Genomic DNA, 56730 nt, shown 5'->3' with positions numbered 1-56730 from the left:
GCAGCGTGCGTACTACCGCCACCGGCATTCTCAACAATAACGGAAACAGCGATTTGAGGGTCGTCTAACGGTGCAAACGCCACAAACAACGCGTGGTCACGCAGCCGCTCTGCTAGCTCATCCGCGTTATAGCGCTGGTCTTGACCTAGCGAAAACACTTGCGCAGTGCCTGACTTACCGCCCATACGATACTCAAGTCCAGCGCCGGTGCGGCGAGCGGTTCCTTCGCTACCGCTTAACACCTTTTCCATACCGCTGAAAACGCGATCCCACCAGCCATCGTTGGCCAACGTTATATCGTCCAAGGTGTCTGGGAGGTCTCGGGGAACAGGTGTATCGCCAATTTGGCGCGCTAGCCGTGGCCTAACCCAGTGGCCGCGGTTGGCCAGCGTCGCAGTGGCGCTAGCAAGCTGCAAAGGCGTCACCTGCCAATAACCCTGCCCGATGCCTACTGACAGGGTTTCACCCGGGTACCAGGGCTGGTTAAAGCGCCCACGCTTCCAATCCCGAGAAGGCATTAGAGCGCCACTTTCGCCCTGAACGTCGTACGCCACGCGCCGACCGAAACCAAAGTCACTCATGCGATCATGCAGGCTATCAATACCCAAGTCATGGGCCAAGGTATAGAAGTAAGTGTTATTAGATACCGCTAACGCTCGCTCTAAATCTACCCGCCCGTGCCCCCAACGCAGCCAGTTGCGGTAGCGGCGCGTATCGTTAGGCAATTGATAGTAGCCAGGGTCATTAATCGTGCTGTCGGGTGTAATCACGCCCTCGGAAAGCCCCGCCAGCGCTAAAAAAGGTTTAATTGTAGAGCCAGGTGGATAGTGGCCACGAATGGCGCGGTTAAACAAAGGCAGATCAAGATTTTCCTGCAGAGCGCGATAAGAAGCCACATCGATACCGGTGACAAACTGGTTACTATCAAACCCTGGTGTGGACACCATCGCCAGAATTTCGCCCGTTGCAGGCGCGATAGCGACGATGGAGCCGCGACGGCCATCAAGCAGCTCATACGCGAGCATTTGAAGCGATTTATCCAACGTTAAAGTCAGGTTTTCGCCTGGCACAGGGTCGGTTCGCCCCAGCTCTCTTAGTACTCGACCGCGGGCATTGGTTTCTACCTTGCGCAAGCCCGCCTGGCCGTGAAGCTCTTCTTCATAAAAGCGCTCGATGCCCGTTTTGCCAATAAAATGCGTGCCCGCATAGCGGCCCGCATCCAGGGTCTCCATTTCTTGGGCGTTTATACGTCCCACATAGCCCAATGCGTGGGCCATGACTTCAGCGTCGGGATAAAAGCGCAGCGGCTGGGCCTCCACTTCTACACCCGGTAGTCGATGGCGATTAACCGCTAAACGCGCAATTTGCTCTTCACTAAGATCGCTGGTCAATAGCGCGGGCTGATAAGGTCGTTGACGCTGACGCGAGCGAACATTGAATGCCTCAATCTCTTCTTCAGGCAACTCGAGCAGGTCGACTAAAAGCGCCAGCGTTTCATCTAAATTATCGACCCGCTCACGCACCAACGTTAAGTTATAGGTCGGACGATTTTCTGCCAGCAGAACGCCATTACGGTCATAAATCAAACCTCGGTTGGGCGGCAGTGGCTCCACGCGTACACGGTTATTTTCAGAGCGTGTGCTGTACAAATCATGTTGAACGATTTGTAAGTAGACCAATCGGCTCGTTAATAGGCAGGCAAGTAACAACACGGCTAAGATAGCGATCAGCGCCCTGACTCGAAAAATACGCAGCTCTTGCTCGGAGTTTTTAAGCGTGTTGGGGCGCTTGAGCATGGCAAAAATGACTCTCAAATCGAATAATGAGCGCCGCAAGTCGAGAACAGTGGTTGCCCACCATTCAATCTTTAGCGGTGATAGGGATGGCCCACTAGCAGTGTCCAAGCACGATATAGCTGCTCAGCCAGCATAATACGAACCAGAGGATGAGGTAGCGTTAAAGGGGAAAGCGACCAGGCTTTTTCCGCCATCGCCGAAAGCGAAGGCTCAAGCCCATCGGGCCCACCGACCAGCAGAACAATATCGCGCCCGGTCATACGCCAATCATCGGCTTCCTGGGCTAATTGCTCGGTGGTCCACGGCTTACCTTTCACTTCCAATGCAACAACGTACTCATCACCACGCAGCTTATCGCGAATCCGCTGTGCTTCTTGAGCACGCGCTTTTGCAATGTCGGCATTTTTGCCACGTTGCCCAAGCGCAATTTCTTCAATCTCGAGATTAAAATCTCGCGGCAGCCGTTTGCGGTAGGTCTCCACGCCCTCTTCTACCCAGGCAGGCATTTTGTTACCCACGGCTAACAGCCGAATTTTCATGACATACTGGCCCGCTCGCGGAAGCGTTCAAGCGATTCGTCAATAGCGTTAGAGTCGCTCGGCAAATCAGCCCAAAGACGCTCTAAATCATACAAAAGCCGCGCTTCAGGCATCATGACGTGCACTACAATGTCGCCTAGGTCGACAAGCACCCAGTCAGCATTATCGCCACCTTCAACACCCAGAGGACGCAGCCCGGCCGCTTTGGCTTTTTCAACCACGTTTTGGGCAATCGCGGCTACGTGCCGAGTAGATGTACCACTGGCAATCAGCATGAGGTCAGTGACCTCGGTTAATTTGGAAACATCCAAGTGCGTAATGTCACGTGCTTTTAGCTCTTCTAGCGCGTCAACCGCTAGGCTTTTCAATGTATCGATGTGCATGACTCCTAAAGACAACCTCGTTCGATAACCGGTCAATAAAGCCGGCCATTGTAACGGCTTCTTTGCTGACTGCCAGCGCTATATCTCACTGCTGATAAAGTCCGTGGTGCTTAATGGCCTGCTCAACGGGCTCTGGCATCAAATAACGCACGCTTTTGCCTTGATATAAACACTCGCGAATGCCCGTGGCGGAAATTGCCAACAATGAAGGCAGTTCAAGGAATAAATATCCCCCGCGAGGGCTCTGCATCAATTGTTCTACGCTATCGACTCCACGTTGCCCCACCAGTTCCGTTAATGATTCAGGCAACGCGTCACTGTAGCCAGGCCGCGCAATGACCACCAAGTGGGCCAGTGCAAATATGCGCTCAGGCTGATGCCACTGCGCAAGCCGCAGGAAGGCATCATAGCCAATGGCCATTACTAAGCGGGCATGCTCGCCATAATGGGCTCGCAGCTCGGCCAGCGTATCGACACTGTAGGAAGGCCCGCCGCGCTGCAGCTCACGGTCATCCGCGACAAGTCCTGGGGTGTCACCGATACCCACCTGTAACAGTGACAAGCGCTGCTGGGCAGATACCTGCGGGCGTCCGCGCAGCGGTGGCTGCTGCGCTGGAATCATATGCAACTGATCAAGCGCCAGCGCCTCGTGTAGCTCCACGGCACTACGCAAATGGCCCAGATGAACGGGGTCAAATGTGCCGCCAAGCATACCAACACGAGGTTCATGGCTGCTCATTTCACCCCCTTATTATTCCACCTAATCACTCGCGCACCTGCCCGTCACCAAACACCACGTACTTACGTGTTGTAAGCCCTTCTAACCCTACCGGGCCACGGGCATGAAGCTTATCGGTTGAAATACCAATCTCAGCGCCTAAGCCGTACTCAAAACCGTCGGCGAAACGCGTTGATGCATTGACGATCACTGAGCTGGAATCAACTTCAGCCATAAAGCGTCGTGCCAGCGAGTAATCTTGAGTGACAATCGCATCGGTATGATGGGAGCCGTAAAACTCTATGTGCGCAATGGCTTCCTCGATGCCATCAACGATTTTGATGGCCAGAATCGGAGCTAAATACTCCGCTGTCCAGTCGGCATCCGTGGCAGCAATGGCTTGGGGCAATAGCGCCAGCGTACGCTGGCAGCCACGCAGCTCAACGTCATGCTCGCCATAAGCGCGCGCTAGCTCAGGCAACAGCAGGTCTGCAATCGGCGCATCCACCAGCAGTGTTTCCATCGTGTTGCAGGTGCCATAACGATGTGTTTTGGCATTGACAGCAATCGCTAGTGCTTTAGCGGGATCCGCCGTTGTATCAATGTACACATGGCATACGCCGTCCAAATGTTTGATCACCGGCACGCGCGCTTCACGGGAGATACGCTCAATCAGTGATTTCCCGCCCCGCGGAATAATCACATCAACATACTCGGGCATACTGATCATTTCACCGACGGCCGCGCGATCAGTCGTGGCAACCACCTGCACGCTTCCAGCGGGCAGCCCTACATCCGCAAGCCCTGCTTGAATACAAGCGCTGATGGCAGCGTTGGATGCACTAGCCTCCGACCCGCCGCGTAAAATACAGGCATTACCCGACTTCAAGCACAGGCTTGCGGCTTCCAGCGTCACGTTAGGACGTGACTCATAAATAATACCGATAACGCCTAGCGGCACGCGCATTTTACCCACCTGAATACCGCTGGGTCGGTACTGCATATCGTCAATCTCGCCCACCGGATCAGGCAGCGCTGCCACATGATGAAGGCCTTCAATCATGCTACTAACCCGCACATCGTCCAGCGCTAAACGATCTAGTAGCGCGCTCTCTAAACCGTTTTCACGACCGCGCTGTAAATCTGCTGCATTGGCGTCTAAAATGCGTGCGCGCGCAGCCTTTAAGCGATCGGCAATGGCGAATAAAGCACGATTTTTCAAGCCAGTATCCGCTCGCCGCAGCTCACTGGCAGCGTGCCGAGCCGCCTGCCCCAGTGCCTGCATGTAGGCGGGCACATCACCGCTAGAAAGGTGTTGAAGGGCCCCGCTTTGGAACGGTGTTGAAACGCTCATGCTGTCTCCGCGCGTCGTCGCGCATACTCGGTTATAGGTGCCCTAAGCACTGGCTAGGGTCGTCAACTAATACTGCTTCTTCAAGGCCGGCAAGCATGCTCGCGTTGCCGTTTTTCACGCTGATAAAGATGTTACGCCTTTTGGACGTTATGCTAAGGATGACTAAGGCGCTAATGTATACAGCGTACGTTTACCATCCTGCGCTCACCCATTTGCCTAAGCGCGCCAGATTATTCAGGACGATAGGTTACTCAGGACGAATAATAAGCCACCATGCAAAGCAAGTACAAAATCGGCCTATTACGAGCCAATCTATTCGCCGCTGCCGCCGCCTTAGCGTTTTGGGCACCCGCCCCGTCCAACGCTGCCAGCATAGTGCTTTGGCTTTCCGTCGGCTGGCTGTGTATCACTGCGCTAGTGCTCGACTTTAGCCACCGCCGCTCACGAGGGCTGTCATGGCAAATAGTACCCGGCGCACTATTGATGGGGTTAATAGCCACAGCACCAGAGCAGCGCAGCATTTTAATTTGGGCGTGGGCTGCCATGCTGATGTTACCGCAACGCAGATGGGGCACTGCCTTTACTCTAAGTGCTGCGCTGATTAGTACGGCAATGGTGGCACCTCAGTTGGACACCCCGACTCTCATACTCTTGTTAGCTAGCGTGATAATACTCAGTTTGATCGCCCTGTCGCGGGCACAGCAACTTATCGATATGAACGGGGCTATTCGCCAACGCTTACGCTTGATACCAGGTCTAAATCTATGGGCTGAGGAGCAGCTGCTTCGTGATATCCCTCGGGAGCAGCGGCGCTGTCAACGCGAGGGAACGCACGCCGAAATATTTATTCTGCATGTGAAACGCCACCAGCTTTGGCCCACTGCACATAAACTGTGCGACCTGACACACGCGTTCGAAAACGTCTATCGCATCAACAACACAACGTTGGTCACGATACTGCTTGCCCGCTCTGTGCAAGAGACAGCACACCGGCGCCGCATACTGCTAACTGCGCTGCCAGATGTTACAACGAGCGAACATTTTGGATTAACGGATATCGATGCCGCTACGCTAGCGCAAATGAGCAAGCAATCGATAGCGCGAGAGACAACATGACACAGCAGCGCATCCCAAGACGCTTAATGGCGCAAGCCTACGGGTCAAGCATTGTACTGATGGCAAGCTATGCGCTTTGGCTTTATGCGATGGGGGAATATCGTGATTTATTAATTCCTACCTTTACAACGCTGCTACTCATATCGGCACTTTTGATGCACATGGGGCAAAAGCTAGCGGCTTACCTACCCCGCATGATTTTACTCTGCAGTGTCTACGCCGTAGTACTTGGCGCATTTTACTATCAGCCGCAGGTGTCACCTATTTGGCTAGGCCTCCCTGTTATCGCTGCATTTTTGCTATTGCCACTGTCGGCTGCGATTACCATCAACATAATCGCAGGGCCGCTGTGGTGGCTATTACCTGCCGTGGCTAATTCATCACCTTCGAATGTCGTGGGCTACGTCACATTAACGCTTCTTCTCGCCTTACCGCGCTGGGAGCATGCCCGTCGCCAAGCACTGCTACGCGCCACCGACCCAAACGACAGCGACTGTAACGCTTACCATATTGATACGCTTAAAGAGCGGCTGCATAGTGAATACCAGCGCGCAGAGATGCTTAATAAGCAGCTAGCCCTGTTAGTATTGCACCTTCCCCAGCTAGATATGGCCGAGGAGCAGTTTGGCCAGCGCACCAAAACAGCACTGCTAGCCGTTCTGTGCAGTGAGGTTCACAGCCGCTGCCGCGACCATGATGTTCTGGGGCGTACGAGCAATGCTACTTTCTGGCTTGTGCTGCCAGATACCAGTGAAAGCGGTGCACTATTGGTCCGTGAACGCTTACAGCGGGCACTTTCTCGGTGTGTTTTGGTCGAAACAGGGCAACTTGAAGTACGTATTGCAGCCTGCATACCTGCTCGCGTAGAAAGTTTCGAACGTTATTTAAGCCGTTTAGAAGCACGCGGCGCGGCTATCGCGCACGCTTAGCCTCCGTTTACTTATTATTCAAACATTTAGCTGGAGAGGCTTGTGTCCTTCGCTGATACGCTACAGTCTTTAACGTTATCCCCACCGCTGTTACTTTGCCTAGTTCTCGTTATTGCACTTGTCGAGTCTCTAGCGCTAGTGGGCCTGCTAGTACCTGGCGTTATGTTAATAACCACGATGGCTTCATTAGCTGGCCATCAGGATATTGCCCTGGCATGGTTGATAGGCGCGGCCTTCATCGGCGCCGTTTTAGGCGATGGCATTAGCTTTTCACTGGGTTTTAAACATCGCGAGCAGGTGACTCAGCGCTGGCCACTGTCGCAGCACCCTGAATGGCTAGATCGGGGTACGCGCTTCTTTAAGCGCTATGGCGTTTCATCCGTTTTTATTGGCCGTTTTGTAGGCCCAGTGAGGCCCATCATTCCATTAGTGGCAGGCATGATGCGCATGCCGCCGCGCACTTTTGTGTTGGCCAACATAATCTCAGCAGCGCTTTGGGCGCCCGCCTATATACTGCCCGGCTATTTGCTTGGGCGCGCTTGGCAGCACCATCTAAATCTACCGCCCGGCTTAGAAGCGGGCTTAGTGATACTCGCGTTTATCATTATTGTATTGGCGGTTATTTTCTCTTGGGGCCGGCATCAGGCGTCGCGCCATGGTCGGCTTTATCGCATCATTGCCGGAAGTATTCGCCGCATCCCGCTATTACGACGTCCTTGGCTTGCAATGAGCCAAGCGGGCGATGTCCCGCTGGCGTCGTTACTGCTGCTAGTGATCGCGTTAGGCAGCTTGTCTGGCTGGACATTGCTGGTTATCAATCATCACGGCCCGCTGGAAATGGATTTACTCGTTCAGCGCATGTTCGTATGGCTGCACAGCGATATCACCTACATAATCGCGAATGTTTTTGCTCGAATCGGCGACACCTACGGTATTATCGCGTTAACGCTGCCCTGGGCAATCTGGATGCTGGTGCGCAATAGGTGGGATGCTCTATTGCATTGGAGCGGCGCATTAGGCGGCGTAGCGATGCTCAACACACTGATTAAGGAGCTGTTTGCTCGTCCTCGCCCAGGCACCCCGGACTACTTAATGGGCTCGTTTTCTTATCCCAGCGCCCATACATCAACGGCCGTGGTTCTGTTGGGTCTGGCGGCAGCTTTTATTGCTGCCGAACTACCGCGACAACAACGTTTTTGGGCCTACTGGGTAGCCCTCTCTTTTGCGCTACCGATGGCACTATCGCGGTTGGTGGTGGGGGTGCATTGGTTTAGCGATCTTGTTGGCGGGGCATTATTAGGGCTGGTGGTATGTGCACTGACACTGCTTCATTGGCAGCAGCAGCCTCGAGCGTGTTTACGCCCCTACCCATGGCTGCTGCTATGTGTGGCATCTTTAGTACTTATTAGCGCCCGCGTAGGACTGCTGCCACCGGTTTAGCGACCAGGTATTAGCTAACCCAGCGCCAGCCACAGGGCCACGCCAATCATCAGCGTACCGGCTATGCGATTTAGCAAACGCACGTTGCCGCTTTTACCCAGCACGTTGCGCAACGTTTTGCCGCCAGTGGCATAGACCAGCATACTCGCAAACTCGATAGTCAAAATCACTGCAATCAGAAGACTGAGCTGGCCAAACAGAGGGCGGCCACCGTCCAAGAATGGCGGCAGCAAAACCATAAAAAAGGCCCATCCTTTAGGATTGGCTACGGCCGTGACAAACCCTTGCGTTACCAATTGAAGGCGGCTGGCCGGTGGGCCGGCATCCAGCTCGCTAGGAATCGCCATACGCCCACGCGAGCGCCACATCATGATGCCTAAATAACCGAGATAGGCGCCCCCCACCCATTTAAACAGCACAAATAATTCAGGCTGACGCAGCATGAGCGCGGCAACGCCCGCACCGGCGGCGGCGGCGACTAAGCCCACGCCCGCCAGTTCCCCGATCATCATCCATAGCGTCCGCTTAACGCCCTGGGTCATCCCAAGCACCATGGCGAGCGTCATGCACATCCCTGGCGTTAGTGAAACAAAGAGAAACGTTGGCACAAAAACCGAAAGTGTCGCCCAAGACATCATCTATAAATCTTCCTGTGCAGAAGGAGGAGTCGCCGCACTACCAGCTTCGCCCCAGCGAGGGAGCAAAGTATGTTCAATGCCCAGCTGGTTAAGAATACGCGCTACGATAAAATCAATAAGATCATCAATGCTCTGAGGGCGATGATAAAATCCTGGTGCAGCAGGCAAAATGACCACCCCCAGGCGGCTCAACGCCAGCATGTGCTCAAGATGAATGGGCGACAGCGGGCTTTCGCGCGGCACCAGCACCAGCGTGCGCCGCTCTTTAATAGCGACATCCGCGGCCCGCTCAATCAAGTTATTACTGGCCCCTGTTGCGATAGCTGACAGCGATCCAGTGGAGCACGGGCAAACGACCATGGCTGAGGGCGCGCCTGAACCGGATGCCACGGGTGCCATCCAGTCCTCACGCCCAAAGCAGCGTATTTGCCCAGCCTGCGCCCCACTGCGCTCACTGAGCGCCTCCACTAAACGCTGGGGCTGCGCGGGGAGTGAGAAAGGCGTTTCTGTTGCGATCACCATGTGGGCTGCTTTTGACACCATAACCCATACTTCATGACCGGCGGCGACCAATACATCAATCAGGCGTAAGCCATATTGCGCCCCCGAGGCGCCCGTCAGCGCCACCGTAATCGGCTTTTTGAACGATGTACCGCTTGTGTTTGTCACGCTTGGCTCTCCTTGGCGATTGTTAGCGCGGCAAGCAGGCGCTCATGAACGCCCTCAAAACCACCGTTGGACATGACCACAATACGATCTAGCGGTGACGCCTGACTAACCACGGCCTCTACTAGCGCCGTGATCTCGCTAAATAGCTGCCCACGGCCATCTTGTTCGGCGACAAGCTCCTCCATCGACCAGTCCAACCCGCTGGGTTGAAACCAAAACACGGCATCAGCATCAGCAACGCTTTCAAGCAAACGCTCGCGTAGCGCGCCTAAACGCATGGTATTTGAGCGTGGCTCAATAACGGCCAGCAAGCGGCCTTTGGCAGTGGCGGCACGTAGCCCTTTGAGCGTGGCGGCAATGGCCGTGGGGTGATGGGCAAAATCATCAATTACCTGAATACCATTGATTTCACCACGCACTTCCTGGCGCCGCTTGGGCGTTTCAAACCGCGCCAATGCAGCGCAACCACGGGCTAAATCAACCCCGCACAGGTGCGCGGCTGCTAGCGCGGCAAGCGCATTACGCGCGTTATGCTCTCCCGTTAACGGCCACTCAACGACAGCATCTTCATCCTGGCCGTGCTCATCCGCGCAGTGGATGACCTGAAAGCGGCTGGCATCAGCACGTTCTAAGCGCAGCTGCCACTGGCTATTGTTTTGATTGCCAAAGCGCGCGACCGGCGTCCAGGCTCCCTGCTCCAGAACGCGGTCCAGGGCGGGCTGCTCATCAGCGACCAGCAAATGACCTTGGCTGGGCACGGTGCGAATCAAGTGATGGAACTGGCGCTCAATGGCGGCCAGGTCGGGAAAGATATCAGCATGGTCAAATTCAAGATTATTGAGAATCGCGATACGAGGGCGATAGTGAACAAACTTGGAGCGCTTATCGAAGAAGGCCGTGTCATATTCATCGGCCTCGACTATAAACGGCGCCTGTGGATCGCCTAGCCGTGCCGATACGCCAAAGTTGCGCGGCACGCCGCCAATCAAGAAGCCCGGTGCTAAACCGGCGCTTTCTAATAGCCACGCGACAACGCTAGCCGTCGTGGTTTTGCCATGGGTGCCGGCAACGGCAATAACGCGCCGCCCTGGCAGCACGTGCTCAGCCAACCATTGCGCACCCGAGGTATACGGTACGCCGCTATTAAGTAGCGCTTCGACCTCTGCATTACCGCGTGATAACGCATTACCTACGATGACAAGATCGGGAGCTGGCGATAAATGCTCTGCTGTATAACCCTCCATCAAGGTAATCCCAGCATCAGTCAACTGAGTACTCATGGGCGGATAAACATTCTTATCAGAGCCGCTAACTTCATGCCCCAGCTCGCGCGCCAGTAACGCTAGGCTGCCCATAAAGGTGCCGCAGATACCAATAATATGAAGGTGCATGCCTCTCGCCCCGTTAATCGCCAATAAATGATTTCAACTAGTTAACTGCCCATAAATGCATTACAAAATAGGCGCAAAAATAGCTAAATAGCCTAGCATGCTGGTGCAATTTGCTCATCACCTCATCGTTATAAACCGCGATTAACGCCCGTCAAAGCTCTTCAAGTGACAAATCCCTTCAGTTGTTGCAGGATGCGGCCACTCTTTATGCGTTTTATCGCCAATTCGTCGACCCACTTGTCATGCTGTTATCAGCCAAGGAGCCCTATATGCGCATTCTTATTCGCTACTTTTTCCGTGGTCTTCGCGCCGTACTCGCCCCCGTTATGATTGTCTCGGAAAAGCTCACTACACCGACGTCAATTGAGCGCACGCCTGAAGATCAGGCTCGCGTTGATCAAGCGTGCCAGGGCCTTACACTGTATCAATTTCGCACCTGCCCTTTTTGCATAAAGGTACGTAAAGAGATTGCACGCCTGGGATTGAATATTGAGTTACGCGATACTCAGCTTGACCCCGCCCACAAGCAGGCGCTCTTAGAAGGCGGCGGCAAAAGTAAAGTGCCGTGTTTAAAGATCGCTCATGACGATGGGCGTGAGGAATGGATGTACGAGTCAGATACTATTAATAGCTGGCTGCATCAGCAGTTCGGTTGAGCGACACAAGAAGGCCCGGCGCAGTTGGGCCTTAGATTTAAAACTCTATCTTCTGCGCCTCGATATCGAACGTCACGTCAATATCAATGCTTTCATTGGGATCCGGCGCATCACCTAGCTGAACTTGAAGCGCCAGCATCCCTTGGATGGTGCCCGCTACATGCACCGCTTGGCCATCACGCTCGTAGTGCGTCAGTGAAACCGTCACGTCACCGCCGTCAGAAGTATATAAAGGCGGGGACGTCGATGTGCCAATAAGCTGAAGAACGGCGGCACTCAACAACTGACCGTCACGCACAGTTAGGCTAATAGACAGCGCCTCTTGCGCATCCCAGCGCTCAGGGTCGATAAAACCGGTGATATCGATGTTAATGTCGTCACCAAATTCGACGAACGAGGCATTGGAGTCATCACCTTGGCTTAATACAAACCACTCTTGTGAATCGCCCTCAAGCATTCCTGTAATGTCCGGCGATTGCTGCAGCGATTGATCAGAGGCCACGCTACCGACGGGCAGCCACCCTGCTATTACGGCGATGCCAATTTGTTTCCACATGGTGAGTCCCTCTCTGATGTTTGCGCTATTTTACCTGCAATGCTTTTGCCGAGTCAGTAGGCGATTGTACGCCGTCCTTAGCGCTGTCATTTAGTAGACGAATGATGCCTGTCATTATTTCGATTGTATGAGGCTATGGGTATTCACTATGTTGTTAGCATAGCTTACGAGCTGACCGTGTCTGTTTTACTGGCGTTTTCTCAATTTAAAGTATCGCTCGATACAAGAAAACATCCGTAAAATTAATAATAAACAATGAATAAAGGGAACGAATATGACGTTCAAGAAGACTCTGCTAGCGACTGTTATTGGTGCAGTGGTTGCCGGTACGACGCTGCTGCCGATGACGGCTAGCGCTGAAACGTTGCGCATTGGTTACTCCGCTGATCCTGAAACGCTTGATCCACACGAGCAGCTATCCGGCGGCATGCTGCGCCTATCGCATTTAACGTTTGACCCGCTAGTACGCTGGACAAAAGACTTTCAATTCGAGCCTCGCCTAGCCAGTGAGTGGGAACAGGTCGACGAAACCACCATGCGCATGACACTGCGTGAAGGCGTCACTTTCCACTCGGGTAACCCCTTCACTGCCAAAGACGTGGTTTGGACCATTGAGCGTTTAAAAGAAAGCCCTGACTACCGCGCCATTTTTGAGCCGGTAGCGAGCGCCGAAGCCATTGACGACTATACCGTTGAAATCGTGACTACTGAGCCTTACCCGCTGCTGCTTAACCTCGCCACCTATATATTCCCAATGGATAGCGAGTACTACAGCGGTGAAACTGACGATGGCAAAGACAAAGCTGAAATAGTTAAAGCCGGTAACTCCTTCGCTTCACGCAACGTTTCAGGCACTGGCCCCTTCGTTGTCACCGACCGCCGCCAGGGCGTACGGGTTGATTTCGAGCGCTTTGACGACTATTGGGACACCGAAAGCGAAGGCAACGTTTCAAGCATCGTGTTAACCCCTATTGCTGAAAATGCCTCACGCGTTGCTGCCCTGCTTTCAGGCGGTGTCGACTTCATTGATGCCGTACCGCCCAATGACTTAGATCGCGTGCGGGAAGCCAACGGCGTTGATTTAGTTGAGATTGACGGTACACGCATTATTGGCCTCCAAATGAACGAAGAGCGTGTGGAAGCCTTCCAGGACGCTCGCGTTCGTCAAGCCGTTGATTTAGCGATCAATCAGGAAGGTATTGCCGATCGTTTGATGCGCGGCTTCGCGACACCGGCTGGCCAGTTCTCACCGATGGGCTACTCAGGTCACAACTCGGATTTAGTGCCGCGCTATGACATTGAGCGTGCCAAAGAGCTAATGGCCGAAGCAGGCTATGAAGATGGCTTCAGCGTTGAGATGATCGCGCCCAACAACCGCTATGTGAACGATGCTCAAATCGCTCAAGCGGTATCCAACATGCTGGCGCAAATTAACATTAATGTTAACCTGCGCACCATGCCGCTTGCCCAGTATTGGCCGGAGTACGATACGCGCGAATCTGATATGGCGCTGCTTGGCTGGCACTCGGACACCGAAGACACCGCTAACTTCTTCCAGTACCTCTCCTTCTGCATTGATGATGAATCTGGCGCTGGCCAATATAACTACGGCAACTATTGCAACGAAGAAATCGATGCATTGGTCACCGCAGCTGATAGCGAAGTCGACCTAGAAAAACGCAACGAAATGCTCCGCGAAGCTGAAGCTATGCTGTATGAAGATGCCGGCTTCATCATGCTGCATTGGCAGAATCTGGCCTACGCCGCCGCAGAGGGTATCGACATTGAGCCAGTGGTCAACGCCATTGACTTCCCTTACCTAGGTGACCTGGTCATTAATCGCAGCGATGATTAATCAATCCATCGCGAGTTAGTGACACAGCGTTAAGCAAGTCACTGCAGCGTTAATTGCAAAAGAGTTAGCCGCAAGCATGCTTCGTTCCTTAAGCGTTTAAGGGGCGAAGCCTTTTAATTGGCGGTCAATAATTCTGCATAACGTGTCCCAACTCCCTTTGTTGAACCCATTATATAGGTGGCGTACGCCATGATTGCCTTTCTAATCAAGCGGCTGATGCACGCGATTTTGGTGATGTTCGTCATCAGCGTGCTGGCCTTCGCCATCCAGGACAACCTGGGTGACCCCGTACAGCAAATGGTGGGCCAGTCGGTACCTGAAAGCGAGCGTGAGGCTCTTCGCGAGCGCTTAGGCCTCAACGATTCCTTCGTAGTGCAGTATGTGCGGTTCGCCAAAAACGCGGTACAAGGCGATTTTGGCGACTCGTACTTTTATCGTGAACCTGCGCTGCAGGTCATTGGCCGCCACTTACCGGCCACGTTAGAGCTGGTGTTTGCAGCCACGCTGATTATCATGCTGTTCTCAGTGCCCATTGGCGTGTACAGCGCGATTAAGCCCCGCTCACCGATTTCACGCCTATTCATGGGCGTCTCTATTATCGGCATTTCGATACCGGTGTTCCTAACCGCGATCGTCCTTATTCAGATTTTTGCCATTGGCGTGACCGTCACCGTGTTTCCAGAAAGTACGGGCTGGGGCGCATGGCTCAACAGCTTCTTTTCTACTAAAGGCAACATGCCCTCCTTTGGCCGCGGCTATGATCTTGTCAATGTCGTAGGCAACTGGGATACCAACTTAGCCACCTGGAATGGCCTGCAGCATTTGGTATTACCCGCCGTTTCACTGGCCTCCATCATGCTGCCGTTGTTCATTCGTTTGATCCGCGCTGAAATGATGGAAGTACTCCAGTCAGAGTACGTCAAGTATGCGCGAGCTAAAGGCATTTCTATGCGCCGCGTCTACTTCGTCCATGCGCTGAAGAACACCATGCTGCCCGTTATTACCGTCGGCGGCGTGCAAATCGGCACCATGGTGGCTTATACCATTCTGACAGAGACCGTTTTCCAATGGCCGGGCATGGGTCTGATGTTTTTAGACGCTATCAATCGTGCCGATATTCCGCTGATTGTGACCTACCTGATGATTGTCGGCGTCATATTCGTGATCACCAACACCATCGTGGACTTGATTTACGGCTTCGTGAATCCCACTGTTAAACTGACAGGGAAGCCCGCATGACAATGACCACTAAATCATCACCGGCTAAATCATCACCGACTAAGTCCTCCCCCCCCGGCCGTTGGGAACGTCTACGCGATTCTTATTTATGGTACAGCTTTAAACGCGACCGCACTGCCCAGCTATGCCTAGCAGTGTTTATCTGCATGGTGGTTGCCGCCTTTGCTGCGCCCCTATTGGCGCCGACTGATCCTTATAACCTGGCTCAGATCGACATCATGGCTTCAGAAATGCCGCCCTTCTGGATTGACGGCGCAGACGACCGTTTTGCACTGGGCTCCGATGCCCAAGGGCGTGATCTATGGTCGATTGTGCTTTACGGCACACGCGTCTCTCTACTGATCGGCTTTGGCGCTGTGATTCTGCAAGCCCTGATTGGTATCACCTTTGGCTTGATGGCGGGCTACCTTGGCGGGCGAGTTGATACTCTTCTGATGCGCCTTGCCGACATTCAGCTATCGTTTTCAACCCTAATGGTCGCCATCGTGGTAGGTGCCGTAGTCAAAGCGACGATGGGAAGCGCTTTCTATAGCCAATATGCAGTGATGATGCTGATTTTAATTATCGGCCTAGCTGAGTGGCCACAGTATGCCCGCACCGTGCGCGCCTCTGTACTGGCTGAGAAAAACAAAGAGTATGTTGACGCCGCCCGCGTCATGGGTCTGCGCAGCAAGCGGATTATGTTTCGCCATGTGCTGCCCAATACCATGTCGCCTATCTTTGTTATCTCAACAGTGCAGATTGCCAACGCGATTATCTCTGAAGCGGCACTGTCGTTTTTGGGGCTGGGAATGCCGGAAACGCATCCATCGCTAGGATCACTAATCAAATCTGGCTTTGACTATATTCAATCGGGCTCCTGGTGGATCACCCTGATTCCGGGCCTGGTACTCGTTGTACTGGTGCTGTCGATCAATCTACTCGGCGATTGGCTGCGCGATGTCATGAACCCACGACTCTACAAAGGCTGAGGACACCATGGCACTACTTGAAGTCAACAACCTCGATGTCCGCTTCGCACTTCGCCAAGGTGAAGTACACGCCTTACGAGACATTAATTTTAGCCTTGAGCGCGGCGAGCGCTTGGGCATTGTCGGTGAATCTGGCGCGGGCAAGTCGGTCGCTGCGTTTTCGCTGCTCAACTTGATTGCTAAGCCGGGCTTTATTGCGGGCGGTACTATTAACTTTGACGGCCAAGTGCTTAATCGCATGTCTGAACGCGGCCTGCGCAAGGTCCGCGGCAACCGCATTTCGATGATTTTTCAAGACCCAATGATGACGCTCAATCCCGTGCTGGCTATTGGCGAGCAGATGATCGAGTGCTTGAAAGCCCACCGCCGCATTTCGTCCAAAGATGCCCGCGCGATTGCCCTCGACAAACTGCGTCAGGTGCAAATCCCCTCGCCGGAAACGCGTTTAGATCAGTACCCCCATGAGCTTTCAGGTGGCATGCGCCAGCGTATTATTATTGCGATTGCGCTGCTGCTTGATCCAGATATTATCATCGCCGATGAGCCGACCACGGCCCTTGACGTGACGATACAAGCTGAGATCATGGCCCTGTTGCTGGAACTCTGCGAACAGCATAACGTGGGGCTTATCCTGATCACTCACGACCTTGGCGTGGTCAGCCAGGTCACCCAGCGCATGCTGGTTATGTACGCTGGTCGAGTGATCGAGCAAGGGCCAACGCGGGAAATTATCAATGATCCGCAACACCCGTATACGCAAGGCTTAATCAACGCCCTACCGCAGATGGCCACGCCCGGCGAAAGGCTCAATCAGATTCGTGGCAGCATGCCGTCGCTTTCTAACCTTCCCAGCGGCTGCGCGTTTCATCCGCGTTGCGATTTTATCAATCGCGCCGATGGCCAACCTCGCCCGGCCTGTACGCAGCAAGTGCCTGAATTTGTCGAATCAGGCAACTGTCGTGTTGCGTGTCATATGGTGGCTGAAATGCTTGAAGACCGCCGCTTGAAGGAGGAAACCTCATGAGTTCACAGCCTGAGGCTATAGCGGATAATCCGACCACGATGCCTACCCCGCGTCAGAACGAACAGAGCGCTGATTCGCTGCTCCAGATCCGCGATCTCAAAAAGCGTTTTTCGCTCTCCGGCGATTTTCTAGAACAGCTGCGCTTTAAAGGCGGCAAGCTGGTTCGCCACCAAGAATATGTGCATGCCATCAACGGCGTTAATCTGGATATCAAGCGCGGCGAAGCGCTCTGTGTCGTGGGCGAGTCAGGCTGCGGAAAATCCACCGTCGCTCGGACGGTCATGGGGCTATTAACACCATCAGAAGGTGAAATTTTCTACGACGGCCAGCGTATCGACAATCTAAGTTCGCGTCAGCTATTGCCATATCGCAAGCGCATGCAGATGATTTTCCAGAACCCCTACGCGTCGCTGAATCCGCGCATGACGATTCAGCAAACGCTGGAAGAGCCGCTGCGCCTGCATCATCCTGACTGGAAGCGTCAGCAGATTCTCGATAAGGTCGAGCAGGTGATGCGTTCAGTGGGCATTGATCCTGACTGGGGCAAACGCTTTGGGCACGAGTTCTCCGGAGGTCAGCGCCAGCGTATCGCGATTGCGCGTGCCTTGGCCGTTGACCCTGAGTTTATCGTTGCCGATGAGCCTATTTCCGCACTCGACGTTTCCATCCAGGCCCAGGTACTTAACCTGCTGATGGAAGCTCAGCAAGAGCGCAATCTCACCTATCTCTTCATTACCCACGACCTTGCGGTCGTCGAGCACTTTGGTACACGTGTGGCGGTGATGTACCTAGGCACGGTCTGCGAGATTGCCACCACGGCGACGCTGTTTGAAAAGCCACGTCACCCCTACACCCAGGCGCTACTTTCAGCGATTCCACGCCTGAAAGATGATCGCCCACAGCATATTCGCCTAACAGGTGAAGTGCCCACCCCGGTGAACCTACCCAGCGGATGCGTATTTCATGGCCGCTGCCCGTATGTTAACGCGCGCTGTAAGCAAGAAATCCCCCTATTGCAAACCCAGGATGACGGAACGCGCGTAGCGTGCCACGCTGTTGAAGAGGGCCGCCTATGAAATGGGCGGCATACATCCAGCGAAGAAAGGCATGGAGAGGTAAAACATGGAAATTCGCTGGCTAGAAGATTTTATTGCCCTGGCCAGAACTCGGCACTTCTCACGCGCAGCAGATGATCAGCACGTTACGCAGCCTACCTTTTCCCGTCGTATTAAATTACTTGAGGAGGAGATGGGCGTAACGCTGATTAACCGTCAAACGCTGCCGCTTTCGCTCACTCCCGCCGGGGACGAGTTTTTAACCCTGTGTGAGCAGGTAACCGAGCGCGTGCGGCTAACCCGTGCGCGTGTGCGCGAAATTAATGCCGGCCAGCAGCGGCGTATTATGGTCGCAGCACCGCAGAGCCTGCTGCCTCATTTTCTACCTGAATGGCTAACGTCTACGGGATGGCACGATCGCGTGCAGCCCTACCTACGGGCAACTGGCTGGGTGGCCAGCGACTACTTTCAAGCCCTAGCACGTGCCGAGTGTGACCTTGCTATTTGCTACTGGCCGGCTGGGCGCTGCGATCTTGATATTGATACTAGCGCCTGTAACTACCGAGTCATTGGCCACGAAAGACTCATTCCAGTGACGGGGTTAAATGCCGATGGTGCCCCCTGTGCGCTGCTGCCAGGCTCTCGCGACCAGCCGGTGTCCTGACTTGCTTACCCTAAGCGCGGGCTGCTTGGGTCTGCGGTTAAAGCACATTTGGCCAGGATGCCACAAAGCACCCATTTAACCGTGCAGAGTGAAAACCTTTACGCAGCCGGCATAAAAGAGTTGGTGCTGCTGGGCTACGGCATGAGCTGGCTACCGGAGCGCAACGTAGCGTCTGAGCTTGCTCAAGGGACCCTAGTACGAGCAGGCGACAGCCGCTGGGATGTCCCTATGGAACTACGCCTATATCGACATCAAAGCCATCACCACGCTGAACTTGACGGGTTCTGGAGCGAGCTCGCACCGCCCCGCGCCTGATGATGATGTCTGTGAGAAAACTTACTTGAGAAAAGGCACTGCTGTTATGTCAACGACTCTATTTAAACTGCAGCGCGAACACTTAGTACATCTACAAAGTGCTTACGCGACACTACTAGCCGACCATCAATTGGATAGCCTGGCCATTTACAGCGGTCACGCTAGCGACCATTTTGCAGATGACCACGCTGCCTCGTTTCAAACCTACGGCCATTTTATGCACTGGGTGGGCCTAGCTGACGTTCAGCATAGCTGGCTGATGATTCAACCCGAAAAACGACCCCAGCTTTATCTTTATGCCCCGGCTGACTTTTGGCATCTGCCCACGCGCCTGCCTGAAGAGCCCTGGGTTGCCGAATTCGACATTCATTTATGTAGCGATAAAGTTGCCCCGTCACTGGCTGGCAAAGCTGCCATTATTGGTGATATTGAACGCCTCCCCGCTAGCACCCTGCAATCGTTAAACGCCGAATGCCAGCCAGCAACTATCGTCCATGCACTGGATGAACTGCGACTACTCAAAACGCCGTATGAAATTGCCTGTCTGCGCGAAGCAAATCGCTTAGCGATAGCGGGCCATCAAGCTGCGCAGGCCGCCTTTATTGGCGCCTCAGGTGAGCTGGATATTCAGCTCGCCTACTTAGCGGCAAGTCGTCAGCGTGAATCAAGCGTCCCTTACCAGAACATTATTGGTCTAAATCAACATGCCGGTGTTCTGCACTACCAGCATTACGATCTCAAAGCACCTAAACAACGCTATAGCTTATTGGTCGATGCAGGCAGACGCTTTCGTGGTTACTGCGCGGATATTACCCGTACATACGCCGGCCCCGATGCACCAGCGGCCTTTGGCGAGCTAGTCACGGCAATGCATGGCTTAAAAGATGAGTTGGTTAAAGGCGTAGCGCCCGGCGTTAGCTTTGTGGCGCTTCACGAGCAAATGCATCATCACTTAGCTGAAATACTCATTGCTCACGAGCTATTCCAAGGCACGGTCGAGCAAGCCGTTGCTAAAGGCGCCACGCGAGCATTCTGCCCTCACGGGCTAGGTCATTCGCTGGGTCTACAGGTGCACGATGTAGCCGGGTTGCGCCACCCCGACGGCACCCCCGCGCCAGCGCCGGAAAATCACCCGGCTCTGCGCTTAACCCGCACGCTCCGCCCTGGCATGGTAGTTACCATTGAGCCAGGCCTGTATTTTATCGACATGCTGCTTGAACCGCTGCGTAACTCTTCACTGCCCATTAACTGGCCGCTGATAGACCAACTCTCGCCCTGTGGCGGTATTCGCATTGAGGATAATGTGGCGGTGACGGAAAGCGGTTTTGACAATCTAACGCCCTGAAAGCGTGTTGCCACCCTTTAGAACGTCTTATTACTGTTTAGCAGGTCTTATCAATGTGTAGAATGCACATCGCCCGGCACAAGGCCGGGCGATGATTCACTAACACTTTATATGACACGTGGTGCCACATAGAGCATAAGTCACATAAAGCTTATGTCTATATAAACTCAGGCTATATAGAACTTAGAAGCGGTAAGTCACACCGCCGCCAATAGTGACAGGCTCGATATCAATTTCGCCAACTTGACCAGCACCATTTGCGTTGATATCAGAACGTACGTCAGCATAGCTAACATAGCCGTTAAGCAGGATATTCTGAGTGATCGCAAGATCAACGCCTGCTTGGCCAATCACACCATAGCTTTCATCAACGTTGAAGCCGCTCGGCTCGCCAGAGAAGCGCGTGTAGTTAAGACCAGCACCTACATAAGGCTGAACGCGTGAATCTAAGCCACCCATCGGGTAGTAATTCACCAGCAGGTTAATAGGAAGACGGTCAATGCTACCAACGCCACCGGCAGATGCTGTATTAAGCTCGTGCTCAAATTTCTCAGAGCTGTTTAGCTCCAGGCCTACTTTATCGGTAAGGAGATAACCAGCACCGAAAGTAAAGCCGCTTTCGCTCTGCACATTAAGTGAATCACCCGCTACGTTACCATTACCTGAGCCTGTATTGGTCTTGGCAACGCCGCCACGAACGAATACGTCGCCAGCGTTATAAGCGAGAGCCGCTTGGCTTGCCAGTGCGAAGCTAGCAGTGATTACAGCGGCGGAAATCAGTTTCATATTGCTCATTAGATTTATCCTCTCTATGCAGCGCTAGTTCCCTTGCGCCTTGGTATTACGGTGCCGGTTATCCGGCTTTCCTGTATAGTATATAGTATACGAACAGTGTTTCCAAATTGCATGTAAAATTTTGTTATAAGAATTCCAAGTCTGATAGTTTTTTCCACGCATAAAAAAAGTCCCCCGAAGGGGACTAGGTGGAGCACGCCAGCTCACTCTGTGTATCGCTAGATTGTCTAGCGATGTAGATGATGAAGGGTGAGCAACACATTAATCGCCACATCACTCTGTTCAATCATCCTTTGCCATATATATAGCGATTCGCATGCCAAAAAAAATAAAAAACATATATTTCAAAATCTTAAATAATAAAAAGACATTGACTGATGTTTGAAGCAAAAAAAAACCGCACCAGACCAAAGCATTAGTCGGGTGCGGTGCATCATCGTAGCGCAGGCGCTAAGGGGTCACGATAATCTTCACCTGCGACTTATCGCTAAGCAGTGCCTCAAAACCCTCCTCGATGATATTCACCAGCGCAATGCGCTGAGTCACCATATCTTCTGCGCGGAAATAGCCGCGCTCCATCAGCGCAATAACGGCGGGGTAAACATGCCGATAGGCAATAATACCCTTCATGGTGCGCTCTTTGATGACCAAGTCGTTGGGATGAAAGCTAGCCTCCCCTTCCCAAATACTCACCACGACCGTCTCACCGCCTTCATGAGTGCTATGCAACGCCTGATTCAAAACGGCAGGAATTCCCGTCACCTCAAACGCGACGTCAACACCGCCGCCACTTAATGCCTGAAGTTTGGCCACGGCATCTCCCTGCTGGGGATCAATGACCGTTGCACCTAACGACTCAGCTTTTGCCTTGCGTGAGGGGGCCACCTCAACAGCATAAACACGAGCAGCACCGGCAGCCTTTAGCGCTTCTATGGTCATGAGCCCAATCGGACCTGCGCCAAATACCGCCGCACTGTCGCCCGCTTTTAGGCAGCTCTGGCGCACCGCATGCAGCGCAACCGCCGCGGGCTCTATCAGCGCGCCTTGCTCGAAACTTAGGCCATCCGGCAGCTTATGCACCATGTGCTCGCCGACTACGGTGAACTCAGAGAAACCGCCACCGCCGCCGGATAGGCCGTGAAAGCCCAGCTCCGGCGTCAAATTGTAGCGCTCCATCAAGTAAGCCCCGTCTTTATGGGGGGAAAGAATCGGCTCAATGGCCACGCGATCGCCGACACTCACCCGCGATACCTTTTCACCGATTTCGACGACTTCACCGGAAAACTCATGGCCCATAATAATCGGCGCCTGCTCACCGCTAATAGGATGCGGCTCGCCCACGGGAATAAAAATCGGCCCTGCCGCATACTCGTGCAAATCGCTGCCGCAGATACCGCACGCAGCAACTTTAACCTTTACCTCGTGAGAATCACTGATAGCGGGTATCGACACGTGCTCAACGCGTAGATCTTTTGCTGCGTACCAAACCGCTGCCTGCATGGTTGATTGCGTCATTTCTGGCTTCCCATTAAGACTTATGATGAATCGGCTGGAGCCCGTAAACAGGCGTTTCCAACCCCTCCATACGTGCTTTCAACTGCAGCGCCAAATAATGCGAGTAGTGTCGAGACTGGTGCAGGTTGCCGCCATGAAACCAAAGCGCTTCTTGCTGGGTGGGCTTCCACATATTGCGCAGCTCGCCTTCCCAAGGCCCGGGGTCTTTCGTGGTATCGGAGCCTAAGCCCCAACATTTGCCCACCTTGTCGGCCACTTCTTGAGAGATAAGCCGGGCCGCCCAGCCGTTCATCGAACCATACCCAGTGGCATAAACGATCAAATCAGCCGTAATCTCGCTACCATCGGTCAATGTGATAGAGCGTGGATTAATGCGTTCAATGCCCACGCCGCTACGTAGTTTGATATCACCATTGGCCACTAGGTCACAGGCGCCCACATCAATGTAGTAGCCAGAGCCGCGGCGCAAATATTTCAAAAAGAGCCCCGACTCATCGTCACCGAAATCGAGCATAAAGCCGGCATCTTCCAGTTTTTGGTAAAACGTGGCGTCACGCTTTTTAACGGCAGCAAAGGCCGGGCGATGAAAATCCGGCAGCACCTTATAAGGGATAGACGCGAAAATAAGATCCGCTTTATCGTGAGTAATGCCGTTAGCGATGGCCTCTTCTGAATAAAGCGGCCCTAGCACCTCTTCCATTAATGAGTCCGACTTTACGATATGGGTAGACGATCGCTGCAACATCGTCACATCAGCGTCGTGTTCCCATAGCGCGGCCGCAATATCGTGGGCCGAGTTATTAGCCCCAATAATGACGCACTTTTTACCCTTATAGGCATCCGGCCCCGAGTGCTGGCTAGAGTGCTGCTGCTCACCTTCAAAGCTTTCAGCACCGGGGAATGTCGGCACATTAGGCATGCCCGACATTCCGGTCGCCATCACGAGCTGCTTCGGCCGTAGCATCACTTTTTCACCGTTGCGAGTCACATTCACGACCCACTCACCTGCCACTTCGTCAAAGTGTGCATTCTGGCACTCGGTAGAACTCCAATAGTTGAGCTCCATCACGTTGGTATACATTTCCAGCCAATCACCTACTTTGTCTTTAGGGGCAAAGATCGGCCAGCTATCGGGAAAGGGAATATAAGGAAGATGGTCATACCAGACAGGGTCGTGCAGACATAGCGACTTATAACGTTTACGCCAGGAATCGCCCGCGCGCTCGTTACGCTCGATAATAATAGTTGGGACACCCATCTGTTTGAGCCGTGCGCCTAAGCCAATGCCCCCCTGGCCACCGCCAATAATCACGCAGTACGGCTGCTGGGTGTAGCCTAATTCAGCTTCCTCGCGCTCCCGAGCTTCTAACCACGTTTCGCGGTTTTTATTGGCGCCGTGCTCAGCCCCTTTGGGGCGATGGTGGTTACGACGCTCAGGATAGTCATTAAGCGCCTGCATCGTGGTCAGCAGCGTCCAACACTTCCCCTGCTTAAGACGCAGGTAGCCTTTGCCGCTAGACACTGCTGTTTTAAAGGTAAACCACGCATCAAAAGTGTCACCACTGTCGGTCGCCTCGCCTTCTAGCTGCCAATCAGAAGGACATACGCTAGCCAACGTTGCAGAAAGCATAGCCTGAATATCGCTTTTGCCCTCGCAGGTTTTTAAATTCCATGTGAAGGCTAGAAAGTCACGCCAATAGCAGTCTTCACCGAACAGTGAAAGCGCGTGCTGTATATCGTTAGCCTGTAGCGCGTTATCAAAATCTCTCAGCCACGCATCGACGGCTGTTGTGGCAATTTTATGTGACGGGATCTGTGACATAGCGGGTACTCCATATACGCTTGTTATTGTTGAAAGGCCTTTTACCTACACAACTCTAAGCACCCGTCGTGCCAAACCGAACAAATAAAATATAAACAATTGAATAGTAAAGATTAATAATCGGCTATTGAAAAATTAAAGAGCATTTACGGCGTCGTACACCTGTCACACTGTTTACAGCTCGGCGTAACATCCGTTACAGGTGTAACACACGACTAACGGCGTAAGATGGCTGCGTTGACACCTGCGCTAGAGCGCATAGGCTGGAAAGACAATAACGCGTCTTACGGTGCAAAACGCCATGCCAACTCAATCGCTATTGCCTGCACGATTACACTCTGTACAGCGCCAGCATATCGAGCATATATTCTTGCTCGGCGAAGGGGTGGACGTACCTCAGCTACCGGCTCAGCCAACAATTCGACGCTCCTGGCTGCGCTGTTTGAATGAATACCAGCTTGACCCTACCCAGCCGCGCCCCGCAAGAGTTGTGACTCAGCAAACGCTTATCGAGCACCGGGAACCCGTTGATGAACTCCTACACGTTGCCAGGGCTGGCGTGGATCAGCTTTATCAGCAAATCTCCCAGTTGGGCTACGTCCTGCTACTCACCGACCATCGTGGTATTACCGTCGAGTTTCGCGGCGACCCCCATAAAGATAGGCTACTGCGGCAAGCGGGTCTTTACTTGGGCGCCGATTGGGACGAGCGATTTGCTGGCACCTGCGCCGTGGGCACCTGCCTTCACGACCGCCAAGCGATTATCTGCCACCGCCAGGAACACTTTGATGCCTCGCATATTTCGCTGACCTGCACCGCTGCACCTATCACCGACCCACAAGGTAACGTCATGGCCGTGCTGGATATCTCTGCTCTGCAATCACCTAGCCAACATGAAAGCCAAAATTTCAGCCTTTCGTTAGTAACTCTCTACGCCCGCATGATTGAAGATGCCTACTTTCTCCGGCGCTACCGCGACTGCCTAATGGTACGCCTGGATACCTCCCGGGAGTTTGTGCATGTGAACGGGCGTGGCCTGATCGCCATTGAAGAAAATGGCCAGGTAATAGCGGCCAACGCCGTCGGCCGTGAACTCATCGCCTGCCATCAGCACCGGTGGCCACCTTGGTCAGCGCGCCACACGCCTATATTGGATGAACTATTTGAATGCGAAATCGCCGACGTGCTGAGCATCAATAGCGGCTCAGATGATCAGCTGCGTGCCTTTCGCGCCAGGGCCGACAACACGATTTACTTTATTAGCCTGCTGGAACCTCGCCGCACTCGATCGACGCATGCACAGCAACCGCCCGCATCATCGCTACCGGAGCCACTGGCTCGCCTGGGTGCCGATGACCCCGCCATGCGGAAAATACAAAAACTGGCTGAGAGGCTGCGCAATGAAGTCAGTGTTAATGTCCTTATTAGTGGCGACACTGGGACCGGTAAAGAGGTCGTTGCTCGCGCGCTGCACGACAGCGGCCACCGCTCCAGCAAGCCCTTTGTAGCGGTCAACTGCGCCGCTATTCCTGAAGCACTGATCGAAAGTGAGCTATTTGGCTATCAGCCAGGAGCATTTACCGGAGGGCGCTCGCAAGGCATGCGCGGGCTCATTCCCCAAGCTGACGGAGGCACCCTGTTTCTTGACGAAATAGGCGATATGCCACTGGCACTGCAAACGCGTCTGCTGCGCGTACTCGCAGAACGGGAAGTCATGCCGCTAGGTGCGAACACGCCGGTGAAGGTTGATATTAGGGTAATTACCGCGACCCATCGCAATATAGAAGAGATGATTCAACGCGGAGAATTCCGTGAAGATCTCTACTACCGCCTGAACGGTGCGCAGCTGCGCCTGCCCTCACTAAACGAGCGCGCCGACAAGCTGTACGTGATTCGTCGCGTGTTTGCAGACGTAATCAAAGAACGGGCCGCCAGCGAGTCACCACGCCTAAGAGCAGATGCTATTAGCGCTCTGCTGGCTTACGCATGGCCAGGTAATATTCGGCAGCTAAAAAATGCGCTGGCCTTCGCACTGGCCACCTCGGAAAACGATGAAATCACCGTCGCTGATTTACCGGAGCAATGCCTTAGCGAACGCATTACGCGCAAGGCTAATGACTTATCTTCCGACAGTTGCTCAGATCCAGGGCAGCCGCTACTAGATCTACTTAAAAAGCACCACTGGAACATTAGCGCCGTGGCTCGCGCGCTAGGCGTTTCACGGCCAACGATATATCGGCAAATGCAGCGCCAAGGGATTGTGCCGCCAAACTGGCTGCATTGATAAAAGCCAGGAGAACATAAAAGACACCTCACTCTGAATGGCCTTGGGGTTTGCCCTCACGTACACTTGTTTGAATATTTCCCAACACGTTTTCGACAAGCCGAGGCCCTGCTCATGGCGTTTGAATCCACTTCGACCTATATCGCAACCGACGCGCTTAAGCAGGCGGTCAATGCTGCTGTTGTGTTGGAACGCCCGCTTTTAATCAAAGGCGAGCCGGGTACCGGTAAAACGCTGCTGGCCGAAGAGCTGGCCGAGTCGCTGGGCACCAAGCTGATCACTTGGCACATTAAGTCCAGCACCAAAGCAGCCCAGGGTTTGTATGAGTACGATGCGGTGAGCCGCTTGCGCGATTCCCAGTTAGGTGTGGAAGGCGTAGAGAACGTGGGTAACTACATCAAGCCCGGCAAACTATGGGATGCCTTCACGGCGAATGAGCGCGTTGTGCTGCTGATCGACGAAATCGACAAGGCGGATATCGAATTCCCCAACGACCTGCTTCAAGAGCTGGATCGTATGGAGTTTCACGTTTATGAAACCGGTGAAACTATCCGCGCCGAGCAGCGCCCGATTATCATCATTACGTCAAATAACGAAAAAGAGCTGCCCGATGCTTTTCTACGCCGCTGCTTTTTCCACTACATTGACTTCCCCGACCGAGAGACCATGCAGGCGATTGTCGATGTTCACTTTCCAGACATCGCTCCTCGAATGGTCAGTGAGGCGCTAGAAGTATTCTTCGATTTGCGCAACGCCCCTGGCTTGAAGAAAAAACCGTCAACCTCTGAGCTGGTGGATTGGCTAAAACTGCTCATGGCGGATGAGCTTGCTCAGGAAGCGCTGTATAACCGCGACCCGGCCAAAGCACTGCCGCCCATGGCCGGTGCGCTGGTTAAAAATGAACAGGACACTCATCTGCTTGAGCGCTTAGCCTTTATGATGCGTCGCCAAAAAGGCGCGGGCCGCTAAGCCATGTTTATTGGTCTCTTTGAAACCCTCAAACGTGCGGGCGTTCCAGTGTCGCTACGTGAGCTGCTGGACCTTAACACGGTAGTAGAACGCGGCGTTGTATTTGCTGATATCAACGTATTCTATCAAGTAGCGCGCACCGTTATGGTTAAAGACGAGCGCCACTTTGACCGCTTTGATCGTGCGTTCGGCGCATGGTTTAAAGGCCTGGAAGATATGGATGCCGCCATTGAGGCATTGATTCCTGATGATTGGCTAAGGCGCGAATTTGAGAAGCAATTAACCGACGAAGAGAAAGCCAATATCGAATCCCTCGGCGGCCTTGAAGCGCTTATTGAAACGTTCAAAAAGCGCCTGGAGGAGCAAAAAGAGCGTCATGCAGGGGGGAATAAATGGATAGGCACCGGTGGCACCAGCCCGTTTGGTGCCTATGGCTATAATCCGGAAGGTATCCGGATTGGCCAGGAAGGCTCGCGCCATCGCCGCGCCATTAAAGTATGGGATGAGCGCCGCTTTCGTGACTACGATGACTCCCTTGAACTCGGCACACGTAATATCAAGATGGCACTACGCCGTCTGCGCAAGTTTGCCCGCCAAGGCGCGCTTGAAGAGTTCGACGTTGACAACACTATACGCGCCACCGCGCGCGATGCCGGGCTACTTAACGTCCAGATGCGCCCAGAGCGCCACAACACGGTAAAAGTGCTGCTGTTTTTAGACGTTGGCGGTTCAATGGACGACCACATTCGCGTTTGCGAAGAACTGTTTTCAGCGGCGCGCTCCGAGTTCAAGCATCTGGAGCACTACTACTTTCATAACTGCTTGTACGAAGGGGTGTGGCGGCGTAACGCCCAGCACTCGTCTCGCCGCAACAATGAACGAATTCCGACGATGGACGTGCTGCACACTTACGGCGCTGATTATCAGGTCGTTGTAGTGGGCGACGCTGCCATGTCACCTTATGAGATCACTCATCGCGGCGGCAGCGTTGAGCATTTTAACGACGAACCGGGCGGCGTTTGGCTTCAACGTTTATGCGCCACCTTTCCACGCTTGGCGTGGCTCAATCCAATGCCGCCACGCGCCTGGGAAAGCACCTACTCCACTCAGCTTATTCGCGAGCTTATCAACGACCGAATGTACCCGATGACCATGGAAGGCTTGGAAACGGCCATGCGCGAACTGGCGAAGAAGTAAATCTGCCCAACGTGACGAGTCGTCATTAAAGCGCCGCGGGAAAGTCATTCAAGCCGCTCAAGAACGCCTGTTTGGCTGCCTCGAAAGCCTTTGGGTCATGTTTAAAACGACGCAAAATAAGCGCTTCGTCTAACCTTAAAGTGGGTGCCAACTCGCGAACATTTTGCGCCGGGTGACGCGCCCCCAAGCCAATACGTTTGCCATCCACTCCGCCGAACCAGCGCTTGATACCACTCTCACGGTAAAACGCTTCTTGTTCGCCAGTATCTACCTCAACACGCAGCGGCGCTTTTAAGCTAAGTTCACTAATCAAGCGCTGCTTGGCATCTAATTGGCCCAGCGTGCAGGCGTGGGTAATCGTCATCCCCTCACCCTCTTCATCTAATACCAGCAGCGCCAGCGCCTGCGGTTTTCCTTTTGCATCAACGGCAGCAAATAAGCGTGCGGCCTGCTGAGCAAACAAAACGGTGCGAGTGCCGGCAAACACGACGAGCGGCGTTAAACCAGCTTCTTGGCCGTAAACTTCAGCGCATAGCCGCGCTAAACAGGCATCGCGCTGGGCCTCTTCTTTAACGTGTATGACCTTCATTTATCCCCCAATGCCGACAGAAAAGCCGCAAGCCTAGAGTAAACACCGCTATTTTGACAGTGCATAATGCCTCCCCTTGTTCTATTCATAATGACTGATACTGAACACTAGCACTATTGCCCTGTCGTAGAGGATGTATGTGCGATCAGCAACTTAGAAGGAATTAGCATGCCGACCTATACCAACGATCCGACACTGCCCACACCGAGCTTTCCCGGTAGCCACATGGTAATCGACGACCACTATGTGTTCATTTCAGGGCTAACCGTCGCAGATTTATCTAATGGCCACGCGGCGCGGGGCGACGTAAAAGAAGAAGCACGCCTAGTGATGCGGGCCATCTCTCGCATGCTTGAAATGGAAGGCGGCAGTTTTGCTGATGTAGTGCGCGTAGATATCCACCTCACTGACCTGCACACGCTTCAAGAACTAGACGGTGTGTATGCCGAGCACTTCGATCCCGGCCGCTATCCTGCCCGCACTTGCACTGAATCGGCAAACATCTGTGGTGGGTGCAGTGTTGAGATCACAGTGATGGCGCAGCGCGCTAATCATTAATTTTTTTAAAGACAAAAAGCCAACTTAATGGCTTTTTGTCTTACGTCCCCAGCGTAAATCTGCTTTAGAACCCGGTTAACATACCTAAAGGATATGTAAGCGTCAGCAGGTTCGCCATTCCCACTAGGAAAATAGCGACTCCTGCCGCCATTACTACTGCAGTCATAGCTTTCACGCGGGCCACCAGCAGTAGGAAACCTAGGCAAAATACAGGGGCGGTCAGCATTAAACCGAACACCATCACGCATACAATCAAGGCGAAGAAGCCGGCCACCCAAGCTAGCTGCGGGAGGAATGTTTGAACCTGCCACTTTATCGGTTTGATGATCGTTCTGATAATTTCCAGCAGGCACGCGACCACGATAATGGCAATCGCCAGCCTGGGCATGATCCCGCCTAACATAGAAAGATCAGCAAAGCTCAGCCATATGTAGCCGGCACCTACTAACAGGCTGCCTAGCAGTGCTACATCGAGCGCGCCCAGCGACAGCGAATCCACCTCTTCCTGAGCAGTCAAATGGGCCATAGAATCTTTGGCTTGACGGCGCTTTTGCAGATAGCTGCGCAAAGGAGGAAGTAATAGTGATGCCGCAATCATTGCGCCAATGATCAGCACACCAGGCCTCGTAAAGGCTGCAGCGCCTTGAAACTGGGCGGCTTGATAAAAGTATGTTTCAGCACCGGGCGCGAGCACAAAGCCAATCAAGAAGGCGGGCCGAGACCAGTTCGCCTGTTTAAACAGCACGCCAAACGCTCCGACAATGCCGAGTGCAAAAAAATCACCCAGCGAGCGCGTCGCTTGATAGGCCGCAAAGAGTATTAAGACAGTAATTAGTGGCGCTAAAATCACGAACGGCACCCGCGTTAAGCTGGAAACCGGACGGGCCAACCCCAAGCAGAGAGCGGCACCTAAAATATTAGCGAGCGCTAATGACCAGATAATGGTGTAAGTCAGGTCAAGATTCGTCTCTAGCATGCTGACACCTGGCTGAAGACCAAGGAGCAGTAAACCGCCTAGAAAAACCGCTGCGGTGCCTGAGCCGGGAATACCAAAAAGCAGAGTAGGCACCATCGCCCCGCAGGCACACGCATTGTTAGCTGACTCTGGCGCAATTACGCCACGAATATCCCCTTTACCAAACTGCGATTTATCCTTAGCAGTCTGCACCGCATGCCCATAAGTAAGCCAATCCACCACAGAACCCGCCAAGCCAGGAATCGTCCCAATTAAGCTGCCTATGCCTGCGCAGCGGGCCACTAGTCCAGGCCGACTAATAACATCCTTCATTCCCTCTTTCCAGCCCTGGCCTAATTGGCAGGGCTCCTCCGCAATCGCGCCGCGCTTGCCCAATAAGTCAATGATCTCAGGTAATGCGAAAATACCTAAACCCACCACTACCAGCGGCAACCCGTCATACAGATAGTCAAATTCGAACGGCAGCCTGAACTCACCAGTGGCAGGAGCCATACCGATCGTCCCCACTAATAGCCCTAGGCCACAGGCAGCAATGCCTTTAAAGACATCCTTGCCAGAAAGAATCGCCACCATCGATAGCCCTAGCAACGTCAACATAAATAGCTCAGACGAAGAGAAAGACAGCACAATCGGCCGAGCGACGAGAATAAAGGCAGTGAGAACAACCGCACCGATGAGACCGCCAATCATTGAAGACAAAAATGCACTGGAAAGCGCTCTTGCAGCCTGTCCTTTTTTAGCCAGCGCAAAGCCGTCCAGCACGGTCGCTTGTGAAGCACTTGAGCCAGGAATGCCCAGTAGCACGGAGGAGAAAGTATCGCCTGTGGGTATCACTGCCACTAACCCCATCAGCATACCTAGAGCAACCGAAGGCTCCATACCATAGAGGAACGGTAACAGTAGTGACATGCCAGCAATGCCGCCAAGCCCAGGAATGATGCCCACAACAAGCCCAATGAGAACACCAATAACCATGTACATCATATGCGGAACAGTAAACAACTGCCCCAAACTAGAGAATAAGACGTCAGACATTGTCATGGCTCTTATGTTGTTTAGTGTAAGGGTGCCCAAAAGCACCACTTAAGCAGTGCTTTGTTGGTGTTAATCTCTCGTGTTAAATACGAGCACCGTGCTGCTCTAACAGCCACTCGGACAGCCACTCCCGCGTAGCATCATCAAGCGACATGGCATCCTTCAGATGTTGCTCGACGACTTCACCGACAACCGGCGTGTAGGGGCCAAGCTGAGCCATTGCTGCGTCTTTAAACGCTTCTGTATCCACAAAACGACGTGCTGCATCGCGATACTCCTGAATCAATTCCTCTGGTGCGTCACTGGGCAGCAGTATTAGCTTTTGCAGCGTGAACCCGGATGCAAAGAACTTGCGATACGCTTCAGCTGCTAGGCCGCTGGGCGCTTCGCCATGAAGTGTTTCGTAAACCTCATTAAACGTCGGCAAATCAGGGAAGGCAGGATCACGAACAATCTCACCACTGTCGCTGAGCACACCCAAGGAAAAGAGCGGAACCGCTCGGTCAGTCTCCACCAACCCTTCCACGCTGGTGAAATAAGCAGAGGTAGTTTGGAAGTCGATATCCGCCTCTCCTCGTTCGAAGGCCAACCGGCCTTCCCCGCGGCTACTCATACCCGAGACCGCCTTCACATCAACTCCGAGCAGATCAAGCGCAATCAATACTGGCAGCTCTAGCCCTGTATGGCTTTGCACAGCAAATGTAACTTGCTGGCTGGTCATCGCATTCAGCACCTCCTCTGCGGTGCTTCCTAGGCTAGGCTGTGCATACACCACCCCTCCTGTCGGCGTCGCTAAAATCGGTGTCCAATCATCGTAACTATAACGTACACGCCGATCTTTCAGCATGGCAGGATACTGAGTAGAAGCTGAGGTACCTATCCACTGACTGCCATCTGAGGCAGCACGCATGGAGAACAAGTTAGCGCCATTAATAGAGCCGCCACCAGGCACGTTATCAATCACCAGCGTAGGGTTACCTTGAATATTGTCGCTCATCCAAGTAGTAAAGAAGCGTGCCCAGACGTCGGTTCCACCGCCTACACCAAACGGAATGGTCCAATGAATGGTATCGGGCACGTTCACATCGTTAGCCTGAACATTCACGCTGATGGCACTCAGCGTTGAACAAGCAACGACAAGTAGCGCTTTTTTGTAAGTAGTGCGCAATGCAGGCAATCTCAGAGCGATAAGCGGTTTTTTCTTAAAAGTGGTCATGGCGATACTCCTGTTATTAATTATTGTCATTTAGTGATTTTTTAAAGTGGCTTAATCGACAGCCTCAACAGCATGGTTGTCCACTTTCTTTGGAGGGAGTGCGTAGAAAATTTGCCCACTCATAATTTTACGAGCCGTTCGGATAAGCGATACACGCGCCAAATCAAACGCATTCTCTTGGCGGTACTCCGCCGTCAGCTCAATAGAGCCTGAGGGATGTTCTAAGACAACCTGAGATAGAAGCTTTCCAGCAGAAAGCTTCTTTGTGCTGCTGGCCATGTGATTGGCAATCGAACCAGGTACATTAACCGCAGCAGCAACGGCCATCGCCCCCGTTACGGCAATGGCTTTATGGCAGCGATGAGGCACAAAATAACGAACATTAAGCGTATTCAATTCCGCTTCGGCCGCGGAGATCAGCACGACCTTTGGCAAAACGCTTTGGCTAACATCACCCATTCCCATTCGCAGCCCCGCTTCACGGCGAAGGGTTTCTAAGCGCGTTAACAAGGGCGCATTCTTATCTAATTCAGCAGGCGACTCATAGCCCGTTAGTCCAACCGACTCAGCCCGCAGTAACATAATCGGGGTGGCCGCATCGATGCAGCTCACCTCGACACCATCAATCTCATCACATGCTTTTCCCGTGGGTAACAGTTGGCCTGTTTTACTTCCCATGATGTCTAAAAAGCTGAGTTGAATGCCTGCAGCACTACCTGGAACGCCGCTAATGGTGACACTACCTTCGTACTGCACCTGCTTCCCCGGTGTAGGTACATGGCACTCGATCAGCCGTTGGGTATTTAAGTTATGCACCCTGACTACGGTGATATCGTCTTGAGGCTCAACCAGCCCCGTCTCTATTGCATACGGCCCGACGGCAGAAAGCATGTTGCCGCAGTTGGGGTTAAAATCGACGCGCTTATTCACCACATCAACTTGAGCGAATAAGTAATCAACATCGGCATCAGGGTGCGATGAGCGTTCTACAATAGCCACTTTGCTGGTGAGTGGGTCTCCACCACCAATGCCATCAATTTGTAGTGCATGGCCAGACCCCATTAAACTAAGCAGTATTTCAGCCTGCTGTTCTTGGTCACTGGGCAGATCTTTCATACGTAAAAAAGGGCCTCTAGAGGTTCCTCCACGCATTACCACACAAGGAATACTGTTCATGTTGCTCCGCCATATTTAGTGATGACTGTATGGACGAAGAGTGTCAGCCAATCTTTAATGTCTCAAATGCAAATATAGATTGCTATAAATCCGTTTTATGCATTAATGTGTTTTAATTATTAAACCACCTCTTTTGCGCAACAATCCTATGCTGCATAGACTCGAATTTCTTGATCTACAAGCCTTCATCCTGGTCGCTGAATTGGGCACTTTTCATGAGGCGGCTCAGCGCTTGCATTTGTCTCAGCCAGCCCTTACCAGGCGCATTCAAAAATTAGAAGAACTCCTTGAAGTTGAACTGCTTGAAAGAACAACACGACGCACTCGTCTAAGTCCTATCGGAGCCGATTTCTTGCCCCGAGCCAGACGTATGATAGAAGAGTACGAGTCCTCCATATTGGGGATTCGTGAACTGGTCACCCACCAAAAGGGCACGGTGACGATAGCCTGCTTACCCACGGCGGCATTCTACTTTTTGCCTAGTGTCATTCGAGTGTTCAGCGAAGCTTGGCCTGGCATTCGCATTCGTATCTTGGATGTCAGTGCCAACGAAGGCTTGGAGAAAGTGATTAACGGCGAAGCAGACTTTGGAATCAATATGATCAGTGCGCAAAGTTCCGAAGTACGCTTCACACCACTACTCCGAGACCCCTTTGTACTGGCACTTCGCTCCGACCATCCGCTTGCTAGTAAGCAGCAGGTTGAGTGGAGCGACTTGGAAGAAGTGCGGCTTATCACAGTTAGCCGTGATAGCGGGAATCGCACGCTGCTAGATAACGCCCTGTCAGCAGAGGGCATTCATCTCAATAGTTTTTACGAAGTCCAACACTTATCCACGTCGTTAGGGCTTGTCGAGTCAGGGCTGGGAGTGGCTATTTTGCCGCGCATGACCATGCCAGGCCCTGATCACGACACGCTCTGTTCTAGAGATCTTCCCGAGCCACGCATTCAGCGCTCTATTGGTCTTGTGCGAAGTAATTCACACAGTCTATCCAGCACCGCACAGTTATTTATTGATTTACTACTAGAGCACTGGGTTAAAGAACCCAGTTAACAGCTTTTATCGACGCCAGCATCAATCAGCGCAATAACTTGCTCTATATCAATGCTCGCCTCTAGCATGTCGGCCAAGCGATTAAGCTCATGCTCACGGTGAGCTTGATAATCACTTGGTTCAACATGGGTAAGGCCCAGTTTTGTTAGCAACGCTTGGCAAGCATCGGGGTGATCAAATAACCCATGCAGGTAAGTGCCCATTATTTGGCCATCGTCACTAACGGCCCCTTCAGGCTTACCCTGTATATGAAAAAGCGGCGAGTTAAGCGCTAAGCCCTGGCTGACGCCGTTATGAATTTCATACCCCTCGACAAGGGCAGGTTGATCTGACAGCAAGCCACTAACGTTGCGCAGCTGCTTGCCCGCTACCATTTGCGTTGTGAGGGGCAGCAGCCCTAGCCCGGCCACTTTTCCTGGTTGCCCCTCCAAGCCATCAGGGTCGTCCACCCACTCGCCCAGCATTTGAAAGCCACCGCAAATACCCAACACTGCCCCACCGTAACGAAGATGGCGCTGAAGCGCCTTATCCCACCCTTGACGTTTTAACCACGCAAGATCGCTGGCAGTGCTTTTACTACCGGGCAAAATGATCGCATCGGCAGCGGGAATTGGCTGATCAGGCCCAATAAAACGCAGCGAAACCTGGGGGTGTAAGCGCAGCGGATCAAAGTCGGTATGATTGCTGATGCGTGGAAGCGCGGGGACAATAATATTGATCACAGCGCTGCGCTTTTCTGCTTGAACGACACCAATGCTGTCTTCGGAGTCCAGCACCAGCCCCTGAAGATAAGGGAGTGTTCCCAGTACCGGCTTTTGTGTGCGTTTTTCCAACCACTCAAGGCCGGGATTTAATAACGCGATATCGCCACGGAATCGATTAATAATAAAGCCTTTTGTGCGCATCTGCTCACTCTCACTAAGCAGCGCCAGCGTGCCTACTAACTGAGCAAATACGCCGCCACGATCAATATCGCCCACCAGCAGTACGGGGCAATTTGCCGCTTCGGCAAAGCCCATATTGGCGATATCACCCTCGCGTAAATTGATTTCTGCCGGGCTACCGGCGCCCTCGGCAATAATCACATCAAAGCGGTTTTCCAGCGCCTGCCAAGCGGCCATCACGCTCTCTTTCGCGGTGCGCTTATAGGCGTGGTAATCCAATGCATCCATATGGCCATGCACCTTGCCGCGCAAAATCACCTGAGCGCCGCGGTCTGTTTCAGGCTTTAGCAGCACGGGGTTCATATCACTGTGCGGCGCCAAATAGCATGCCTGCGCCTGTAGGGCTGTAGAGCGACCTATCTCACCACCATCTTCAGTCACGGCACTGTTAAGTGCCATGTTCTGAGGCTTAAACGGCGCGACCGAGATGCCACGCCGTGCCAGAGCGCGACATAGCGCAGCCACCACCGTGCTTTTACCGGCATCAGAGGTCGTGCCTTGAATCATTAGTGTGGCCATAAGAAAGCCTTGCCCAGGTTAACTAACGCGAGACTTTAGCGGGAGGTGCACCGCTTCGCAACGTAGCCAAATAAAACAGACCGCGTTATCAGTGCAACAAAACCACGCTGTCACATGAATAACGCCAAAAATACTTTTTACCGCCATCAGTTCGTCACATGCGCTAGTTAGGCTGACACCCAACAAATGAGATCGATCTCATTACGCAAGCGAAAGGTGTTGGCATGGCAGATTTACTCAGTGTGGCAAAGCGAGCGGGGGTTTCTCGCGCTACCGCTGCGCGGGCCTTTTCAAGCCCCGACTTAGTGCGCCCCGCAACCCGCGAAAAAATATTCAATGCAGCCCAAGAGTTGGCATTCAGGCCCAACAAAGTCGCGCAGCAGTTGCGCTCGCAAGCCACACAAATGATTGGCGTGATGGTGCCCAGCCTCGACAACCCCGTCTTTGCTGAGCAGCTGCAAGCCATGGAAGTGGCGGCCCGCGACTCAGGGTACTCCTTAATCGTTACCACCAGCGAGTACTCGCCCAGCCGTGAAGGCAACATTGTTGAAGAGATGCTGCGCCAGCGCGTAGACGGCTTAGTGCTCACCGTCGCCGATGCTAGTAACAGTGACGTACTGGATAAGCTGCGTATGGAAAACATTCCTTGCCTGCTGGTCTACAACCCACCTGGGACTAGCGGCTTTGCCTCAATTGGCGTCGATAACCTTGCCGCTGGTGCTGATGCTACTCGCCACTTAATCGCCCTGGGGCATGAGCGCATCGGCATGATCGCCGGCCCATTGCTGCAATCAGACCGTGCTCAACAGCGTTACGAAGGTTATTGCCAAGCAATGAAGAGTGCCGGTTTCTTGCCTCATCAGCTTGTCGAAATGGCTCGTCATACCCAAGCCGACCTCGCCAGCCTCAAGCCAGCGCTACAAGGTTTTCAATCTTTTAGCGCTGTTATTTGTACCAATGATCTGCTTGCTATCAGCCTAATCGGAGAGCTGCAACGTGCAGGCTTTGCCGTGCCCGACGACCTTTCGGTGATGGGGTTTGATGGCATCGCTTTAGGTCAGTACCTCTATCCATCGCTATGCACTATCGAACAACCGCGTGCCGATATAGGACGCACGGCGGTTCACACCTTATTAGCCATGATTCGGGGAGAAAGCTGCACGACGGCTCCCCTGCCCCACGCATTGCGTAAGGGCGAAAGTACCGGAATACCGGCATCACGCAAGTCCAACACAGGCACCACTCAGAGGAGCACGTTATGAACCTTAAGCGCAGGCATATGAAGCGTATCTATCAAGCATTACTGACCACCGCGGCTATCGCTACATCAGCGGCAGCGATGGCTGAACCTGGCGATAACGCGATTTGCTACAACTGCCCACCTGAATGGGCTGACTGGGGCACACAGCTGCGCTTGATCGAACAGGAAACCGGCATTCACGTACCGCAAGACAATAAAAACTCCGGCCAGTCCTTAGCCCAGCTGGTCGCCGAAGCAGGTAGTCCAGTGGCCGATGTTGTCTACTATGGCGTCACCTTTGGTATCCAAGCCATGGCGGAGGGCGTGGTCACGCCCTACCAGCCCGAACACTGGGAAGAGATCCCTGAAGGGCTTAAAGATCCCGAGGGCAACTGGTTCGCCATTCATTCCGGCACCCTCGGTTTTATGGTCAACGTTGATGCGCTAGATGGCGCGTCAGTGCCCACCTCTTGGGAAGATCTGCTTAAACCCGAATACCGTGGCATGGTGGGCTATCTTGATCCTGCAAGCGCCTTTGTAGGCTACGTGGGCGCTGTGGCAGTCAACTTAGCGATGGGTGGCGACCTTAATGATTTCACACCCGCCATCAACTACTTCAATGAGCTGGCCGATAACGCCCCCATTGTGCCCAAGCAAACTAGCTATGCACGCGTGCTTTCCGGTGAGATCCCTATTCTGCTTGATTATGACTTCAACGCTTATCGCGCTCGCCACAATGACGGCGCCAACGTAGAGTTTGTCATCCCCCAAGAAGGCAGCGTGGTTGTGCCTTATGTCATGAGCCTAGTGAAGGATGGCCCTAACCCCGACAATGGTCAGCAAGTGCTTGATTTCGTGCTTTCTGACCAGGGACAGGCTGTCTGGGCCGATGCGTATCTACGCCCGGTGCGTGAGAGCGCTATCTCAGCAAAAGCACGTGAGGTTTTTCTACCTGATAGCGACTACGCCCGCGCCACAACCGTTGACTACTCTGCAATGGCGGCTGCTCAGCGCAGCTTCTCTGAGCGGTATTTGTCGGAGGTTCGTTAACCATGAAAGCAGCATCCAAGCAGCCCTTGGGGGCTGCTTCTTTTTCAACTCGATGGATGGTTTTAGCAGTCCCCGTGCGGCATAAAAGCTTCGTGGCCGTACTCGCCTTAATGCCTGCGCTCATTGTGTTCTGCGCTTTTTGGCTACTGCCTTTTTCACGCTTGATATTGATGGGCGCCGAAGCAGACCGAAGTAGCGGCGTAAGCGCTTATCTCACTATTCTCACCCATCGCCAGTACTTAATCAGCATAGTGACAACCGTTGGTATCTCACTCGTTGTCTCACTAACGGCAGTCGCTATTGCTGGCTTTGTGGGCTTTTTTCTAGCTCGTCAGCATTTTTGGGGTAAGGCCGTGCTGGTCGCTATTTTGACCTTCCCCCTTGCCTTTCCAGGCGTCGTGGTCGGCTTTTTAGTCATCATGCTAGGGGGGCGCCAGGGGGCGCTGGCACAGTCAAGCCTATGGCTTTTCGGCGAACGTTGGGTGTTCGCCTACTCATTAGCCGGGCTATTCATTGGCTATCTCTACTTCTCCATTCCTCGCGTCATTACCACGGTGATGGCTGCTTGTGACAACTTGGATCAAAGCCTTGAAGAAGCTGCCCGCTCGTTAGGAGCCAATACCTGGCAGGTAACAAAAGATGTGATTGTGCCAGGCATTGCGCCAGCGCTGCTCTCAACCGGCGCGATCTGCTTTGCTACCAGCATGGGCGCCTTTGGTACCGCTTTTACGTTGGGTACGCGGCTTAACATTTTGCCCCTCAATATTTACGGCGAATTCACCAACTACGCCAACTTTGCGATGGCGGCCGCCCTTTCCGTTGTGCTGGGCGCTATCACCTGGATAGCGTTAAGCATTGCCCGCCGATTAGCAGGCGGAAATCTAGGAGCTTCCGCATGAAATCGCGCCTACGTTTCACACTGCAGCTGAGCTTCACGTTGATCGTATGTTTATTCATGATTGTGCCTGTAGCGATGTCGGTGCTGGCAGGGCTGACCGAGAATTATTTTGTTGGCTTACAGAGCGGCTTGACGCTGCGCTGGGTAAATGAGGTTTGGCAGCTTTATTCAGATACGATTTGGCTGTCCATTAAACTGGCACTCGCCTGTTTGCTGATCACTACCCTTATTGGCGTACCCGCTGCTTATGGCCTGCTACGTAGCCGGCGCCGGTGGGCCAATGCGATTGAAGAATTGCTCCTACTCCCCGTTGCCGTCCCCGGGTTGGCGACTGCCCTAGCGCTGCTGCTCGCCTATGGTAGCTATCGTGAATTTAGAGGCAGCTGGCTGTTTATTCTGATTGGTCATGTCCTTTTCACACTGCCTTTTATGGTGCGCGCAGTACTTTCCGTGATGCAGACGGCAAAGCTTCCCCAGCTTGAAGAGGCGGCCGCAAGCTTAGGTGCAAGCTTCAGGCAACGCTTTTTCTCAGTGGTCATCCCTAACTGTATGAGCGGCATTTTGGCAGGCGCGCTAATGGTGATCACACTGTCCATTGGCGAATTCAACATTACCTGGATGCTCCACACTCCGCTGACTAAAACACTGCCGGTTGGCTTAGCCGATAGCTACGCGTCTATGCGCCTGGAAATCGGCTCAGCCTACACGCTGATATTTTTGGTGATGGTGGTGCCGTTGCTGGTGGCTATCCAATGGGCTGGGCGATTAACCGAGCAACGCCGCTAAGACTCACGCCGTTAAGACCTCTGAGATTCAGCTCCACATTCAAAGACACCTGATTGCTTTATATGAGAGTTCGCTATGAGTTCATCTGTCAGTATTACCCTAACCCACTGTAGCCGCACGTTCGCTGGCGGCCACATGGCCTTACAGCCACTTGACCTAAAGGTGAATGCGGGTGAAACACTGGTGCTGCTAGGGCCTTCTGGCTGCGGAAAAACAACCACGCTGCGCATTATTAGCGGCCTTGAAAGCCCAGATAAAGGCGGACAAGTGCAGTTTGGCCAGCGTGATGTCACTACTTTGCCAATTGAAAAGCGCGACGTCGGGATGGTCTTTCAAAACTATGCGCTATTTCCCAACATGAGCGTTGCCGACAACATTGCTTACGGCCTGAAATTACAACGCCTGTCGCGTTTCGAGATCACCCAACGGCGCGACGAAGCTATGCGCATGGTCGACTTACAAGGCTTTGGCGAGCGAAGAATCGATGCGTTATCCGGTGGCCAGAAACAGCGTGTTGCTCTCGCCCGCGCCATTGCGGTGCGTCCCAAGGTGCTGCTATTTGATGAACCTTTGGCCGCATTGGATGCAAAACTACGTGATCGCTTACGCATTGAAATTGGTCAGTTACTGCGTGAATTAGGTACCACGGCGGTATACGTTACCCACGATCAAGATGAAGCGATGGCGTTAGGTGATCGTATTGCGGTGATGCAAGCAGGACGCATCGCCCAGCTGGGCACGCCACAAGAAATCTATCACCAGCCGGCCAATGCTTTTGTGGCCGACTTTATCGGCGCGGTGAACTGTTTAAGCGTCATTGCAACAAAACCGGATGGCCAATTAGCGGTACATGGTGGCGAGCTGTTCGCGCCTCATTTACTGGGGGCTACAGAGATTTACTGCCGACCAGAAGATATTCAAGTGGTACCGCTTAATCAAGCCGACATTAAGGGGCAGGTGGTACAAAGCATTTTTTTAGGCCAGACACAGCGCCTGCTCGTGGATACCGGGGGAACAGTGCCGCTTCAAATAGAGGCACCTTCGCGCCAGCGTTGGCCAAACGGCACAGCGATTGGCCTAGCGTTGCCTTTTAACGTGCTATTTCATCCCGATAAGCCGACTACGACGATTAACACCAAGGAAATGGCGAATGGCTGATCAAGCTTTTAGTGTTGAGCAATGCCCCTCTTCTCAGCAATGTCTTATCGCGCAAATTAGTGATCCACATATCAAGGCAGGCGGTAAGCTCTCTTATCGTCAAGTCGATACTGCCAATGCACTGCGCGAGGCGATTACTACGCTCAATCAGCTAGTGCCTCGGCCTAACTTGGTACTGATCAGCGGTGACTTGGTCGATTTTGGCCACCCAGAAGAGTACGCCACGTTTAAGCACATTCTGTCTGACTTAACGCTGCCGGTGTATTTGATTCCCGGCAATCACGATGATCGCCAAAGCTTGCGCGCAGCCTTCCCAGAACATCGCTATCTGTTTCAGCACCGCGACTTTCTTCATTGGGTCATTGACGATTACCCGGTACGCCTCGTGGGGCTAGATTCATCGGTACCCGGAAAACCGTACGGGGAGTTAAGCAATGCCAGCTTAGAGTGGCTTGATGAAATTCTAACGGAGCAACCCGAAAAACCTACCCTGGTCATGGTGCATCACCATCCGTTTGTCAGTGGCATTGATCATATGGACCAACAGCCGCTTAAGCACGCGAGCGCGTTAGAAAACGTCATTGGCAAACATGCACAAGTAGAACGCGTGCTTTGCGGCCACCTTCATCGGAGCATACAGGCTCGCTTTGGAAATACCTTAGCCATTAGCTGCCCGGGTGTTTCCCACCAAGTTAGCCTTGACCTGACTCCAGACGGCCCTTCTCGCTTTCAGCTTGAGCCCCCCGGCTACTTGCTGCACCAGTGGTCAGCGGCGCATGGCATGATTACTCACCAAGGTTTTATAGCGTGCTACCCGGGCCCTTTCCCATTTTATGATGCCAACGGGCTCATTGATTAAGACGTGGCCATGGGAGCACGCGCTGTATCGTTCATTGCTAGCTCCCAGGCTAGCACCATCTGCTTTTTCTCCACCCCCCAGCGGTAGCCGCCTAGTGCGCCGCTTTGTTGGATCACTCGGTGGCAGGGAATCCACAGCGCGATGGGATTAGCGCCCACGGCGTTACCCACCGCACGGGAGGATTTTGGCGCGCCCAACGCCTGGGCTAGGTGGGAATAGCTGGCTAACTGGCCTTCAGGAATGGTCAACAGCGCTCGCCATACCGCCATTTGGAAATTGGTACCGGTCACGTGCAGCGACAAAGCGGCCGCGCCCTCTTGGGGTTTAGAAAGTTTAGGTTTAGAAAGTTTAGGTTTAGAAAACCTAGATTTAGCAAATAACCCTTCTACCGCGTAACGCGTGGCCTCAGTATTGTGCTGCAACGTACTAAGCGGCCACTCCTTGGCAAGCCGTGCCAACAGCGACTCTGCGCTGGTGGCATCAACAAACCCCATTCGGCAGATACCGCGGGGGGTCACGGCAACAAAGATGTGGCCAAACGGCGTTTCATGAACGCCATAAGCAATCTCAACGCCCTCACCTTGGCGCTTATATTCACCGGGAGTCGCTGCTTCTAGCTGCACGAAATGATCATAAAGCCGTGAGCCGCCGCTCAAGCCCAGGCTATGGGCAACATCCAGTAGCGAAGATGAGGATTGAATCAGCTGCTTGCCGCGTTCTAACGTCAGCGCCTGCAAAAAGCGCTTGGGGCTAACCCCCACGTAATGACTAAATAGGCGCTGAAAGTGAAAGGCACTTAAATGAACGTGATCAGCCACCGTCTCTAAATGAGGCTGCGCCGCTGCATGGGCCACCATGTAAGCCATGGCTTTTTCGATACGCTCATAATCGTTCATCTGTGTCTCTCTAGCGGTCAGTTTATTCGTTGTGGTGCCCTGCTGGCAGCCTAAGCGACCTGACTGCGTTTGCCGACCCGAATCTTGCTCAGTACCTACACTCGGATGAAGCTGTCATTAGCGTTATAGTGAAGCTAAAGACATCCTCACACTTTTCCGCTAGGGTGTGCCCCCGCCTCAAATGACGGTACACAATACGCCCATGCAAGACTTGATCAATGATATTGCGACAGCCATGGCGAACGCAGAAGAGCGTGGCAAAGTAGCAGACTATATTCCCGAGCTTGGCCACGTTGACCCGAAGAAGTTTGCCATCTCACTCGCCACCGTAGACGGCAACGTGTACTCGGCAGGTTGCGCAACCACACCGTTCTCTATTCAGAGTATCTCGAAAGTATTTACGCTGACCATTGCCCTTGGGCAGATGGGCGATGCGCTATGGAAAAAAGTCGGCCGCGAACCGTCAGGCGACCCTTTTAACTCGATTGTTCAGCTTGAGCACGAAAGCGGTAAACCGCGTAATCCGTTTATCAATGCCGGCGCTATTGCGGTTGTCGATGCCATCATGATGGGCCATGAACCCAAAGAAACATTAGCCGAAATTCTCAATTTCGTGCGCTATATCGCCGATGACGACAGCATCTGTTTTGACCACGCAGTGGCTGCTTCCGAGATGGCGCACCGCGATCGCAACGCATCACTGGCACACTTTATGAAAGCGTTTGGCCACCTGCGCCACGATGTTGATAAAGTGCTGGGTACTTACTTTCACCAGTGTGCGATTGCCATGAGCTGTGAACAGCTCGCTCATGCTGGCCTGTTTTTGGCATCGGATGGCATTAATAAGCCCAGCGGCATCCGCGTGGTGGCTCCTCAGCGGGCTCGGCGTATCAACTCGCTCATGATGATGTGCGGGCACTACGATGCCTCTGGCGAGTTCGCTTTTCGTGTTGGGCTCCCCGGTAAAAGCGGCGTAGGCGGCGGGATACTGGCTATCGCCCCAGGGCATGGCTCTATTGCGGTTTGGTCACCGGGGTTAGATTCCTTCGGCAATAGCCTGCTAGGTAGCCAAGCGCTGGAGATGTTTGTGCAACGTACTGGCTGGTCGGTGTTTGGGCACTAACACCGTTTAAGAAGCCACCTCAATTTTGTTCAATACGAAGTCGTGGCTGCCATTGCAAACTCCTTGCTTGCCTTAAGGAGAATAACGATGAGCACGTCACTACTGCTACCTATAATGCTACCCATGTCGGCCTTTGCACTTGCTGCTTCTATTTCACCAGGGCCGGTGAATATCGTTTGCCTGAGCAGCTGCACGCACTACCCCATCGCTCAAGGGCTGAATTTTGTGACAGGCGCTACGCTGGGGTTTATTGCACTGTTTTTATGTATCGGTGCAGGGCTTTATTCACTTTTGAATGTGCTGCCTCTGCTGGAAGCATTTTTACGTTGGGCAGGCTTGCTGTTTTTACTTTATCTCAGCTATCAACTGTTACAGCACGATGGCCGCTTGCAGGAAAGAAGCGCCGATAATGCTCCGGGCTTTATTGCGGGCGCCGTGATGCAGTGGCTCAACCCCAAAGCATGGCTAGCATCTGCCGCAGGCATTGCCGCTTATACCAGCGTTATAGCCAGACTGCTGGCATAAGCGTCCAAGCGAAATATCAGTGGCGCAATTTACACGCAAGTAGGCAGCGATTTTTTCCAGTTCACAAGACACTTGAGGCAATATCACAGGGGGTTCTTGGGCAAGCGCCTGCATCATCAGAGATAGGCACTCCCCAGCACCATTTGCTTATCGCCAATAGCTCGCTGATCATCCAGTAAGCATGCTGCCATATCGCAATACTCTGCATAGAGATTTGGCTGAGTCACCACGGCCGTCGATATGTCTTGCCATTCAGGCGCGTCGAGTAAACCTAGTTGATAACGCAGCTGGCTCAACCATTCGGCGTCGATATAGAGCATCAAATAGGCCCATGGCTGGCTCTCAATAGGATTACAGGCGTGCACCCAGTGGGGGTTCATCATAACCATGTCGCCCGCTTGAATCCGGTAAGATGCGTCACGATAGCAAAACGTGCTACGCCCTGCGGTAACGGCCCCGAGCGACCAATGCGAATGGCTGTGAGGGGCATAGCAAATTTGCCGCGCATCACTAATATGACGTAGTTCCACATAAGGCATGCGAGCATCGCGCCAGAATCTAGGTGACGAGCCAGTACTGGAGAACATCGTATTGGGTGTAAGTGTCGATGACGAAAGTGTACTCATGTTCTGCTCTCATTATTGCAGAGGGTTTGCTCGGCTATGCTATGTGGCGAACCATTCAAGCGCTTAAAAACGCCGATCACCATGGCAACGACACCAAAGGGTTAGCTATCCGCGCAGACCTAATGGTGAGTGCCGTCTAGGTACAGATAGCTTAATCTACAATGAATAGCTTGGCGCCATGCTGGGTAGAGGAGCGATGAGGCTCCGCATTGTCAGCGACCTGATAGCTCATGCCGGGGCTGAGTACGAACTGGCGGCCATCTGCTAATTCGGTGTGGAGCTCGCCTTCCAAGCAAAGCAATATGTGGCCCTTTACACACCAGTGGTCGGCCAAATAGCCGGGGCTATACTCGACCATACGTACCCGCATATCGCCAAAGTGCTGAGTGCGCCAGTAAGCCACTCCTTGCTCACCTGAATGCTCGGTCTTCTCAATCTCAGCCCAGTCAGTAATCCCAAAAGGTAGGTCTTTAATGTTCATCGCTGATCCTCTAGAAGCACGAAATATTACGTTTCCATCGGTGCATACTATCACCTCAGAATGAGCCACCGCTGGCATGAAGCGGTACTTCCTTCTCAAACTCCACGCGCTCGTTTACTATGCGCCACCCACCCCATCGACCACCACTAGGCGACCATGTCTGTCAACGCGCTCTATACCGACCTTTCTGGCTACTACGACTTGATGTGCGTGGATATCGACTACCAAGCACAAAGCAACGCCATTCGTAGACTTCATCAGATTTTCGGCAACGGCGGTACGTGCCATCTGGATTTAGCCTGTGGCACCGGCCCACATGTACGCCATTTTATTGATGCGGGCTACACCAGCAGCGGCCTTGATATCAATCAACCCATGCTGGATATCGCCGCCAAGCGCTGCCCAGAAGCAGATTTCACGCTGCAGGATATGAGCGATTTCACGGTTGATGAATCTCAGGACTTAATAACGTGTTTTTTATATTCGATTCATTACAACGATGGGATTGAAAAGCTAACAGCGTGTATTGCTCACGCCCACCGCGCCTTAAAAACGGGCGGCGTTTTTTATTTTAATGCGGTTGATAAAGACAAAATTAATAACGATTTATTTGTTAAGCACACTGCCAAACATGAAGGCGATGTGTTCACGTTTCGTTCTGGGTGGCACTACGCAGGCCAAGGGGAGCAACAATCGCTTCGGCTCAGCATTGAAAAAATCAGCGGGGCAGAGTCTCAGCAATGGAACGATGAGCATCCGATGGTGGCGTTCAACTTTGCAACATTATTAGCGCTGTTGAAGCCATACTTTGACGTTCACGTCTTTGAACATAACTACGAGACTATTACCCCTTGGGACGAAAACGCAGGAAATGCGATTTTCGTCTGCGTCAAAGTTTAACGTTCAAACTTAAGTGGCAGAGAGGCAGGCACACGTCGCCCTGCCTCTTTGTGTAATACAGCAAGCTGACTTTTATAAACTCAGGCCTCGACGTCACTCTGATTAGGCCGCTGCTGACGCTGAATGCCGAGTAAAAAATTGCGTAGCACTTGATCCTTGCACTCGCGATAATTCTTATGGCTGGGCTTGCGGAAAAATGCGCTCAGCTCGTGATTACTTAAACTGAAATCTGCCAGCTCAAAAATAGCAGCGATATCACCTGCTTGTAAATTCAACGCAATTCTCAGCTTCTGAAACACCATATTATTATTCAAATGATCTTCTAACTTGGGTTGCGGACCATCACGCTTACCACGTTTAAAGCTAATAAAACCATTGAGAAATGCGGCTAACTCTTTGGCTCTCATATTGAGAAAAGCCTCATCTTCTTCCTTTTTCAACCAAGAAGACACTTGCTCTTCGCTGGCCTCAAAATCTGCCAGGGCGAAGATTTTAATCATAGTGCTATCTTTAAAATCAAAGGCGTACCGTATACGGCGCAAAATATCATTATTGGTCAAAATTACAGCTCCTAGTCTTAGGGAAATCAGCCCAGCCCTTTATCGTATAAGGCTGTGCTTAACATCAGCAACCTACAGATGACAACGTGACGCTTATGCAGCCGTTAGCGTTGCCAGCAGTTTATCTATTTCTTCTTTCAAATCATTATCTTCAATCTTATTCGCATTCAGTTTTGCCGCTTGAAGATTCTTGATAGCCGCATCTTTTTGACCTAGCTCAACTTGCAATGTCGCCATTGAAAAACCGATGGAAGACATGTGGTCTTTCGAATTAATAGCGACCGCTTTCTCTAGCGCTTTGTCATAGACACACAGCGCATCGTCTAACTCTTCTGTAAAGTCAGCCAGCGTTTCCCACTGTTCAGGGTGATCTTTATCGGTGTTTTCGTTATCAGTGCAAATAGCCTTCAACTCTGCATAGAGTGACTCAAATGCCTCTCTATCATCTTTATCAGCCGCCCTCATTAGCTTTTCAGCCAACTCATAGACAGACTTGTATATTTTAGTATTAATCACGTCAGCTACCTTCAACAGTAAAATGTGAATCGACTGATTAACTCGCCGATACGATCCATTGCGCGCCAACACTACGGCCATTGGCGATGGCTCGCATTATACCCATGAAGCAACGCATTGAAGTCTTTTTCCAGAGTGATGCCCATGCCACGCTCTGCCGATGACGACGACAACTTTTTAAACGAATCCCTAAAAAGCACAAACCTTACGATAAAGCCTATTCAAACACCTCGTAATGACGCGTCACGTTTCGGGTTAGCTGTCCCCAATCGGAGTTTGCTACACGCTGCTGATGTCGCTCAAAGGCGGCACGGTCGACAAACTCTTCATAGACATCAAAACGGCAAGGGTCGGCGCTATTCTGAGCAACCTCGAACGTCATGCAGCCTGGTTCTTCAAGGGTGAGCGCGCGGTGATCGACAAGCCCGGTTTTCACGGCTTCCAGATCGCTGTCAGGGACGGTTATAAAACCTTTCAAGGTTACTTTTGGCACTGAGGTCTTCCCTTTATACAGCGTTACCATTCAATGTGAATGGGCGTACCCACCTTAACCAGCTCCATGAACTCATCCATTTCCGAGTTGCTCAAGGCAATGCAGCCATTGGTCCAGTTGAAGCGTTGAGCAATGGGCGCCAGCCACCCCAACCAGTTAAACTGGCCGTGCACCATGATAAAACCACCTGGCGATACGCCGAGGCTTTCGGCATGCGCTATATCTGCTTCATTGGGGTAACTCACATGCATGGAACGATAAGCCGCGGAGTCCTCTTTCTTGTAGTCCAGCGTGTAGTGACCTTCAGGCGTTCGCTGGTCGCCCTCCTGCACCTTATGGCCCTGCGGGTTGCCGCCAAACGCAACGCGAAACTCTCTAACTACGTTCTCCCCATCCAGGAGATACATACGGTTTTCTGATTTATCTACTTTTACCAGATCGACATCCGCCAGAACCGGAGTCACTAGAAACAGCAGCAGCCATGCTAGTTTATTCATCGTATAAGCCAGTAGATAAAAGCCCTGGAGTGTACGGGAGATCGTTTAGGCGGTGCTACCGCTAAAACGCGATGTACAGCCGCAACGCATACTGATGCTGTATGCCCTGCTCGATAATCGGTTCAGGGTAATGTCTTAAAACCGATTACGCGGCGGTGATAGGTAGCGCTTCCAATACTCGTTATGAAGCCAGTCAATAAACTCATCAGAACTAGTATGGCCCGCGAAGGCAAAATTATAGATAAGCCAGATAGCCCCACGATTAGAGGCGGCTTTATAAGCGGCAATCGCCTGAGCGCCATCAAGCCAGTGAAAGGCCATACACGTCGAGATAAGATCAAAACGACCCTGCTTCGAAAGCTCGGTATAGTCGGCCCTTCTTACACATAGCCCGCGCTTTCGTGCTATGGCCAGCATCTCGTCAGATGAATCAATTCCCATGACGTCCTGACCAAGTTCAAGTAATAGTATAGTAGAATCACCAGTGCCACACGCCACATCAACCACGCGCTCAAAGTGCCTGTCCTGCACGTGCTGGTGCATTTTTTGAACGACAGCCTGATGGATTTTGGGGCGATAGTGGTCATACCGTTCACCCATGCCACTCTCTGTGAGGTACTGGGTCATGGGCGCTTCCTGTCCAGCCGGCTATTAGTAAATACATGGCTAAAAGTTAAGCTTCCGAGGCTTCCACTGCTAAACCAATTTCTTGTCCATAGGAGATCTCTAGAATATGACCATCAGGGTCATTGATAAATGCCCAATAGCCAACCGGATCGCCTGAATCAGTCGCTTCTTTGGATAAAATACCTTCATGCCTAGCACGGTCGCATAGGTCATCCACTGCGCGTCGACTTTCACACCCCACACCCAAATGAGCAAAAGGCCCTAAAATAGGAACCGGCTGGCTATTTTGGACGAGAACGAGGACAAATGGACGCGTTTTATCTGACAACCAGACAACGCGTTTGCCGGCTTCCTCATCGATTCGCTCGTGCATGACTGACATGTTGGCGTAGCGCTGATAAAACGCAATGCTGCTATCCAAGTTACTCGCTGATAATGCAATGTGGGTAAAGCCAATATCTTTTGCCATCGAAAACTCCAAAGCGATCTAGATAATTCAATAAGTATTACGGCGCTAGGCTTTAACAATGCCGAGCCAAAAGTTTCTTCACGGGTTCATTCGTCACCGTCACTCCGCGCAATTGCCTACAACGCATCACGATTTAAATTGCGCTCCGCCGGGATGTCACTCTGGTACTCCACAAACTCGATTTCAAAACCTGCCGGGTCGACAAAATAAACGTTTTTGCGAAATGGCTCAGCCGCGCCGGTTTTGGCAATGGCAAAACCCGCGTTATTTAACCGGGCAACCGCAGCATCCAGGTTATCGGTCACGTAGGCAAAATGCGCTAAGCCGACGCTATGCCCCGTCAAATCGCGATTCGTTCCTTCGCCATGGTCGCTTAATGCTAAGTAATGTCTATCGTCACCGAAGTGCACCCATTTACGCGGCTTGCCGTACCACTCGCCTTGGCCCTCATCGCGTATCTGCCAGTGTGGGAAAGCGGCGCGGTAAAAGTCCAACATGGCATTCATATCCGCAACGACCAGATTTACATGTTCCAAATACATAGGGAGTTCTCCTTGCATGAGTTTGAAGAAAAGGATAAAACCTGAACCTTAGTTGAGGTAAAGCTTTTTTTGAGAATCCAGATAAAACCGGGTGGGACAAGGATGGCGGAGAGCAATTGGAGCGTGGGCAAGGTCGCCAAGCGCTGCGGCATTAATGTCAGCGCCCTGCACTTTTACGAGCAGCAAGGGCTCATTCAAAGCTCGCGCAATGCGGGCAATCAACGCCGGTATAAGGCAGAAGTGTTAAGGCGCATTTCGGTCATCAAAGCCGCACAGAAAGTCGGCGTGAGCCTGAATGAGATTAAGCAGGCCTTTGAATCGCTGCCGAATAACCGCACGCCCACGATGGAGGACTGGCAACAGCTTTCAAAACGCTGGCAGCGCATGCTGGATGGCCGTATTGCGTATCTACAAACACTGCGTAATAACCTGAGCGGCTGTATCGGCTGCGGTTGCCTGAGCATGACCAACTGCCCGCTGTATAACCCGGATGATCAATTGGCGAAAGTGGGTAGCGGGCCGGTACTTTTGGATCAGGCGGAAGAGCGGGCCGGAGGCAACGCTCATCAACAAACCAACGCCAGCTCATAGGCCAGCACTTGCCGCTAACGTGCGCCTCGATAAAACCACGTTGATCAATCAGTGTGCGAATGCAGATGGTGCTAATCTTGGATAATGAGTGGTTGCTCAGTTTTCTCACCATACAATGACAAGGATGGTTATGGCCGCTTTTTTTACCTCTTCAAGTGCACGTCGGTCTTTGCGCGTCTGTTGTCTATTATTGCTTCTGTTAAGCATTGCCTATGGATTCTCTGCTGACGCGGCAGCCGGGGATGCAACAACGGCTCGGGCGTCCAATAATGTAGAACAAGGCGATACTGGTGCCGCTGCCCCCGCAGCCCTCCCAGCGCCTGCTACTATCAGCAATGAGGGCACTAACAATGCGCAGATCGAAACCACACCTTCACCGCTCAAAGACAATGAGATTCGCCAGCGCATAAGCGGAATTTTTTCTGAAATTGAGGGACTGGGAGCGATTGAGGTTAGCGTCGCCCAAGGCGTGGTCATCCTGGCAGGTGAAACGGCCAATGAAAGAAAAGCCCAGCAAGCCATCAATTTAGCCAATCGGCTGACTGATGTAGTAACGGTAGATGATCAGATCAACCGTACCTTGGACGTGCAGGATAATGTCTCGACCGCCTATCAAGGTTTAAGGACCAAAGGCCGAAATCTGTTCAAGGCCCTGCCCTTATTAGTGGTCGCTTTCTTACTGTTTGGGTTAGTCGCGTGGTTTGGCGCCTGGCTGTCTAGACGCCAAAAACTCTGGCAACGATTAACGCCTAACCCATTCGTGGCAGAGTTGTTGGCACAAACTATCAAAGTTATTTTTATTATCTTGGGGCTGATACTGGCGTTAAGCCTGATAGGGGCTGAGACAATTATAGGTACGCTGCTGGGCGGTGCGGGGGTGATCGGTATCGCCATTGGTTTCGCCGTGAAAGATACCATTGAAAATTACATTGCATCCTTGATGCTCAGCATTCGCCAACCTTTTCAAGCGCGGGACCACGTGGTCATCAATGATAAAGAAGGCATTGTGGTGCGCCTGACCTCCCGCGCCACGATTCTCATGACCCTGGATGGTAACCAGCTACGTATACCTAACGCGGATGTATTCAAAGGCATTATTCTCAATTACACCCAGAATCCAGAGCGCCGCTTCACGTTTGAGCTAGGGGTTGATGCCAATGACGACCCGCTAGCGGCCATCAAGGTAGGCCTTGATGCCGTTCAGACATTAGACTTTGTTTTAGCCGAACCCAAGGCCATTGCCATCATCACTCACGTGGGCGACTCCAACATCATATTGGAATTTCAAATGTGGGTAGATCAGTCAAAAACGGACTTTGGTAAAGCCCGCAGTATTGCCATTCGTGAAACCAAACACGCCCTAGAAGATCAAGGGTTCAGCCTACCAGAACCGATCTATCGCTTACGTTTTAATTCCAAGCTTGAGCAAGCATTGGAACGCTTTCAGATCCAAAGCGCAGATTCACTCCCCCCTGATATGACGCTGACCTCGACCACGCCTGATTCCCAAATAGCCATGGGGCCCAATGCGCTTGACGAAAGAGAGAAACGACAAGCCAAAGCACGCGCGAAGGAGGTACTGCGCGGCCAGGATAACAATGAAGTGCTGGATGCACGGCCTGACGAGAAGCTGATGGAAAAGGTAGATCAGGAAATTGCTGAGAATGTTGATGGAACCGATTTATTGAATAAGAACTCGCTGCGGGAGTAGATCTCAGGCTATCCGGCACATGCGCATAGCGCCCTTTGCTTGACGATAGCGGTAGCTGAATGAAGCGGCGTTAGCCTGGAATAGATCAAGCGCATGCTGAATAGCTCATGAATAATGGCGTATTACCCTTTTACGCTATACTGCATCATCTTTTATTTTCGACACACCTTACGACAATCTGTCAGAGTTCATTATGTCATTTGCAAAACTAGGCTTATCCAGTCCGCTTGTTCAAGCGATTACCGAACTCGGATACAAAGCGCCAACGCCCATCCAGGAACAAGCGATTCCTGTCATTCTCTCGGGTCAAGACTTAATCGCCACCGCACAAACGGGAACAGGCAAAACCGCTGCCTTTGTTCTGCCTCTGCTAGAACGATTCAGTAATGCGGGAACGTTACGCGGCAAACGCATACGTGCGCTGATTCTAGTACCGACCCGTGAGTTAGCAGTTCAGGTCGAAGCCAATGTGGCTCAATACGCTAAGCACACGCACTTAACGTCTATGGCGATGTATGGCGGTGTAGACACCGAAGCTCAAAAAGAGCGCCTAATCGCAGGGGTGGATATTCTGGTCGCCACGCCGGGCAGATTGCTTGATTTGGCTCATCAGCGGGCGCTGCACTTTGATGAGCTAAAAGTCATGGTGTTGGACGAAGCGGACAGAATGGTCGACATGGGTTTTGTCGATGACATCAAAAAAATCATCGACCGCCTGCCTGAAAACCGTCAGAACCTGCTGTTTTCAGCCACCATGACTGGCGACGTTCGGGCGCTGGCCTACGGCTTTTCAGATAGCAAAATGACCGACCTGGCGGCGGACATCTCCATTACGCCCAACATTCGCGCCGCCGCCAGCATCAAGCAATGGCTCATCACGGTAGATAAGGACACCAAGTCCGCACTGTTAAGTCACTTGATCAACGAGAACAAGTGGGATCAGGCGCTTATCTTTGTCGAGAAAAAACACAATGCCGCCAAGCTGGTGGCGCAACTGGAAAAACGCGGCATCACCGCGGATTCCATTCACGGCGGCAGAAGCCAGGCCATGCGCGAGCAGGTCCTGGCTCAGTTCAAATCCGGCGAACTCAAGTACTTGATTGCCACCGGGGTGGCCGCTCGTGGTCTGGATATTGACGAACTGAGCCGCGTGGTGAATTACGATTTACCGTTCCAGCCAGAAGATTACATCCACCGCATTGGCCGAACCGGTCGTGCGGGCGCCTCGGGTGAAGCTATATCGTTGGTCGATATCAGTGATTTCAAGAATTTGTGTGCCATTGAAAGGCGATTAAACGCAATCATCGAGCGCAAGGAAGTCGAAGGCTTCCCGGTTAAAAAGGCCGTGCCCGCTTCAAACTTGAATTATAAAAAGAAGTAATCGCTAATACGTAACCAAGAAGCTCACCTCTCAAGCGATCAACAGGTGAGCTTCGCTAGTCGGATGTAAACGCATTCAATAGCTCGGCATTAGTGGGATATTTCTCCAATAGCGCAAGCAACTTCTGCGCGCCTTCTACTGGCTTAAGTGCTGTCAAACCTCTACGCAATGTGCGTACTTTTTCAATATCTTTTTCATCAATCAAAAGCTCTTCACGACGGGTACTGCTTTTGGCAATATCTATCGCAGGGAAAATCCGTTGATTGGCCACGTCGCGAGATAACACGAGTTCCATATTGCCCGTGCCCTTGAACTCCTCGAAAATCACCTGATCCATACGGCTTCCGGTATCTACCAGCACGGTGGCCAGAATGGTGAGCGACCCGCCGTTTTCGATCTTTCGCGCGGCGCCAAACAGCTTGCGGGGTATTTCCATCGCTCGGCTATCCAGCCCACCCGACATCGTACGGCCATTGCCCCGCTGCTCGGCATTATGAACGCGCGAGAGTCGCGTAAGTGAGTCAATCACAATCATCACATCACGCCCCTCGCCCGCTTGCTTACGCGCCGTCTCAAGGAGCTTATCTGCCATACGCACATGGTGTGTATAGGTTTCGTCTGAAGACGATGCATGAACCTCTGCCGACATACTGCGCTTAAAATCGGTCACTTCTTCAGGGCGCTCATCAATCAGCAAGGCATACAGCTTTATGTCAGGATGAGCCTCTGCAACGGCCTGACAGATATGTTTTAACATCGTCGTTTTGCCAGAGCCTGGCGGCGCCACGATTAATCCTCGTTGCCCCATCCCAATGGGCGTAATTAAATCCATCGCCCGCACAGTGCGCTCTTGAGAGCCAGGCGCTAAATAAATGCGTGGGGAAGGATGAATAGCGACGCCATTTAAAAAACGTTGTTCGGGATTGTCAGGAAATTGATCTTCCACTTCGTCGGCGGGGTTGTCGTCTATCTGTTTTTTTGCCTTCAAAGCTAATGTTTTTCTAGCCATAATATCGATGGATTGCCTTAAATAATCTGAATTTATAGAATAACTGCAGCACTTTGAAAATGACATTGGCCTCTTGCCGATATATAACGTCCAGCGTATGAGTGCGAACGTGCGAGCGTCGCAGCAGCCGAAATCCGTGAATAACACGCTCCGTTATGTGGCAATCCAACCAAGTGCTACAATTTATGACATTGCAACACATTCTGAAGTAGTTATCATGAAAAGCGAAATACTTAAGCACACGCATAGATCATGACACAAAAGTCGCATTTACCAGCATCTGTGATGATCTCGGATTAAGCCCATCTCAGGCACTCAAGCTTTTTGCACGTGCCGTCATCAATCATGGCGGTATACCCTTTGAGCTTAAAACGCGCCAACCAAATGAAACAACTGCGGCTGCAATCCAGGAACTAGCAGAAGGTAAAGGCCACCATGCTTTCATAGTTTCGCCTGCGTGGAATCACGGCCTCCATGCCCTTTGCCTCAA

General features: G+C 52.5%; 54 protein-coding genes and 4 pseudogenes (1 of these 58 only partly in view). 30 read left to right on the top strand and 28 right to left on the bottom strand.

All coding sequences use genetic code 11. From position 1 onward, the window contains the following. From mrdA to ACT3TF_RS14810, 5 genes are all read right to left on the bottom strand, one after another. Nucleotides 1-1796 carry the 5' portion of a penicillin-binding protein 2 gene (gene mrdA / locus ACT3TF_RS14830; RefSeq protein ID WP_096279579.1) on the bottom strand. 112 nt of this gene lie to the left of the window's left edge, so only the first 1796 of its 1908 coding nucleotides appear in the window; it begins with the start codon at nucleotides 1794-1796; the stop codon falls past the left edge of the window. Between the two features lie 71 nt (nucleotides 1797-1867). Next, complete coding sequence (gene rlmH, locus ACT3TF_RS14825; RefSeq protein ID WP_096279577.1) at nucleotides 1868-2335, bottom strand: 23S rRNA (pseudouridine(1915)-N(3))-methyltransferase RlmH; 468 nt, start codon at nucleotides 2333-2335, stop codon at nucleotides 1868-1870. Beyond that, a complete protein-coding gene (gene rsfS, locus ACT3TF_RS14820; RefSeq protein WP_096279575.1) occupies nucleotides 2332-2718 on the bottom strand; it encodes a ribosome silencing factor in 387 nt (128 codons plus the stop codon). Before rsfS ends, rlmH begins: the two co-directional genes overlap by 4 nt. Before the next feature lie 85 nt (nucleotides 2719-2803). Continuing rightward, the gene (nadD, locus tag ACT3TF_RS14815; protein ID WP_096279573.1) at nucleotides 2804-3457 is read right to left on the bottom strand and encodes a nicotinate-nucleotide adenylyltransferase; all 654 of its coding nucleotides are present in this window, start codon (nucleotides 3455-3457) and stop codon (nucleotides 2804-2806) included. Between the two features lie 25 nt (nucleotides 3458-3482). Beyond that, on the bottom strand, nucleotides 3483-4790 hold the full coding sequence (locus ACT3TF_RS14810) for a glutamate-5-semialdehyde dehydrogenase (RefSeq protein ID WP_096279571.1): 1308 nt from the start codon (nucleotides 4788-4790) through the stop codon (nucleotides 3483-3485). A 273-nt stretch (nucleotides 4791-5063) separates the two neighbouring features. On the opposite strand from ACT3TF_RS14810, the gene ACT3TF_RS14805 reads away from it, so the two are divergent. The 3 genes from ACT3TF_RS14805 to ACT3TF_RS14795 are packed head-to-tail and all read left to right on the top strand — an operon-like array spanning nucleotide 5064 to nucleotide 8275. Then, nucleotides 5064-5906: a hypothetical protein gene (locus tag ACT3TF_RS14805; RefSeq protein ID WP_096279569.1), complete on the top strand. Its 843-nt coding sequence runs from the start codon at nucleotides 5064-5066 to the stop codon at nucleotides 5904-5906. Further along, the gene (locus tag ACT3TF_RS14800; RefSeq protein WP_096279567.1) at nucleotides 5903-6835 is read left to right on the top strand and encodes a diguanylate cyclase domain-containing protein; all 933 of its coding nucleotides are present in this window, start codon (nucleotides 5903-5905) and stop codon (nucleotides 6833-6835) included. The genes ACT3TF_RS14805 and ACT3TF_RS14800 overlap by 4 nt, the downstream gene beginning before the upstream one ends. Nucleotides 6836-6877: 42 nt before the next feature. After that, nucleotides 6878-8275: a bifunctional DedA family/phosphatase PAP2 family protein gene (locus ACT3TF_RS14795; RefSeq protein WP_444672441.1), complete on the top strand. Its 1398-nt coding sequence runs from the start codon at nucleotides 6878-6880 to the stop codon at nucleotides 8273-8275. 14 nt (nucleotides 8276-8289) lie between these two features. Here ACT3TF_RS14795 and ACT3TF_RS14790 read toward each other — a convergent pair whose 3' ends face one another. From ACT3TF_RS14790 to mpl, 3 genes are read right to left on the bottom strand one after another with little or no spacing between them, the layout of a single operon-like run. Beyond that, nucleotides 8290-8913: a LysE family translocator gene (locus tag ACT3TF_RS14790; RefSeq protein ID WP_176483389.1), complete on the bottom strand. Its 624-nt coding sequence runs from the start codon at nucleotides 8911-8913 to the stop codon at nucleotides 8290-8292. Next, nucleotides 8914-9582, bottom strand: coding sequence for a flavin prenyltransferase UbiX (locus tag ACT3TF_RS14785; protein ID WP_096279563.1), 669 nt, complete (start codon nucleotides 9580-9582; stop codon nucleotides 8914-8916). Further along, nucleotides 9579-10973 (bottom strand): UDP-N-acetylmuramate:L-alanyl-gamma-D-glutamyl-meso-diaminopimelate ligase, encoded by a 1395-nt coding sequence (mpl, locus tag ACT3TF_RS14780; RefSeq protein WP_444672440.1) that lies wholly within the window; start codon nucleotides 10971-10973, stop codon nucleotides 9579-9581. The genes ACT3TF_RS14785 and mpl overlap by 4 nt, the downstream gene beginning before the upstream one ends. A gap of 269 nt (nucleotides 10974-11242) precedes the next feature. Between mpl and ACT3TF_RS14775 the strand changes: the two genes are divergently transcribed. After that, complete coding sequence (locus tag ACT3TF_RS14775; protein WP_096279559.1) at nucleotides 11243-11629, top strand: glutaredoxin family protein; 387 nt, start codon at nucleotides 11243-11245, stop codon at nucleotides 11627-11629. 37 nt (nucleotides 11630-11666) lie between these two features. On the opposite strand, the gene ACT3TF_RS14770 is transcribed toward ACT3TF_RS14775, so the two are convergent. Then, nucleotides 11667-12185 (bottom strand): hypothetical protein, encoded by a 519-nt coding sequence (locus tag ACT3TF_RS14770; protein ID WP_444672439.1) that lies wholly within the window; start codon nucleotides 12183-12185, stop codon nucleotides 11667-11669. Between the two features lie 274 nt (nucleotides 12186-12459). On the opposite strand from ACT3TF_RS14770, the gene ACT3TF_RS14765 reads away from it, so the two are divergent. From ACT3TF_RS14765 to pepQ, 7 genes and pseudogenes are all read left to right on the top strand, one after another. Then, nucleotides 12460-14040 (top strand): ABC transporter substrate-binding protein, encoded by a 1581-nt coding sequence (locus ACT3TF_RS14765; protein ID WP_444672438.1) that lies wholly within the window; start codon nucleotides 12460-12462, stop codon nucleotides 14038-14040. 189 nt (nucleotides 14041-14229) lie between these two features. Beyond that, a complete protein-coding gene (locus tag ACT3TF_RS14760) occupies nucleotides 14230-15279 on the top strand; it encodes an ABC transporter permease (protein ID WP_441684791.1) in 1050 nt (349 codons plus the stop codon). Then, nucleotides 15276-16250, top strand: coding sequence for an ABC transporter permease (locus ACT3TF_RS14755; RefSeq protein ID WP_444625627.1), 975 nt, complete (start codon nucleotides 15276-15278; stop codon nucleotides 16248-16250). Before ACT3TF_RS14760 ends, ACT3TF_RS14755 begins: the two co-directional genes overlap by 4 nt. Nucleotides 16251-16257: 7 nt before the next feature. After that, entirely contained in the window at nucleotides 16258-17274 is a 1017-nt protein-coding gene (locus ACT3TF_RS14750; protein ID WP_096279552.1) for an ABC transporter ATP-binding protein, read from the top strand. A gap of 38 nt (nucleotides 17275-17312) precedes the next feature. Beyond that, entirely contained in the window at nucleotides 17313-18350 is a 1038-nt protein-coding gene (locus ACT3TF_RS14745; RefSeq protein ID WP_096282343.1) for an ABC transporter ATP-binding protein, read from the top strand. A 46-nt stretch (nucleotides 18351-18396) separates the two neighbouring features. Further along, nucleotides 18397-19308: pseudogene (locus ACT3TF_RS14740) on the top strand (LysR family transcriptional regulator). A 46-nt stretch (nucleotides 19309-19354) separates the two neighbouring features. Next, the gene (pepQ, locus tag ACT3TF_RS14735; RefSeq protein WP_444672436.1) at nucleotides 19355-20653 is read left to right on the top strand and encodes a Xaa-Pro dipeptidase; all 1299 of its coding nucleotides are present in this window, start codon (nucleotides 19355-19357) and stop codon (nucleotides 20651-20653) included. A 183-nt stretch (nucleotides 20654-20836) separates the two neighbouring features. Here pepQ and ACT3TF_RS14730 read toward each other — a convergent pair whose 3' ends face one another. The 3 genes from ACT3TF_RS14730 to ACT3TF_RS14720 form a co-directional block, all read right to left on the bottom strand. Beyond that, nucleotides 20837-21448 carry an OmpW/AlkL family protein gene (locus ACT3TF_RS14730; RefSeq protein WP_176483388.1) on the bottom strand — a complete coding sequence of 204 codons (612 nt, stop codon included), beginning with the start codon at nucleotides 21446-21448 and terminating at the stop codon, nucleotides 20837-20839. 450 nt (nucleotides 21449-21898) lie between these two features. Continuing rightward, nucleotides 21899-22963 carry a 2,3-butanediol dehydrogenase gene (locus ACT3TF_RS14725; RefSeq protein ID WP_441684797.1) on the bottom strand — a complete coding sequence of 355 codons (1065 nt, stop codon included), beginning with the start codon at nucleotides 22961-22963 and terminating at the stop codon, nucleotides 21899-21901. A gap of 13 nt (nucleotides 22964-22976) precedes the next feature. Continuing rightward, the gene (locus tag ACT3TF_RS14720) at nucleotides 22977-24785 is read right to left on the bottom strand and encodes an NAD(P)-binding domain-containing protein (protein WP_444672435.1); all 1809 of its coding nucleotides are present in this window, start codon (nucleotides 24783-24785) and stop codon (nucleotides 22977-22979) included. Nucleotides 24786-25086: 301 nt separating this feature from the next. Between ACT3TF_RS14720 and ACT3TF_RS14715 the strand changes: the two genes are divergently transcribed. The 3 genes from ACT3TF_RS14715 to ACT3TF_RS14705 all read left to right on the top strand — a co-directional run bounded on the left by ACT3TF_RS14715 (nucleotide 25087) and on the right by ACT3TF_RS14705 (nucleotide 29235). Next, nucleotides 25087-27069, top strand: a complete 1983-nt coding sequence (locus ACT3TF_RS14715) for a sigma-54-dependent Fis family transcriptional regulator (RefSeq protein ID WP_096279544.1) — start codon at nucleotides 25087-25089, stop codon at nucleotides 27067-27069. A gap of 114 nt (nucleotides 27070-27183) precedes the next feature. Next, nucleotides 27184-28038, top strand: coding sequence for an AAA family ATPase (locus tag ACT3TF_RS14710; RefSeq protein WP_444672434.1), 855 nt, complete (start codon nucleotides 27184-27186; stop codon nucleotides 28036-28038). A gap of 3 nt (nucleotides 28039-28041) precedes the next feature. After that, nucleotides 28042-29235 (top strand): vWA domain-containing protein, encoded by a 1194-nt coding sequence (locus tag ACT3TF_RS14705; protein WP_444672433.1) that lies wholly within the window; start codon nucleotides 28042-28044, stop codon nucleotides 29233-29235. Nucleotides 29236-29260: 25 nt separating this feature from the next. On the opposite strand, the gene ACT3TF_RS14700 is transcribed toward ACT3TF_RS14705, so the two are convergent. Continuing rightward, nucleotides 29261-29824 (bottom strand): hypothetical protein, encoded by a 564-nt coding sequence (locus ACT3TF_RS14700; RefSeq protein ID WP_444672432.1) that lies wholly within the window; start codon nucleotides 29822-29824, stop codon nucleotides 29261-29263. A 168-nt stretch (nucleotides 29825-29992) separates the two neighbouring features. Here ACT3TF_RS14700 and ACT3TF_RS14695 point away from each other — a divergent pair, with 168 nt between their 5' ends. Then, nucleotides 29993-30382 carry a RidA family protein gene (locus tag ACT3TF_RS14695; protein WP_444672431.1) on the top strand — a complete coding sequence of 130 codons (390 nt, stop codon included), beginning with the start codon at nucleotides 29993-29995 and terminating at the stop codon, nucleotides 30380-30382. A 64-nt stretch (nucleotides 30383-30446) separates the two neighbouring features. Here the strand turns inward: ACT3TF_RS14695 and ACT3TF_RS14690 are convergent, their stop codons facing one another. The 3 genes from ACT3TF_RS14690 to ACT3TF_RS14680 all read right to left on the bottom strand — a co-directional run bounded on the left by ACT3TF_RS14690 (nucleotide 30447) and on the right by ACT3TF_RS14680 (nucleotide 34785). Further along, nucleotides 30447-32393 (bottom strand): tripartite tricarboxylate transporter permease, encoded by a 1947-nt coding sequence (locus ACT3TF_RS14690; protein ID WP_444672430.1) that lies wholly within the window; start codon nucleotides 32391-32393, stop codon nucleotides 30447-30449. 82 nt (nucleotides 32394-32475) lie between these two features. Next, nucleotides 32476-33609 carry a tricarboxylate transporter gene (locus tag ACT3TF_RS14685; protein ID WP_441684808.1) on the bottom strand — a complete coding sequence of 378 codons (1134 nt, stop codon included), beginning with the start codon at nucleotides 33607-33609 and terminating at the stop codon, nucleotides 32476-32478. Between the two features lie 51 nt (nucleotides 33610-33660). Beyond that, entirely contained in the window at nucleotides 33661-34785 is a 1125-nt protein-coding gene (locus ACT3TF_RS14680) for a 4-oxalomesaconate tautomerase (RefSeq protein ID WP_441684809.1), read from the bottom strand. A gap of 148 nt (nucleotides 34786-34933) precedes the next feature. Between ACT3TF_RS14680 and ACT3TF_RS14675 the strand changes: the two are divergent. Both ACT3TF_RS14675 and ACT3TF_RS14670 read left to right on the top strand, forming a co-directional pair. After that, nucleotides 34934-35116, top strand: a pseudogene (locus ACT3TF_RS14675) (helix-turn-helix domain-containing protein); the annotation flags it as partial. 39 nt (nucleotides 35117-35155) lie between these two features. Beyond that, nucleotides 35156-35839: a LysR substrate-binding domain-containing protein gene (locus ACT3TF_RS14670; protein ID WP_235042456.1), complete on the top strand. Its 684-nt coding sequence runs from the start codon at nucleotides 35156-35158 to the stop codon at nucleotides 35837-35839. On the opposite strand, the gene ACT3TF_RS14665 is transcribed toward ACT3TF_RS14670, so the two are convergent. After that, a complete protein-coding gene (locus ACT3TF_RS14665; protein WP_444625634.1) occupies nucleotides 35836-37302 on the bottom strand; it encodes a cobyric acid synthase in 1467 nt (488 codons plus the stop codon). The two genes, ACT3TF_RS14670 and ACT3TF_RS14665, sit on opposite strands and share 4 nt — an antisense overlap. A gap of 224 nt (nucleotides 37303-37526) precedes the next feature. Here ACT3TF_RS14665 and ACT3TF_RS14660 point away from each other — a divergent pair, with 224 nt between their 5' ends. The 6 genes from ACT3TF_RS14660 (at nucleotide 37527) to ACT3TF_RS14635 (ending at nucleotide 43293) form a co-directional block, all read left to right on the top strand. Further along, nucleotides 37527-38564, top strand: a complete 1038-nt coding sequence (locus tag ACT3TF_RS14660) for a LacI family DNA-binding transcriptional regulator (RefSeq protein ID WP_441684813.1) — start codon at nucleotides 37527-37529, stop codon at nucleotides 38562-38564. Next, a complete protein-coding gene (locus ACT3TF_RS14655; RefSeq protein WP_444672429.1) occupies nucleotides 38561-39592 on the top strand; it encodes an ABC transporter substrate-binding protein in 1032 nt (343 codons plus the stop codon). Before ACT3TF_RS14660 ends, ACT3TF_RS14655 begins: the two co-directional genes overlap by 4 nt. A 2-nt stretch (nucleotides 39593-39594) precedes the next feature. Next, a complete protein-coding gene (locus ACT3TF_RS14650; protein WP_444672428.1) occupies nucleotides 39595-40491 on the top strand; it encodes an ABC transporter permease in 897 nt (298 codons plus the stop codon). Further along, a complete protein-coding gene (locus ACT3TF_RS14645) occupies nucleotides 40488-41276 on the top strand; it encodes an ABC transporter permease (RefSeq protein WP_444672427.1) in 789 nt (262 codons plus the stop codon). Before ACT3TF_RS14650 ends, ACT3TF_RS14645 begins: the two co-directional genes overlap by 4 nt. A 75-nt stretch (nucleotides 41277-41351) precedes the next feature. Further along, nucleotides 41352-42434 carry an ABC transporter ATP-binding protein gene (locus ACT3TF_RS14640; protein WP_444672426.1) on the top strand — a complete coding sequence of 361 codons (1083 nt, stop codon included), beginning with the start codon at nucleotides 41352-41354 and terminating at the stop codon, nucleotides 42432-42434. Further along, nucleotides 42427-43293: a phosphodiesterase gene (locus ACT3TF_RS14635; RefSeq protein WP_444672425.1), complete on the top strand. Its 867-nt coding sequence runs from the start codon at nucleotides 42427-42429 to the stop codon at nucleotides 43291-43293. Before ACT3TF_RS14640 ends, ACT3TF_RS14635 begins: the two co-directional genes overlap by 8 nt. Here the strand turns inward: ACT3TF_RS14635 and ACT3TF_RS14630 are convergent. Further along, nucleotides 43290-44189, bottom strand: a complete 900-nt coding sequence (locus tag ACT3TF_RS14630; RefSeq protein WP_444672424.1) for a bifunctional transcriptional activator/DNA repair enzyme AdaA — start codon at nucleotides 44187-44189, stop codon at nucleotides 43290-43292. The genes ACT3TF_RS14635 and ACT3TF_RS14630 overlap by 4 nt on opposite strands. 202 nt (nucleotides 44190-44391) lie before the next feature. Here ACT3TF_RS14630 and ACT3TF_RS14625 point away from each other — a divergent pair, with 202 nt between their 5' ends. After that, complete coding sequence (locus ACT3TF_RS14625; RefSeq protein ID WP_096282341.1) at nucleotides 44392-45312, top strand: glutaminase; 921 nt, start codon at nucleotides 44392-44394, stop codon at nucleotides 45310-45312. Between the two features lie 87 nt (nucleotides 45313-45399). Next, nucleotides 45400-45813: pseudogene (locus ACT3TF_RS14620) on the top strand (LysE family translocator); the annotation flags it as partial. A 140-nt stretch (nucleotides 45814-45953) separates the two neighbouring features. Here ACT3TF_RS14620 and ACT3TF_RS14615 read toward each other — a convergent pair. Together ACT3TF_RS14615 and ACT3TF_RS14610 are read right to left on the bottom strand one after the other, a co-directional pair. After that, the gene (locus tag ACT3TF_RS14615) at nucleotides 45954-46463 is read right to left on the bottom strand and encodes an AraC family ligand binding domain-containing protein (RefSeq protein ID WP_444672423.1); all 510 of its coding nucleotides are present in this window, start codon (nucleotides 46461-46463) and stop codon (nucleotides 45954-45956) included. A gap of 151 nt (nucleotides 46464-46614) precedes the next feature. Then, nucleotides 46615-46944 (bottom strand): DHCW motif cupin fold protein, encoded by a 330-nt coding sequence (locus ACT3TF_RS14610; protein ID WP_444625639.1) that lies wholly within the window; start codon nucleotides 46942-46944, stop codon nucleotides 46615-46617. A gap of 156 nt (nucleotides 46945-47100) precedes the next feature. On the opposite strand from ACT3TF_RS14610, the gene ACT3TF_RS14605 reads away from it, so the two are divergent. Beyond that, nucleotides 47101-47844, top strand: coding sequence for a class I SAM-dependent DNA methyltransferase (locus tag ACT3TF_RS14605; protein WP_444672422.1), 744 nt, complete (start codon nucleotides 47101-47103; stop codon nucleotides 47842-47844). Between the two features lie 80 nt (nucleotides 47845-47924). Here ACT3TF_RS14605 and ACT3TF_RS14600 read toward each other — a convergent pair whose 3' ends face one another. The 7 genes from ACT3TF_RS14600 to ACT3TF_RS14570 all read right to left on the bottom strand — a co-directional run bounded on the left by ACT3TF_RS14600 (nucleotide 47925) and on the right by ACT3TF_RS14570 (nucleotide 51548). Next, entirely contained in the window at nucleotides 47925-48404 is a 480-nt protein-coding gene (locus tag ACT3TF_RS14600; RefSeq protein WP_444672421.1) for a DUF1456 family protein, read from the bottom strand. 93 nt (nucleotides 48405-48497) lie between these two features. Further along, complete coding sequence (locus ACT3TF_RS14595; RefSeq protein WP_444672420.1) at nucleotides 48498-48920, bottom strand: tetratricopeptide repeat protein; 423 nt, start codon at nucleotides 48918-48920, stop codon at nucleotides 48498-48500. Nucleotides 48921-49137: 217 nt separating this feature from the next. Then, a complete protein-coding gene (locus tag ACT3TF_RS14590) occupies nucleotides 49138-49413 on the bottom strand; it encodes a putative quinol monooxygenase (protein ID WP_441686774.1) in 276 nt (91 codons plus the stop codon). Nucleotides 49414-49436: 23 nt separating this feature from the next. Further along, on the bottom strand, nucleotides 49437-49910 hold the full coding sequence (locus tag ACT3TF_RS14585; RefSeq protein ID WP_096279508.1) for a L,D-transpeptidase family protein: 474 nt from the start codon (nucleotides 49908-49910) through the stop codon (nucleotides 49437-49439). Between the two features lie 135 nt (nucleotides 49911-50045). Continuing rightward, entirely contained in the window at nucleotides 50046-50537 is a 492-nt protein-coding gene (locus ACT3TF_RS14580; RefSeq protein ID WP_444625642.1) for a class I SAM-dependent methyltransferase, read from the bottom strand. Nucleotides 50538-50583: 46 nt separating this feature from the next. Next, nucleotides 50584-51006 (bottom strand): VOC family protein, encoded by a 423-nt coding sequence (locus ACT3TF_RS14575; protein ID WP_096279504.1) that lies wholly within the window; start codon nucleotides 51004-51006, stop codon nucleotides 50584-50586. A gap of 116 nt (nucleotides 51007-51122) precedes the next feature. Further along, nucleotides 51123-51548, bottom strand: coding sequence for a VOC family protein (locus ACT3TF_RS14570; protein ID WP_444672419.1), 426 nt, complete (start codon nucleotides 51546-51548; stop codon nucleotides 51123-51125). 102 nt (nucleotides 51549-51650) lie between these two features. Here ACT3TF_RS14570 and soxR point away from each other — a divergent pair, with 102 nt between their 5' ends. The 3 genes from soxR (at nucleotide 51651) to ACT3TF_RS14555 (ending at nucleotide 55231) form a co-directional block, all read left to right on the top strand. Next, entirely contained in the window at nucleotides 51651-52139 is a 489-nt protein-coding gene (gene soxR / locus ACT3TF_RS14565; protein WP_444672418.1) for a redox-sensitive transcriptional activator SoxR, read from the top strand. A gap of 130 nt (nucleotides 52140-52269) precedes the next feature. Continuing rightward, a complete protein-coding gene (locus tag ACT3TF_RS14560; protein ID WP_444672417.1) occupies nucleotides 52270-53850 on the top strand; it encodes a mechanosensitive ion channel domain-containing protein in 1581 nt (526 codons plus the stop codon). Nucleotides 53851-54043: 193 nt separating this feature from the next. Further along, complete coding sequence (locus tag ACT3TF_RS14555) at nucleotides 54044-55231, top strand: DEAD/DEAH box helicase (protein WP_444625647.1); 1188 nt, start codon at nucleotides 54044-54046, stop codon at nucleotides 55229-55231. Between the two features lie 55 nt (nucleotides 55232-55286). On the opposite strand, the gene rho is transcribed toward ACT3TF_RS14555, so the two are convergent. Then, the gene (gene rho / locus ACT3TF_RS14550) at nucleotides 55287-56240 is read right to left on the bottom strand and encodes a transcription termination factor Rho (RefSeq protein ID WP_444672416.1); all 954 of its coding nucleotides are present in this window, start codon (nucleotides 56238-56240) and stop codon (nucleotides 55287-55289) included. A gap of 239 nt (nucleotides 56241-56479) precedes the next feature. Between rho and ACT3TF_RS14545 the strand changes: the two are divergent. Beyond that, nucleotides 56480-56730 (top strand): annotated as a pseudogene (locus tag ACT3TF_RS14545) (type II toxin-antitoxin system RelB/DinJ family antitoxin); the annotation flags it as partial.

Source organism: Halomonas sp. AOP25-F1-15 (assembly GCF_052378675.1).
GTDB classification, from domain to species: domain Bacteria; phylum Pseudomonadota; class Gammaproteobacteria; order Pseudomonadales; family Halomonadaceae; genus Vreelandella; species Vreelandella casei.
Note: the sequence above shows the minus strand (reverse complement) of the source record. Positions and strands in the feature narration are given on the sequence as shown.

Excerpts from the sequence above, each read along its gene's own strand:
- rlmH (WP_096279577.1), bottom strand. The coding sequence starts at position 2,335 with ATGAAAATTCGGCTGTTAGCCGTGGGTAACAAAATGCCTGCCTGGGTA.
- rsfS (WP_096279575.1), bottom strand. The coding sequence starts at position 2,718 with ATGCACATCGATACATTGAAAAGCCTAGCGGTTGACGCGCTAGAAGAG.
- nadD (WP_096279573.1), bottom strand. The coding sequence starts at position 3,457 with ATGAGCAGCCATGAACCTCGTGTTGGTATGCTTGGCGGCACATTTGAC.
- ACT3TF_RS14810 (WP_096279571.1), bottom strand. The coding sequence starts at position 4,790 with ATGAGCGTTTCAACACCGTTCCAAAGCGGGGCCCTTCAACACCTTTCT.
- ACT3TF_RS14805 (WP_096279569.1), top strand. The coding sequence starts at position 5,064 with ATGCAAAGCAAGTACAAAATCGGCCTATTACGAGCCAATCTATTCGCC.
- ACT3TF_RS14800 (WP_096279567.1), top strand. The coding sequence starts at position 5,903 with ATGACACAGCAGCGCATCCCAAGACGCTTAATGGCGCAAGCCTACGGG.
- ACT3TF_RS14790 (WP_176483389.1), bottom strand. The coding sequence starts at position 8,913 with ATGATGTCTTGGGCGACACTTTCGGTTTTTGTGCCAACGTTTCTCTTT.
- mpl (WP_444672440.1), bottom strand. The coding sequence starts at position 10,973 with ATGCACCTTCATATTATTGGTATCTGCGGCACCTTTATGGGCAGCCTA.
- ACT3TF_RS14775 (WP_096279559.1), top strand. The coding sequence starts at position 11,243 with ATGCGCATTCTTATTCGCTACTTTTTCCGTGGTCTTCGCGCCGTACTC.
- ACT3TF_RS14770 (WP_444672439.1), bottom strand. The coding sequence starts at position 12,185 with ATGTGGAAACAAATTGGCATCGCCGTAATAGCAGGGTGGCTGCCCGTC.
- ACT3TF_RS14765 (WP_444672438.1), top strand. The coding sequence starts at position 12,460 with ATGACGTTCAAGAAGACTCTGCTAGCGACTGTTATTGGTGCAGTGGTT.
- ACT3TF_RS14760 (WP_441684791.1), top strand. The coding sequence starts at position 14,230 with ATGATTGCCTTTCTAATCAAGCGGCTGATGCACGCGATTTTGGTGATG.
- ACT3TF_RS14755 (WP_444625627.1), top strand. The coding sequence starts at position 15,276 with ATGACAATGACCACTAAATCATCACCGGCTAAATCATCACCGACTAAG.
- ACT3TF_RS14750 (WP_096279552.1), top strand. The coding sequence starts at position 16,258 with ATGGCACTACTTGAAGTCAACAACCTCGATGTCCGCTTCGCACTTCGC.
- ACT3TF_RS14745 (WP_096282343.1), top strand. The coding sequence starts at position 17,313 with ATGCCTACCCCGCGTCAGAACGAACAGAGCGCTGATTCGCTGCTCCAG.
- pepQ (WP_444672436.1), top strand. The coding sequence starts at position 19,355 with ATGTCAACGACTCTATTTAAACTGCAGCGCGAACACTTAGTACATCTA.
- ACT3TF_RS14730 (WP_176483388.1), bottom strand. The coding sequence starts at position 21,448 with ATGAGCAATATGAAACTGATTTCCGCCGCTGTAATCACTGCTAGCTTC.
- ACT3TF_RS14725 (WP_441684797.1), bottom strand. The coding sequence starts at position 22,963 with ATGACGCAATCAACCATGCAGGCAGCGGTTTGGTACGCAGCAAAAGAT.
- ACT3TF_RS14720 (WP_444672435.1), bottom strand. The coding sequence starts at position 24,785 with ATGTCACAGATCCCGTCACATAAAATTGCCACAACAGCCGTCGATGCG.
- ACT3TF_RS14715 (WP_096279544.1), top strand. The coding sequence starts at position 25,087 with ATGCCAACTCAATCGCTATTGCCTGCACGATTACACTCTGTACAGCGC.
- ACT3TF_RS14710 (WP_444672434.1), top strand. The coding sequence starts at position 27,184 with ATGGCGTTTGAATCCACTTCGACCTATATCGCAACCGACGCGCTTAAG.
- ACT3TF_RS14705 (WP_444672433.1), top strand. The coding sequence starts at position 28,042 with ATGTTTATTGGTCTCTTTGAAACCCTCAAACGTGCGGGCGTTCCAGTG.
- ACT3TF_RS14700 (WP_444672432.1), bottom strand. The coding sequence starts at position 29,824 with ATGAAGGTCATACACGTTAAAGAAGAGGCCCAGCGCGATGCCTGTTTA.
- ACT3TF_RS14695 (WP_444672431.1), top strand. The coding sequence starts at position 29,993 with ATGCCGACCTATACCAACGATCCGACACTGCCCACACCGAGCTTTCCC.
- ACT3TF_RS14690 (WP_444672430.1), bottom strand. The coding sequence starts at position 32,393 with ATGTCTGACGTCTTATTCTCTAGTTTGGGGCAGTTGTTTACTGTTCCG.
- ACT3TF_RS14685 (WP_441684808.1), bottom strand. The coding sequence starts at position 33,609 with ATGACCACTTTTAAGAAAAAACCGCTTATCGCTCTGAGATTGCCTGCA.
- ACT3TF_RS14680 (WP_441684809.1), bottom strand. The coding sequence starts at position 34,785 with ATGAACAGTATTCCTTGTGTGGTAATGCGTGGAGGAACCTCTAGAGGC.
- ACT3TF_RS14670 (WP_235042456.1), top strand. The coding sequence starts at position 35,156 with ATGATAGAAGAGTACGAGTCCTCCATATTGGGGATTCGTGAACTGGTC.
- ACT3TF_RS14665 (WP_444625634.1), bottom strand. The coding sequence starts at position 37,302 with ATGGCCACACTAATGATTCAAGGCACGACCTCTGATGCCGGTAAAAGC.
- ACT3TF_RS14660 (WP_441684813.1), top strand. The coding sequence starts at position 37,527 with ATGGCAGATTTACTCAGTGTGGCAAAGCGAGCGGGGGTTTCTCGCGCT.
- ACT3TF_RS14655 (WP_444672429.1), top strand. The coding sequence starts at position 38,561 with ATGAACCTTAAGCGCAGGCATATGAAGCGTATCTATCAAGCATTACTG.
- ACT3TF_RS14650 (WP_444672428.1), top strand. The coding sequence starts at position 39,595 with ATGAAAGCAGCATCCAAGCAGCCCTTGGGGGCTGCTTCTTTTTCAACT.
- ACT3TF_RS14645 (WP_444672427.1), top strand. The coding sequence starts at position 40,488 with ATGAAATCGCGCCTACGTTTCACACTGCAGCTGAGCTTCACGTTGATC.
- ACT3TF_RS14640 (WP_444672426.1), top strand. The coding sequence starts at position 41,352 with ATGAGTTCATCTGTCAGTATTACCCTAACCCACTGTAGCCGCACGTTC.
- ACT3TF_RS14635 (WP_444672425.1), top strand. The coding sequence starts at position 42,427 with ATGGCTGATCAAGCTTTTAGTGTTGAGCAATGCCCCTCTTCTCAGCAA.
- ACT3TF_RS14630 (WP_444672424.1), bottom strand. The coding sequence starts at position 44,189 with ATGAACGATTATGAGCGTATCGAAAAAGCCATGGCTTACATGGTGGCC.
- ACT3TF_RS14625 (WP_096282341.1), top strand. The coding sequence starts at position 44,392 with ATGCAAGACTTGATCAATGATATTGCGACAGCCATGGCGAACGCAGAA.
- ACT3TF_RS14615 (WP_444672423.1), bottom strand. The coding sequence starts at position 46,463 with ATGAGTACACTTTCGTCATCGACACTTACACCCAATACGATGTTCTCC.
- ACT3TF_RS14610 (WP_444625639.1), bottom strand. The coding sequence starts at position 46,944 with ATGAACATTAAAGACCTACCTTTTGGGATTACTGACTGGGCTGAGATT.
- ACT3TF_RS14605 (WP_444672422.1), top strand. The coding sequence starts at position 47,101 with ATGTCTGTCAACGCGCTCTATACCGACCTTTCTGGCTACTACGACTTG.
- ACT3TF_RS14585 (WP_096279508.1), bottom strand. The coding sequence starts at position 49,910 with ATGAATAAACTAGCATGGCTGCTGCTGTTTCTAGTGACTCCGGTTCTG.
- ACT3TF_RS14580 (WP_444625642.1), bottom strand. The coding sequence starts at position 50,537 with ATGACCCAGTACCTCACAGAGAGTGGCATGGGTGAACGGTATGACCAC.
- ACT3TF_RS14575 (WP_096279504.1), bottom strand. The coding sequence starts at position 51,006 with ATGGCAAAAGATATTGGCTTTACCCACATTGCATTATCAGCGAGTAAC.
- ACT3TF_RS14570 (WP_444672419.1), bottom strand. The coding sequence starts at position 51,548 with ATGTATTTGGAACATGTAAATCTGGTCGTTGCGGATATGAATGCCATG.
- soxR (WP_444672418.1), top strand. The coding sequence starts at position 51,651 with ATGGCGGAGAGCAATTGGAGCGTGGGCAAGGTCGCCAAGCGCTGCGGC.
- ACT3TF_RS14560 (WP_444672417.1), top strand. The coding sequence starts at position 52,270 with ATGGCCGCTTTTTTTACCTCTTCAAGTGCACGTCGGTCTTTGCGCGTC.
- ACT3TF_RS14555 (WP_444625647.1), top strand. The coding sequence starts at position 54,044 with ATGTCATTTGCAAAACTAGGCTTATCCAGTCCGCTTGTTCAAGCGATT.
- rho (WP_444672416.1), bottom strand. The coding sequence starts at position 56,240 with ATGGCTAGAAAAACATTAGCTTTGAAGGCAAAAAAACAGATAGACGAC.